The following is a 55,744-nucleotide window of genomic DNA, read 5'->3' as shown; positions in this document are numbered from 1 at the left end:
CAACAGCGAAGATAGTATCACTATCCGTCGCACTGTTGTTGCCGGAAGTGGAATCATTAGCTCCAGCTGGGACAGCCACCGTGGCGGTATTCACCGCATCCTGTGCCAAAGCGGCAGAGGGCAGGCTGATCGCGACAGCTCCGGTCGTGGTCAAGAGAAGGCGTTTATAGTGAATTGCAGAATGTTTCATGTCAGTTCACCGTGCACGAGAATGAAAGAGTTGTGCTTTCGCCGTTGGCTAAAGAACCCAGCGTGATTCCCACTCCCGTAAGATCACTCACAGTGAAGCTTCCCGGAGGAACGCCACTGCCAGTAATCGTGACTGCATTTGCGGCTGGGCAAGACAGGCCAGTCCCAGGAGTGTCGGTGACAATTGCCCCAACGCTGGTGTCCGGGCCGTTGTTAGTGACAACAAGCGTGTAGGTGGTTGTCGAACCCGAAACGACAGTGTCGGAAGCCTGATCGACTTCTCCATTAACCCCTGGTGTGTTCGTCTTGGTAATGGAGAGATCAGTTTGCCGGGTAACATCCACAGTAACCGTTGCGATCTGGCAGTTCGTCGGAAAGCCGATTTCGCAGATCTCATAATCGAAACTGTAAGTGCCACCGGATGTGCCTGCATTTACGCTCACTTGTCCCGTCGATGTATCGAAGTTTAGGCCCGCCGGAACGCTCGATCCCGCCGCCACTGCCAGCGTCGTGTTCGTTGGACCGGCAGCCACTCCGTTCAAAGTGTCCCCGTCATAAGCGTTAACGACATCCAAAGCGCCAGAAACCCCATCGATACCACTTGCGCTATCCGAGACGGCAACAACTGCGCCCTGCGCAGTCTGGACGATGATAAAATTCAGGTTGAAGAAAGCGCGCGCATTTCGCCCCCCCTGAACGTCATCATAAAAGATTGAAAAAGATGAACTGGGCGTGGTCAGACTAAATGTTGCAGTTTCGTTCGTCGGGTTGTCGCCCGCATCATTCGCGAGAAATGTACCAACTGCACCCGCCGAAGACAGCCGCGATGCCTGATCAGCATAGGCCGGCGGGCTAGCAAATGAATGAACTTCAATTGTTGGAGATGTCCAAGTCCCAGGGACATTCGCTGCGAAACTATCACGAGGCGCGGTGCCGTCGATATCGTCAATATCTGGATAGACCACGCTATCGAACAAGAATCCGGAAGTCTCGAACCGAATCTCAATAGCGCGATCGCATGCCGCGATGCTGGACCGAGCAAAAACATCTGCAACGCCTGTGGCATCAAAAGCGAAGCAACTCGTATTTTGTGGCTCGCCGCGAACCGTGATCGTCCGTCCAGAACCATCAGTATAGATTGCAGTATATGGATCAGGAACCGACACAACCGTAAAGTTCTGCGCCGACACAATAGAAGGCGTCAGTAATGCCACTACAACAATCAGCAGAGTTCTACCCAACCTGCTCATAAACAGGTGGTCACAACAGCTTCCCATGTTCTTGCCCCTATCATTCGCGACCAAATCAGCCGGGTCGGATTGCTTAATCGTTCCTCGATCCGCAGCTATGTAGGTTGATATGGCCCGGTAGGGTTAACGGTCCGTAAATTACAACGCCGTGACCTACGTTTTCATACTTATTGATGACTTCTGACTCATACTTATCGACCAGAACCGCAATGTTTAGGCTCTAGCCCAATCAAAGAACGTCTCCGGACTACCCATCATTTCTTCGATCAGGTCGCCGATGCGCTGCCCGGCCTCAATGACCGGTCCGTCATCCAGATGAGCGTAGCGCGCGGTAGTGGTCACGTGCCTGTGACCCAACAACTTGCCGATCATCGGAAGTGTTTCCGAGCGGGCGGCGGCGTGGCTCGCGAAGCTGTGGCGCAGATCGTGCAGTCGCACACCATGCAGACCCGCCTCTTCGCGAACGTCTCTCCAAAGGCAAGTCAGATCAACGCTCTTTCGCGTTTTCGGATTGAAGAACACTTCCGGGCGGCGCTTGTGACGTGGAAGGCATTTGATCACGGTCCACGCGGCTTCGCCCAGCCAGACGGTACGCGGACCGGTTTTGCTGTCGGTCAAGAGCAAGCGGCGGCCCTTGACCTCGCTCCAGGTCAAGCCGGTGATTTCGGATCGTCGACATCCAGTCAGGATCAAGAGCTGCAATGCCGCGCAATGAACCGGTCTCGATTTGCGGTGTTTGTCTATCGCCGCGCCAAGGTGCCGAAACTCCTGATCGGAAAGGAACCGCTCGCACTTGCGCCGCTTGTTCATTCGGATCGAGGTGCACGGGTTTGAGCCTTCTGGCTTGATGCCCCACTCTTCGGCCTTGTTCATCATAGCGCGCAGGATCTCACACGACCGGTTTGCCGCTCCTGGGCCTCCTATCTCTGTTACGCGGTTGAACCACTCCTGCACGCTGGGCTGCTCGATCTCGTCGAGGAACAACCGCGCAAACGCCGATTGGAGATAGTTCTGCCGATACAGTCCATGCGTGTGCAGGGTTGATGTCTTCCAGGTTGGCGAGACTTTGCGCCAGTAGGTGTCGAGAAAGTCCGCGTAGAGCGGGACCTTGCGGCGTTTCTTCCGCTTCTCCGCTGGGTTCTGACCGACCTGAGCGCGCAGAAGCACGCGCCGCGCAACATCCATCGCCTGTGCTTCGCTCAGTATCTTGGCGTTGCCAATCGTTACGGTTCGCGTCCGTCCCTGCATCGCCGCCTGGACAATGTAGATCGTGCGTCCACTCGCGTAGTAGCGCGTCCCGAAACCCGGCAGTCGTTTCGACCAGACTATTCGGCGTAGTTTGCTGTCGCCTTTGGTTTTGCCGACAACGCCGATACGCGCCGTGGCGAGTTCTTCGGTGACGATGGTCTGAAGTGTTAGCGCGTTCATTGGCCTACTCCGATCAGGTTCGCGATCGATCCCGACACGCGCTCGGCAGCATCGGCGATGACCTCATCGGACAAATGCGCATAGCGCGAAGTCGTCTCGGCCAACGCGTGGCCGAGCAGCTTGCCGATCACCATAAGCGAGATGTTGTCGCGGATAGCGGTCGAGGCGAAGCTGTGCCTGAGGTCGTGTAAGCGGACATCGGGCAGAGCAGCCCGATTGCGGATTTCCGTCCAGTACATGCTCAACTTAGTTGGCTTGCTTGGGTTACGATCCGATGGAAAAACCAACCCCCTCGGCTTGCGATCCGGGATAGATGCAATCACTTCGACAGCCTGCCGGTTGAGATAGATGATTTTCGCGCCGCTCTTACTATCCGGTAACATCAGGCGCGGTTCTTGTACCCATTCCCAACGCAAGTTCTCGACCTCTCCGCAGCGCGCGCCCGTGTAGATCAAAAGTCGTATCGCAGCGACGACAGCCGAGTGTTCGGCTTCAAAATGGTTCAACGCGGTCGAGAGTTGGCCGTATTCACGGGCAGATAGGAAGCGTTCCTTTCGCTTGCGTTTGTAGCGCGGCGTCCCTCTGCAAGGGTTCGAACCACGGCTGCGGTATCCGAGTTGTTCGGCATAGCCCATCATCACCGAAAGGATCGGGATGGTCCGGTTGAAGGCACCTGTGCGCTCGGCGAAGCCATCGCGCCAGAACGAAACATCGGCCTTGGTGATTTCGTCGACACGGCGATCACCGAAGGTTGGGAGGATGTCCCGATCGATCCCGGTGCGGTTCCGCTGGCGCGTGCTCGGTTTCCAGTGGTGCGCATAGTCAGACCAGAAACGCTCAGCGTATTCTCGCATTAGGGGAGCTTCCTTCGCGCGAGACTTCGTGGTCTTGCGCGAAGGCAGGCCATCGAGGGCCACTTCCGCCAGTTTTTCCCGCGCAAGTCGACGCGCCTCAATCGCCGTATTCTGCCCAGTCGTTCCAAGCGAGGTGCGGCGCTGTTTGCCGCGCTGGCGAAACATCACGAACCAGGTTCGGCGGCCCGAGGGATGCACGCGCAGACCGAAGCCGGGCAGCTCGCTATCCCAATATTCAATCATCCGCTTGCCAGGCCTGCGCCGGGCGATATTGCCGTTTAGCCTCACACGCTGGATGCTCTGTTCACCCTCATCCTGGCGCTCACGCGGCACTGCGGAAAGCGCATGATTCGGGCTTGATTTTTGCGGTAACACATGGCCATTTCGGTCCATCAATCTGCTCCTCGCTTTTGAGGATCGAATTCGAGCAAGATACTGGTAAAAAATATCTTTCTGCATCAGCGATGCGTACGGTGTGCTTTGTCAAGAGGGACTGCCAGACCATTCCGGTTTTGGAACTCAGCAAGTTCCAAAAGGTTGATTTTATGGGTTTTCCAGTTGGAAAGCCGGGCCTTCCGGCCGTGAGCAACAGTGAGGAATATCGTCGATGTTCAGCCAATGTTCCGGAATGGGGACCAAATAGCCATCACAAGCGCCTGATCTCAAGAGCGAGAAGCTGGGCTACAGGCAGAGTTGTTCCGGCGTGCGAGATTGAAGCGCAAGGAGGAGTAATATTTTGGCTATGGAACTAACTCCCGGCGCGATCATAAAGATCATTCCGGTGAGTCTTGATGCTGACTTAGTCTGCTCAGACATAGGCAACTATCAGGGTTTCTGTTCAGCCAAATCAAGAGGCAATTGTTGGTCCTACGGTGCTGCCGCCCACGAACAAACGCAGACGTGCAAAATGGGGCACTGCTCGGTCGAGAAGCGCCCCGCTTGAAGTAAGGTGGTGAAGCGAAATCTCAGTCGATCTCGGGAGCATCCTTGTTGTCTTCGTTCTCGCCGGAGCCGTTGCCGCGCGACAGAAAGTCAACCTTGTCGGCGAGGATCTCCGTACCGTAGCGGGTCACGCCTTCCTTATCGTCCCGCTGGGTATAGTGGATGCGGCCCTGGACGCTGACCAACTGGCCCTTCGAGCAATACTGGCCGACGGTCTTGGCGAGGCCGTTGAAGCAGGTCACCCGGTGGAACTCGCTTTCCTTGGCAGTGTAGCCGTTCTCGTCCTTGTAGGTCTTCCCATCCTTATCGCGTGCGGGGCGATCGGTGACAACGGTGATCCCGGTGACATTGGTACCGCCTTGGGTCGTGCGGACATCCGGCTTGCGGGCGACGCGCCCGGTGATGATAGTGATATTGGTCATGATGCAGATTCCTTCAGTTCCTCAAACCGGAGATCATCTCCGGCTTGCGAACATCTGAAAGAAGCAGGGCATGGGAGGGCTGCACCGCAAGAGCGAAGCTCCAAGGGAAACCTGTTCATGACGGGTGGTGCGGCCAGGCAGCGCCCAAGCGATTGCAGCAAAAGTGGGAACCGGTTTTGCGACCGCAATCGCGCAAGGAGACGCTGCCAACACGGCCGGAAAGGAACGGGTTGCGGCTCCTCAGCTGACCTGGTTCAGGACTGTTCGCGAAGAAAGCCGGATGGGTATCGGGTGCGGGTCTGAAGGCTCGCGTGACCCCGCTGTAATCAGCTTTCGCCGTCGCTTTCCGATGCTGCCAGAGGTTCTACGAAGGCCTAGCTCAGCTTCCCGGTCTTCCTCGTTCTCGAACGCCACGTCGATAATGAGGGCTGCTCCGTACATCTGCATAAGCGCAAAGAAAGCTACGTACTGGCCCCGGTCGTGTTTATTGCTCGGCAAACCTGCATTGCCTCAAAAAAGGCAGGCTTGTGGCTTACCACCTGTGCCTCAAACCTGCCGGGATAATCTCTATCGGCGACAAGTAGTCCGATGGCGGAGCTGGCCTAACCTGGGTTTGCATCTCGTCACCTCTCTCCTCGAACGGGACTGACTTGAACTGGATCCCCTCGTCAGTTTCAACTGCGCGCAGCGGCCCGCCATCCTCGGGAAAGCAGCCGGCCTTTTCGCCGCCGTAGCGGTAGAGGCACGATTTTCCGTCTTGCCCGATCCGGATTTGCACTGCGTTGCCGCGAGGGTATCGCCTACAATAATCACCTTCTAGCACGGTTTCTCCATCGGCGGCATAGAGGCACCCACGACCGAATTCGCCTTGCGGACGCGCGAGACCTTCGCCGAGCATGAAACTGACGCTACTCGCACCTGTCAATGCGCCGGGGAACCTCTCTAGCGGTTTGAGCAGGCGGAATTCGTTATCGTGCTCGGTAGGTTCGATAGTTCCCTGATAGGTGAGCCGTGCAAGGCCGAATTCGGCAGGCAGTATGTCGTAGCGTTCGACCGATGTTGCAGCGACAACACGCGACGGATCGAGATCTCTGATTCCGCGAGGACGCTCGTCGGTCACCATCCACCAGACGTCGGGATCGAAGCCTTCGGGCGCGGGAACTCCGGTATTGAACCGCTCAATGCCCAGCGAAGGTAGGAAGACCCGGCCGATCCTTTCTGCACCGGCGCGGGTTTCGAGGCCGGTAACGGCAGCGATGACCGTCTCGAGCTGCGCAGTGCCGTAGTTCGAAGCGCCGAGCGCCTTGCGCACAGGAAAGCAGTCGTCGCCGAAGCGCACCTTGCCTTGCGACACGCCGATGGTTCCAGCGAGTGCGTTCCCCGCATCGTCGCGTCTTCCGGACAACGCCACGACCTGCGAGACGCGTTCGGTGGCGCCTGAAAACTCCCAGATCACCGGTTCTTCAGCCATTAGCAGAACGAACAGCGGCGCGTCGCCGGGTTCGACAATCACCTCGGCGATGCTCGTCTCGCGATCCTGTCCGCCTACCGCGACCGTCGAGCCCAGCTGGCCGCCACGCGCCGCGATGGCGAGCAACTCGGTCCCGGCTTCAGGGGTGGGCACTGCGCATAGCGGCAGACTGGCAATATCTCGTGCCAATTCCACCGTGCGGCGACCGGCTCTGTACTCTGCCGGCGAGACCGTCCCGTCGCCATCGCTGTCGATGCGGGCGAACTGACGTCGGAAGGCACCAGTCAACTCCTCCTCGCTCAGCCGGGCGTCGCCATCCTGGTCTATCTGGAAGAGGCGCTCGAACATTCGGCTGCGGCGTTCCTGTTCTCGCGTGCTGAGCTCAAATGGGACTGCCTGGCCCGCCATCTCGGCGGCGGTCACGATGCCATTGCCGTCAAGGTCCATCTGGTCGAACCGGATGTTCGGTTCCTCCGTGGTGGCCGGGCGTAGCTTCGCAAAGGCGGCCAGATACTCCTCCTTGCTCAGGCGCTTATCGCCATTGAGGTCGGATTCGTTGAGAATTCGTAGCTGCCGCCCATTGCCCCTCGCAATATCGGCGATTTCGATCAGGCCATCCTTGTCAAAATCGTAAATGTCGAAGATGCCTTCGGCCACCTTGCGCCCGCTTCGCTGGTATTCGATCGCGTCGCGGATCTCGGCTTCGGTGAGGCCGCCATCGCCGTCCGCATCCATTTCCGCGATCTCGCTCTCGGACCTCGCGATGCGGCTTTGCAGCTTGGCAAGCGACTCCTCGCGGACGCGGGCATCGATCCGGGCGACATCGTCGCGATCGAGCCCGTTGCTATCGCCATCGACCGCTCGGAACGCAGACAACAAGTTGTTGAGATAGGCATGCGACGTGGATCCAGATCGCACGTTCGCGAGCAGCAGGATCGCCGGATCGTATTGGGAGGCCCGAGCCTCGCGATCCTGCGCCGCCAACTGCGGGCTCGCGATTGCGGTGGCAGCCAGGAGGCTTGCCAACAAACTCGATGATCGAAACACGGTCGATGTCCTCCGGGATATTCTCTTGAAAGCCCGCGGCTTTCTGGAGGACAAAAGTTTGCAAACGGTTAGCCGGACTAAGTGGATCGCTGAATGAAGCTGGATACGCTTGGCAAACAGGAACCGGGGAGGCTGCAACTGTGCCACAGCCTCGCTACCCCGTGTTGCCAGACGCCTTTGCGGGCAATCAGTTACGCGTAGAAATGCAGGTAATCCTGGTTCTCGTAGTGCAGGCGTTCCTCCGCGCCAGCACCCTGCACCCCGAACGTGCTCATGTCCTGCCGGATCATCATCAGCTTTCTTGCCAGTTCGGCATCAGTGCTGGCTGGAACTGAAGCAGAGGTCCCGCCTTGTTCAGTGTCGTTCGCGGCTTCCGGCCGCATTGCGACGAGGATGTCGAGCGGCTCTGGGGTTGCACCGCTACCCGTCAACTGAGCAAAATCCACGCGCAAGGGGCCGCCCCAGTCTTCTTGATCCTCAATCGCAAGACGTGGCGGGTTCGATGGAGCAGATTGCCCATTTGAATCTGCTCCAGCTTCCTCCGATTGCGCTTCGGCTTCAACCGGCGCTTCCACCACCTCGCCCAGCAACACTCTTTCGTCGGGCATGACGCGCATGTGCTGGCCCTTAGGCTCTTCTGTCTCTGACGAGGTGTCAGACATTCCTTCAAACGCGGCATTCAATCGCAGATCAAGCGAGCTGTCAGCAAAGGCCTGGTCGAAGACCGGAGCGATCTCAGGCGGCCAGAACATCGTGAAGTAGGCAGAGGCCGGATCGAACCAGCTGCGCGGTCTCTCGGGCGCGGCTTCTTCCACGACCGGCACGGTCAAGGTACGCAATATGCGGTCTGAGCGTTGATTTTCATTCATACCAAAGCGATCAAACAGATCGGTGGCGGCATCGACGTTGCGGTCACGCAGACGGTCGAACACGTCCTCAAGCGATATCTCATCGCGAAGCGCAGTTCCGAAATCACCACGCGGCAGGAACACATCGGGCGGGAACCCGAAGCTGCCCGTGCCGACATCGAATGCAGCACTAGTGGCGGGCGCTGTTGCCGGACGATAGGCGAGTGAGACATCTGCTGCCGTGCCGGTCATGCCGTTGCTACGTACAAAGCTGGTCGTCGCGACGAGCGCGTTCTTCCCGAGCTTCACGCGGTTCTGGTTCGCAGTGACCGCATCGAGCCGGATCGAGACGATACCTGCTTCTTCCAGCGTGCGCAGCTCGCCCGCATCGGTGCGGCCATTACCATTGCGATCCTGCCAGACGCGCAACTCGCCAAACCGGGCATCGTTTGCGTCCACCTGGCCATCACGGTTGCTGTCAAGACGATCGAGGCCTTGAAGACCGCTGCGCGCCTCGTCATCTTCGCTTGCGAGCGACAGTTCCGACGCCTCGGTGATCAGCCCGTCATTGTTGCGGTCGATCACAAGGAAGCCATCATCGCCCTTGAGCCATCCGGTGTCGTCGCTTGCACCATCGCCATTGTAGTCGAACATAGCACTCGACTTCTTGCGCTTGATCAGTTCGATACCGTCGCCGTCGAGATCGAGCGCAACCGGGGCAAACATGCCATATGTCCGGTTGGAGAAGGTGAGAATTGTATTGGCACCAAGCTGGCCCGCAAGCGGGTCCATGCCGCGGCGCGCCCTTTTGGGAGCCACAGTCACAGTGCCGTCGGCGACGCTGAGACGATACTTCTTCGACTTGCGGTCGAAGTCGTAGTGTGTCGCAGTCAGTTCCGGAACGTTTTCCGAAGCCGAGAAATAGGTCAGTGCAGCGTCGGCGAACTCTCGTGTCGTGCCATTGGTCAGCGTGTAGGTGCCGGTGTTGGCGATCGCCACTTCGCCGAATTCCACGACACCATCCAGCGCCGTCCCGGTCAGATCGATCGAGGCGATGTCGACTTGGGAAAGGCTCGCGGTCTCACCAGCATCGACGGCACCATCGCCATCGGCATCGCGCCATACGCCGAACTCGGCGAACCGCTCGTCGTCGGAGTTGAGAACGCCGTCGCCGTTGCTGTCGAACGCGGCCAATCCGTCGAGGTCGGTGGCGGCATTCTCGACATCATCGATGAAGCTGATTTCCTCGACACCCGACATCGTGCCATTGCCGTCGCGGTCGACATAGAGGAATGCGTCGCCCGTACCGATCCAGCTGGTGTCGTCGGCAAGGCCATCACCATCGAGATCGAACAGTGCATCGCTATCCGCAGCGCTGACCGTCTCGATACCATCCCCGGCCAGATCGAGAATGATCGGCGAGGTGATGTTGAGCGTCTCACCGCCACGGAAGGCCAGCTGTTCGATCGACGAGAGTTGGTCCATGCCGTCATCGCCGTGCGCGATGGCCGACAGGTCGTTAATGCGGACACCGAAGGCGCCGCCTTGGGTCACAACCGAATAACTGTCTCTGACACCAAGCAGCTGGACGGTATCGAATCCCAAGCCGCCGTAGAGCAGGTCATTGCCGTGTCCGCCCCAAAGCGTGTCGTCGCCATCGAGGCCGAACAGCGTATCATCGCCCGAGCCGCCGGCCAGCCAGTCGCCGAGAGTGCCACCGGTCAGCGTGTCATCGCCGACTGCTCCGAAGACACGGTTGGCTACGCCGTTGGTGCCGGTCAGATCGTCGGTATCGACCGTGCCATAAAGCCAGTTGGCACCGGCTCCAGCTGTGCCCAGCGATTCCACGACCACATCGAACTGGCGCGCATCGCTATCTGTGAAGCTAAAATCAGATTGGCTAAAGGTAAGGCTGCCAACGCCCGAATAGCTGGCGTTGAAGCCAAAGCTTGCCTGTCCACCCGGGGCGATCTCCTCATTCGAGCTTACGGCTTCGAACAGGATATCACCGTTGGCAAGAACGGTGGCGGTCGCATTCCAGACATTGGTGATCGCAAAATCAATACCGTCCGGCACATCCAGAACGATCTGCCAATCGTCGATGGTCGTATCGCTTGTATTGGCGAACGACACGTTCTGGCTAAGCCCGCTGCCCCAGTCGTTCGTAGGTGCAATGGTCAGCGATGTATCCTGATCGTCGGCGAGGTTGAAAGCGGGATCGCGATCGAAGATCTCGAACGCGAAATCACCTGCCGTGTAAGGCGCACCATCGACCTGAACGGTGATCTGGAACGTCTGCCCTTCGGCAAGCTCGGGCTGATAGTCCTGGCCGTCGGTCGAGAAGACAGCGCCTTCCGGAGTGATCTCGAATGTCGCAGGTCCGGGGAAGCCGTTGACCCAGCCACCGGTGATCGTGCCCGGTCCGGAGTAGCTTGCGACAATATCCCACGCCTTCAGCTCTCCTTCGGCTATCGCTTCCGGCTGAACTTCGTAATTGAAGGTGACATTGTAACCGCCGCCCCAAGCCGGATTGTACCAGCTGTTCAAGCTGGCAAAGCTAAAGCCTTCCGTGCTGCCACCACCTGCATTCTGAGCCTCGATCGTTAGAGCGAAGTCGTCGAATCCTGACAGTTCTCCATCCGACGCAGATAGACGGATATTGAGCGTGCCATCAACATTGGGCGCGGTGCCGCCGAACAACAATGTGGTAGCATCAAAAGTCAGCCATGATGGCAAGGCAGTACCATCGGCAAGCGTTGCCGTGTAGCTGAGCGTATCGCCATCGACATCGGTAAAGCTGCCGCTCGATACCGAGAACTGAACGAGCGTGTCGCCAATGACCGTTTGATCAAGGAGGGCTTCGGAAACCAACGGCGCGTCATTGACCGGATCGATCGTCAGATTGAGCGTGTTGCTTGCGCTTTCCAGACCATCGGTGGCGAAGATCCGGATGGCCAGCGAACCGTTGAAATCCGCAGGTGGTGTGCCGGTCAGCGCGGTGCCGTCGAACGACAGCCAGGCTGGCAGGTCGCTGCCGTCGGCCAGCGTGGCCGACAGCGTCAGCGCATCGCCATCCGCATCGGCGAACGCGCCATCGGGGATTGTGTAACTAACCGGCGTATCCTCGTCGCTGCTCACTGTGCCGAGCGGCACGACTACTTCCGGTGCGGTGTTGGTGGACGGTACGATCGAAAATGCCGTTGCATTGGCAGCCCGTCCGTCATCGGCGATCACTGCGATCTCTACCGGCTCTTCTATATCGGCAGGAGCCGTCCCCGAGATCTCTAGCCCGTTAACGGTGATCCAATCGGGGAGCGCGGCTCCATCGCCAGCGATAATGGCAAAGTTCAGCGGATCGCCGTCGGCATCAATAAAGGTCGTCTCCGGAACCGTGAAGGCAAAGCTCTCACCCGGTCGGACCGACAAATCGTCGATTGCGGTGACCACTTCGGGCGCATCGTTGACTGCCAGAATATCGATGGTGAGCGCGATGCTGTCGGTCGCTGTGCCATCGTCGGCGACAAGCTCGATATCGAGCGTGCCGTTGAAGTTGGCAGGCGGCGTTCCGGTAAACCCGGCCCCGTCGAACACGAGCCAGCTCGGCAACTGATCGCCCGATTGCAGCTGCGCAGTGATCGCTAGCGTATCGCCATCAACATCCTTCGCGAAGTTGGTCGGCAGGCGCCAGTCGAGCGGCTCGTCTTCGAGCGAGACAAACTCGGTCGTTTCGATGGCAAAGAGCGGCGCATCGTTCACAGAGGCGACGGAAACACTTACTCGCGCGGTTCCGGTGCCGCCATTTCCGTCCTCTACGGCGAAGGTAAATCCTGCTTCCCCGGCGAAATCGGCATCGGGGCGAAAGCGGATATTGCCATCCGATCCAATCCAGGCGCTGCCATTGCTCGCTTCGGTAAGGTCGCCCAGTTCGATCGTGTCGGCATCGCCATCGCTAGCCGCCGCAAGCAGCGCAGCGCGGTCGATGATCAGCGTGGTGTCCTCATCGGTGCCGAATGCAAGGTCACCGGCTGTGGGTGCCGTATTCTCGGGGATGAGCAGCACGCGCGATCCGTCACCCAGAAACGAAATCTCTTCGACACTGACGAGCGTATCGGTTCCATCGCGATCGGTGATCAAATCGGTCAGAGTCACACGGTCGCCATCGAACGTGATTTCATACTCATCCTGAGAGCCCCGGAACACGGCAGTGTCACGGCCCCACCCGCCATCGACGAGATCGTTGCCGCCATCGCCGCGCAATTCGTCATTGCCACTACCGCCATTGATGACGTCGGCTGAAGCAAAGCCGCGAATGACGTCGTCCCCGGCAGTCCGCACCTGAACCAGCACAGAGTTCTGCACGTCGAACCAGTCGAACGTGCTGCCATCGGCCAGTTCAAAGCTCTCGACCCGCGAATCCGTTACCCCAAATTGTCCGCGAATGGTGAAAGCGAGCCGCTCGCGTCCGGTAACCTCGACCAGCAGGTCTTCCCCGTTGATGCCGCTGCGCGAGAAGAACAGGTTGTCGAGCGTAATGTCATTGCCGAAGCGGACAGTGTCGAAGCCGCCTGCATCACGGATTGTGTCTTCATCGTAACCGCGGCCGAAATCGTAGATATCATCTCCGGTTCCGCCGAGCAGCTGATCATTGCCCGATCCGCCGTCGAGCACGCCGCCATCGGGGCCGGTCGAAATCGTGGTTTCTCCTCCGGCGGCCACGCCGCTGACAAGGCCGAGGATGATCTGCCACGAGAACATCGTGCCATCGGCCAGGCGGAATTTGTCGATCGTCGGAACGAAGCCGTCAAACTCGATCTGATCTTCGATCCGGATGCTTTCGCCGGTGCTCGCGATCCGGATGACCATATCCCGACCGTTTGGCGTTTCGAAAACGTCGATTTCGCTTAGCGAAGTGATACCGGCGAGTTCGAGCGTGTTGGTCGAGCCACCATTGTCGTCGACATCACCGATCACGACGTCATTTCCTGATGCAGCGCCGAACACGACCGTGGCGCCGGCTCCGGGCAGCAACAGAAGATCGTTACCGCCCAGCCCGTCTACGGAATCTCCCACGCGCACCTTGAGGATGTCGTCGCCCTCGGTCGCGACCGGTCGTCCTTCGTCAAGATTGACGATGATAGGAGCGTTCGGGTTGCTCTCATCGCGCTGGATGATGAGTTCCTGAATCTCGTCCCACTCAAACGTCGTTGCAGTCAAAGTGCCTGGACCGGTCGGCACCAGCAATCTAAAGGAGTCAACGACCACCGGGATTTCTGGAGGGTCGGGTTCGCCATCGAAATTGGTATCGTAGGCAAACTGGTCGGGAGTATCGTCTCCATCGGTGTCCCGCGCCAATAGCGTGTCGAACCCAGCATCGATCTGGTAAACAAATAGACCAGTGCCAGTATCGACCCGACGCGTGACAAAGTCCCCATCGTTGAAAAATTCGTCATAGGTTTCGACTTGCCAATCGGCTGTTCCATCTCCGTCAAGGTCGGGGTTATCCCAATCGGGGTTTCCATCCCCATCGAGATCGACCGATGCGATGTCTGATTCGCCGTCTTGATTGATATCGACCGCGGCCCAATCGACGGAACCGTCCGGATTGGTCGGCAGGGCGACGGTCCCATTGTCCGGATCGAAGTAGGCGTCGACGATGTTGTCGCCATCGGTGTCATAGAATGACGCGATGGTCGAAAACCCGGGACCGATAGGTGTGCCCGGACCAGGTCCTATCGGAATGATCGGATCGCCATCTGGACCACGAGGAGGCCCGTCGAGCACGAGATCGAAGGAATCATAGATTCCGTCAGAATTGTCATCATAGGCGAAAACGTCGATCTCGCCGTCACCATCTATGTCGAGCGTCACATCGGTAAAGCTGTTCCAATCTGCTGTGCCATCGCCATCGACGTCGGGATCGTTCCAATTGACCGTCCCGTCACTGTCGGTGTCGTAAAACGCAAGATCGAATCCGCTCCAGTCAGGCGCACCGTCAGGACCGAGACCGACGTCCGTCCACAGGTCCTCGCCCTGCGGTGGCTCTTGTATTTGGCCGACAATCCGGATGCTGGACCCGGTGACAATGTTGCGGACAATAAGGTCTGTTGGCGAAGACGTGTCTTGGACGAATTCGAAATCACCAAGCGAAGTTCCATCCCAAAGATCAATCCGATTGGAGGTCCAGCCCCGCTCCTGCGGGTCGGTTTCTGCCACGCCATCCGACAGGAAGTCATCGATGAACACGTCGTTGCCGCTGTCGTCGCGCAGCCGAAGGCGAACCCCGCCATTGCTGGCGATGAAGGTGTCATCGGTGAATCCATTGAGGACGCTGGTGGTCGAGGGCGGCAAGATAATCACATCGCTTGCAGCATCGGTGAAGAATTCGAGCGTCGTTCCGTCTGAATAGATCACGCTTTCGATCACGCCGGCATCGACGATCACGCCATCACCGAAGGCATTGAACGAGAGGCTGACACGGTCGCTGCCGTCGCTCAGCCAGGTGAAAGAGAAATCCGCAACGTCGAAGCCCTCGCCAAGTCGGACGATATAGGATGAGTCGCTGGATCCAGGATCGGACGGCGAACCGGGACCGAAATCGGACGACAAGCCCGGATCGACTATCAAAGTGTCGCGCCCATCGCCGACTTCCATCAGCACGGTGTCGCGGCCGCCGCGGCCGAATACGACATCGTCGCCAGCGCCAGGTGCGAAGTCGTCATCGAAGACCGTGGGCGGTTCGATGATTTCGCCGCCTTGAATATCAAGCCGACCATTTTGGAAATCCGATTCGTCGCTTGAGGCATTGTCCTCCGTCAAGGCGCCTTCGAGCGAAACGATTGAGATCGTTCCCGCTTCGTCGGTAACGATTAGCCGCAAGGCATTGCTGTCATAGAAGTCGACATGGCCATCGATGACCAGCTCTTCACCGGTCGTAGCCTTCAAGACAGTAACGTCTTTCCCATCCCGCGTTTCCTTGAAGGCGGCGAGGTCGCTTAGCGCGATGCCATCAAGCTGAACATGCACAGTCACGCGGCTGTCGAGATTATTCAGAACGCGATCACTGCCCTGCCCCGCCGACATACGCACGAAGATCTCGCGGTACGGGTTGATGTAGGTGTCGTCACCGGTACCGCCATCCAGCACCGCGCCATTAGGCAGAGTGAAGCTCGTCGGCGAGCCAAAATTGTACAAAGTATCTGCGCCATCGGTCCGCTCGGAATCGAGGATCAGCTGTTCGACTTCGCGCTGTGCGATCTCGCTGCCATCGGCGAAAATGATGCGCTCGATCCAATGCGCTCCGGCACGATCAAAGGGTACGAAGACGTCTTCGGGCGCGTTCGCGAGATCAGCAAAAGCGTCGTCGAAGGGCGTCCCGTCAAGCGTCAGCGTTTCGCCCGTATCGTTGATCGTAATGACAATCGACAGCGGGTCAGCCGGGCTGCGCGAAAAGCTGACATCCTCACGGTTTAAGCCTTCCAACGTCAGCGTATCGATCGCGGTTGCATCACCAAACTGGCCGTCCTGTTCCTTGATCACATCATGGCCGCTGCCGCGGCCGAAGGTGTAATTGTTGAGCGCCCCTGTCCCGATCAGAATGTCGTTGCCGGCTCCGCCGTCGAGATCGGTACGTCCGAACAGCAGATCATCGCCATCGGTGGCCTGGGCGATTTGCCCGACAACACTCGACAGGTTCAGCGAGGTGTTGGAGAACCGCAGGAAACTGTTGCGGAAATCGGGTGCCAGCGGTCGGAAAACATCCTTCAAGGTCAGGCTGTCATCCGGGGTTACTGAGATGACGAGATCAAATCCTTCACGGCTGAACTGGACACCGCCATTGAATTCCATTCCGCTGAATTCGAAATCGTTGTTGTTGATCCACTCGTCATAATATTCGTCGTGGCCAAAGCCTGCGGTGAGCACCACTTCGTGGCGGCCGTTCAAGCTGTAGATGCGATCGTTGCCCGCCCCGGGCGTGAACGTCTGCGCCCCTTCAGCATAGCTAAACAGAATATCGTCACCGTCGGTGCCGTTGACCGTTTGGCCGGTGGCGAGGTCGAGCGAACGACCGTCGGCAAAGACAATTTGCTCGACATCCCTAGCTCCCACAATGGCAGCACCGGTCTGGAAGTCGGCATCGTTCTGAAGAGAAATGTAGAGGTTGTCTCCAATCCGCAGCCGCATGCGCCGCGAATTGTTATTCTCTACAATTGCCAGGTCTTCGAGCGTGAACTGGCTGTCGACTTCGATCGTATCGAACCCGAAATCTTGATCGGAAATGGAGATGTTGCCTGCGGTGACGCGGTAAGTGTCGTTTCCACCCCCGCCGCTCAAGAAGTCATTCCCGCCATTGCCGATGATCAGATCGGCTTCGTCCGTGCCGTTGATCGAATCGCTAGCTGCCGTGCCATAAATTGTGTTGCCAGTTGTCGTGCCTGCCAGCAGCGCATCCTGGAGCAAGATGGAACCGAGATCGATCGCCTCGCCGCCCAGTTCAACCAGGGTGGCCTTTATCTGGTTTCGGTCGATTGAAACTGACGTGCCATTAGCGGCATCAATGATGAGAAGCCGACCGGAATCGAACGTGAAATCCAGATCGTCCTTCGTAACGACATAATCGAATACGATGGTCGAAAGGCCTCGATTGTCTTGAATAACAGACTCGCCATATCCCTCGCGGACAACGTAACGGTCATCACCGCCCCTGCCATTGAGGACATCGCCCCCGCCAGCGCCATCGATCACATCGTCGAGATTGGTTCCGACCAGCTCTTCACCCTGTGCGGTGCCGGTGGTGATGCGCTGTTTGATCTCCTCTGCCGACAGGACAAGCCCGTCGCTGAATTGGAAAGTTTCGATGCTGCTCGCGATATCACCGAACTGGCCGCCAATCGTGATCGAGCCGCCTCCGGCGATGTTGATCGTCAGATTCCTCCCCAGCGGACCGGTTACCGAGATGTCGGCCTGGTCAATCGTTGCATCGATCAGCAGCGTGTCGGAGGAGGACCGAGTATCCTTTTCCTCCACGATCAGATCGACGCCGGAATCCGACGTGACCGAATAAGTGTCCGAGCCTGCCCGCCCGAACAGGAACTGATCGCCAGCTTCGGCTGCAAACTCGAACTCCGCTCCGCGATTGCCGAACACGAGTGCCGCGGTGTCCTCAACTAGATCGAGAAGTTCGCTTGCGCTGCCGTCAGAAAACTGGATGGCATCGATGGGCGATCTGAATTCTCCATTCGAAAAGCCGGCAACGAATTCGATCGTGCGGCCTTCGCTTTCGAGAACGACCGACAGCGTGGCGCTGAGCCTGCCTTCTTCAACCGAAGCGTCAGTCGACAAGACTTCCGAGGTGACGCTCAGCGATTCCGGAGACCAATCGAGCAGTTCGATGCGGTCGGATCCAGAGTCATATCCTGCGAATGTGAGCGACTGCACCGCGCCAGTCACAATCATGCGATCGTCGCGCGCGGATGGAGAAAGAACCACATTCTCGCCATCCGCGATCAGCACCCGGTCGCCGGGATACGTAATGCCGTTGATCGTCGACTTGGCCGAACCGACTCCCAGGCCGCTAGCATCGCCTGCAATTATTGCATTGCGTAACTCTTCGGCAGTCAGCGGAACTCCATCACTTGCCAAGACCCCGTCGATCGCAGCTTCGAATGCAGGCTCGCTTAGCCCGAAGGCGGTGCGATACTGGCGCAGCGTTCCGGTCACTGCCTTCCAGTAGCCAAGTTTGTCGCTAGGCGATGCGGGCGCCGCGCTCGCTGCACTCGTCAACACCTGATCGATCGTCGTGCCGTCCTCGACCTCGAAGAAGGCTCCCGCAAAAAACGCGGTGCCCGGAAGCAACTGCTCACCCAGCGCCGTCGAGCCGACCAGCTTCGCAGTCGTGCGGTCCACGAATTTCGACCACTCCTCGATCAGCAAAGAAGCTGCATCCCAGCGCGGGTTCGGGCCGATCAGAGCCTGCGAGAACGGCTTGCCCGTGATTTGTTCGATCACATGCAGCCACTTGCCGTTGATCGTCGAGCCCCGGCTTTCAGGGTCGACGGCATCCGCCCCTGTCCAGCGGAGGATGATCGCCTGCACTCGTTCGTGAATCTCTCCGGCCTGCGCAACATCGAGGTCCGCCAGTTCGCGGACCAGTTCTTCTAGCCCTGGATCGCGTGCCATCGCCACGTGCAAGTCCGATACCGTACCTGTGCCAAGGATATTGGGCAGGTCCGCGACGCGGCTGAAGTCGAGGTCCGGATCGACATTCTCGCGTGCATCATACTGATCGATCGAGAGATAGACGTCGTAAATGCGCTGCGAAGACCCATCGTCGAAAGCGACGCTGGATGAGCGAAGCACGATCGAACTGTCGTCCGTGAACCGGAAATGATCGGAAGGCCGTGTGATCAGGTTGATCGAGACGATGCCCAGTTCGGTCAGCGTCCGAAGCTCGCCTTCGTCGGTGCGGGCATCGGAGTTGGCATCCACCCAGACTCGCAGGGTCTCGAATTCGACATCGGCAGCGCTGATTACGCCGTCGCCATTGCTGTCGAGCAGCGCAAGTTCGATGAAACCTTCCTCGCCAAACCGCTGTTCTCGGCCTTCGTCGAGATCGACCCGCCCGGTTCCGAACAGTTCGGTGCCGTTGTCGATCGAGCCATTGCCATTGAGATCGCGGACCAAGAACCCATCGCTCGCATTGGCCCAGGCGACTCGCTCTGCAAAACCATCATTGTCGAGATCGAAGTAGGCGGTGCTGCTGTCGAGCGCGGCGACAACATTGCGGTCGCCATCGAGATCGATGATCAGCGGATCGCGCTGCTCTTCGGCGTCGTCGGTATCGGGCTCCTTGTCGATAAGGCGGATACCGGCCCTGCCGTTGACAAAGTTCTGAATGTTGAGGGTGGGGTTGATCGAGAAGGTGAGTGAGCCGTTGCTGGCAAGTGCGTAGGTCCCGCCTTTGCCATCTTCGTAGACCCGCGAACCTTCCTCGGTTTCTTCGCCTCCGGTGAGGAGTTGGCCGCGGAGGTAAATTTCATCGCCGCTTTCCGGGTCAGTGATTACATCTCCGTCGCCGGCATAAAACTGATCTGCCCCGCCTCCGCCAGTAAGCAAGTCAATAGCAAGATCGTCGAACTGGCTTCCAACACCTGTTTCGAGCGCCCCGACGATCCTATCGCCTCGCGACCCGCCCGTAACTTCGTCTTCGCCAAATCCCCCACGTATATCATCCCCTGAATTTGACGCAAAAATCCTGTCCTCGCCTGAGGAACCACGGACAGCCTCAACTCCCTTAAAGCGAAGCCCTTTGCCGCCCTCACTATCGGTCACGGTCTGTAACTCATTACGGAGATCGCTGATCACAACGCTCGAAGTACTATAGCCCTCCAAATTCAGAGTATCGGTTGTCCTGGAACCATCCGGACCACCCGGTTGGAGCGAATTGCCTTTGAGGTCGATTACAAGGTCGGTGTTATCTATGGGAGCGAGCGAATTCACCGTTAAGGTGTCTGCCCGTTCGGTACCAGCAAGCCTTTCAATTCCCACGAAGACCGTGGTGTTGTCACCAATGGCTGCTGCAACGCTAAGGATCTTCTTGCCAGTGATATCGCCGAGTACAGGCACGCCGGGAATGAGAATCTGATCGTCCTCACGAACGATGAAGTTGATTGATTCCTGATTCTGATTGTTTGCATTGGAAGTAGAGTATTCGACGGTGTCAAAACCAAAACCGCCATTCACGAACGTGTCATCGCGATCGATAATGAAGCGATCATCGAGAATGCTACCTGTGAAACTGTCTGCGCCCGGCCCGCCAACTGCAATGCCGCCTGTAGCTACGCCTTCTGCAATCGCCTGATACAATTGAAAATCACGGGCGAGAGAGATTTGTATGGCATCGTCATCCAGCGACCCATAGAATATGTCCCGACCATCCTGCCGATAGTCGATAATTCCGCGGCTATAGAGATCCTGAATAAAGGGCGGGCCAGACACCCCAAGGCGCGCTGTCGCCGCTGCGCCATCAGCGAGTAAAACAGCTGTTGTGAGCAAAGTACCGTTCGTCGTTCCAGAGGTGAACAAAAATCCACCCACGGACCGCGGTGCGTTGTCAACATCGTCTCGCCATCTGGCGAAGTCATAATCGTAAACCGGCGCAGATCCGCTGTCGAATTCAAGCTGGACTTTTCGGCCGATTGAAGAAGGATCGATGCTCGGCTCAACGAACACGTTGAGAGCGGTAGCGATGCCGCCACCTTCGAAGTCAAAGTTGTCTCTATTTCCAATACCTGTGCGGTTGTCTCTAACTCCATCGCCGTTGTCGGGTATAATCGATAGGTCTTTTACGATCCGCCCCTCGGCACGGAAATTGTCGTCGGAGGAGACAATAAAGTCTGAGTCCAAGGAAATCTGAAACTGATTGGACGACCAGATGAATGTCCTTCGCGCATAGTCATCTTTGCCGTCGTCAAACTGGCTCTGGCTAAACGCAAGGCGACCTGAGGAGATGCCAAGTTCTGCGATAAGAAACTCGCGATCGATTCTGTACAACGTACCGCCCGAGCCACTGGGGCCGACCGCGGTAACACCTCCCGAGGCGACACCTCGCTGCACGATGCCGTCGATCACCGCACCTGTGGCCTCGAAGAATTTTTGGATCAGCTCGAAAAAAGCGGGCCTAGCGAAACGTCCTGGCCCAGTGTCGGAGAAGTAGTCGGTTAGGTTGACGCTTATCTTTGTGGTCGCACCATCAGGTCGAAGCAACGCTTCATCCGTCAGATCAGAGGGCCTTTGAGCTCCGTAAAGGAATTGCGAGATTACGTCGTCTGCAAACGCCCGACTTGTCGCATTTGACATCTATTGTGACCCCTTACTGATTTCAGCGAATGACATAGTAGGCTTTGCCGCACTGCGTTGATGCGGAGTCGCCTTTTTGGAAAATCTCGGTGAACAGAAAGCGTTTGAGGGCCTGATCACGCTGTAGATGGCTGGTTGTGTAGTTGCTTTCGTCCAACCAGATCCGGTCCGCGTTTTCGATGTCGTCATCGATGACCCAAACGTCTTTGACCCAGCGGCCGGGAATTCCTGATTGGCTCGCTGGAGCGTAGTGAATGTTTTCGGACCAGCCACCTTCTCGAAGCCAGCGTGGACTCAGGGCGCGGCAACACTTTGGATACTTATCCAGATAAGCTGAAACGACCTGTTCTTTGGTAGCATCAGGATCTTCGCTCTTCGCGCGCGCCTTAAAGGACCGAAAATGGGCAGGCACAAAAGGGGGCTTCGCTTCGTTTTCCGGGCCCCCTGCCTCTTCCTTGCCGACCTCTAAGGAAATCTCGCGGTCGCTGTATCCAGAATAGCGAGCCGGCTCAGTTCCTTCGGGAAACTCACGCAACAAGCGTTCGTCGGCATCGAAATGAAGCGACAGTGCATTGATAATGTAGTCGCGATCACTGAGGATCCCCCTGGTTTCCTCACAGGTCAGATTTGACTCAGAAATGGATCCTGGTGCGCAAGAAAGTACAAAGAAAGCCAAAAAATTGGGTAAAAATAAAGCACCGCGCGGTTGCTTTTGCAGCGAGTCCTCGGCCTTTACCACTTATTGCTCGCCCTACTCAAAAATGGTCGTCGAGCACCACGACACAGCGCGCATTGCACGACCCCCCAAGAACATCGATCTGGACTCAGATTACGACCCTGACCCTATCCCGACCCCAATTTGATTCGAAGACTAGCCCCGACCTTCCGAAAAGCAATTGTATTTGAGCGACATTCGCGAATACTTTTCCACTATCGCTCGCGACCAGCCTCGCTCATGGCCTGGTTGATGGGCGACAGCAGATACTGGATGATCCGGCGCTTGCCGGTCTTGATTTCGGCCTGGACGGACATCCCCGGCTGCACCCGGTTGCACAGTGGGTGGCGCGTGGGATCGTCCGGTCCGCATGCAAGCTCTATCCGCGCCGCATAGACCAGACCTGGTTGGACCGGGCGGCCGTTGGAATCGCGCGCAGTGCCTGCTGGCCGCTGGCTTTGATCGATGGCATCGCGGCTGATGTTGGTGACCTCGCCTTCGATCAGGCCGAAGTCGGTAAAGTTGAACGCTTCGAGTTTTACGGCAACGCGCTGACCGACACTAATAAAACCAATGTCTTTGTTCTGGACGAAAGCTTCAATAGTAATTCCGCTATTACAACTCATCGCGCTGGTCGCGTCGCCGCTGGAGCACGGCACGATTACCATTAACGGCTGAGCCGGTTGAACCACGCCGCCCACCGTGCTGACCGCGAGCTGCTGGACCACGCCATCGACGGGACTGCGCATCTCCTGATATTGCCGCCGCCGCTCCGATTTGCGCAGTTCCTCTTGCGCTAGCCCCACACGATCATTGGCCTCGGCAAGGTCAGTAAATGCAGTTTTGCCAAAACTGGCACGCAGGTTCCTAAGCTCGGCGTCAATGCGGCCGATGGAGGCCTGAGCGCGCATCTGATTGGCTTGCTGCACTTCGATGTTGCGCAGGTGCTCGGCGCGCAGCTGTTCGTATTCCAGGAGCTGTAACTTGGAGTAGAAGCCCTTCTCGGCCAGCTCGGCGCGGGCGTTCAGCTGCTGATCGATGTAGGGCAGAGCCTCTTCGAGTTTGGCGATCTCGGCACTGGCTCCGGCAAGCTGCGCCTGGTTCTCGGCGCGCTGCTGCCGAAGCGCCGAAGCCTGTGCCTCATATTGGGCGATCGCACTGTCGATAAACGCCTGCTGGGTGCGCGCGATATCGGGCGGCGTGTCTTCCGGCGCAGCGAACCGGGTCGAACCGCCATTGAGATGCGCGAGCAGTGCATCGTTGCGCGCCTCGATGATCCGGGCCGATTGCAGCGACTGGACGCTTTGCGCCTCGTCCGCTTCGCTGAGCGTGGGATCGAGCTCGATCAGCAGGTCGCCCTGTTTTACAAACTGGCCATTGGTCACATGGATCGCGCGCACCGCGCCGATCTCGATCGGCTGAATGACCTTCGCGCTTCCGCCGGGCACGGTCTTGCCCGCAGCGGTCGCGACCACATCGATTTTGCCAAAAATCGCCCAGACGAGCGCCAGTACGAACAGAGTGCAGGTCAGGAGCAGAAGCCAGCGCATTCCGGGGCTGGGAGGCTTCTCCATGATCTCGAGCGCGGCAGGCAGAAACTCGTGCTCGTCCTTCGGCTTGAAGGCCTTGTCGGCTTGCGTTTGACCACGCCATGCTTCGCGCAGCACCTGCCAGTGCTTGGCCAAGGTCGGGAACCTGGTCGCGATCGCGTTCATGCCGGTTCGAGCTCCCGGCCTTCGCCCCCGCCATCGTGAGACGCGCCATTCGCCAGCCCGGTCTGCTTGGCATGGAGCTGCGCATAGCGTCCACCGGCGCGCACCAGCTCCTCATGGCTGCCCATCTCGGTGATTTCACCGGCTTCCACGGTGATGATGCGGTTGCAGGGACGCACGGCGGAGAGGCGGTGCGCGATGATCATCACCGTGCGCCCTTCTGCGATGCGGCCCAGATTATCCTGGATGATTTCCTCGCTCTCGGCATCCAAGGCGCTGGTCGCCTCGTCGAGGATGAGAATGCGCGGATCAGTGATCAGCGCGCGGGCGATGGCAAGCCGCTGGCGCTGGCCGCCGGAAAGATTGGCGCCGCGTTCCTCGATCACCGTGTCATAGCCATGTGATAGCGAGAGGATGAATTCGTGCGCCCCGGCCAGTTCTGCCGCAGCAATCACCTTGTCCATCGCAATGGTGGGATTGGAGAGCGCGATATTCTCGCGCACAGAGCGGTTGAACAGGATGTTCTCCTGCAGCACCACCCCGACCTGTCGGCGTAGCCAGGCCGGATCGACCAGCGCCAGATCGGTGCCGTCGACCAGCACACGGCCCTGTTCGGGCACGTAGAGCCGCTGGACCAGCTTGGTCAGCGTCGATTTGCCCGATCCCGAAGGCCCCACGATGCCGAGCATCTCGCCCGGCGCGATGTCGAGGCTGACCCCGCGCAGCGCCTCGGGCGCATCGGGGCGGTATTTGAAACGCACTTTGTCGAACTCGACCCGGCCCTTGATCGGCGGCAGGCTCGCCCGGTTGGGATTGTGCTCCGGTTCGGCGGGCGAATTGAGGATATCGCCTAACCGGTCGACCGAGATGCGCACCTGCTGGAAATCCTGCCATAGCTGCGAGAGGCGCAGGATCGGCTGCGCGACACGGCCCGCGAGCATGTTGAACGCAACCAGCGCGCCGACCGAAAGCTCTCCATTGATCACCGCCTTGGCGCCAAAAAACAGGATCGCCACCGTGGTCAGCTTGCTGACGAGCTGGATCAGATGGCTGCCCCAGGTCGAGAGCACGGTCACGTCCCATCCGGTCTGAATGTAGCCGGCGAACTGCTTCTCCCACCGGTCGCGCATACGCGGCTCGACCGCCATCGACTTCAGCGTGCCGATGCCGGTGACGGTCTCGACCAGGAAGGCTTGGTTCTCCGCCCCGCGCTTGAATTTCTCGTCGAGCCGGGCGCGCAGCGGCGGCGTCACGAACACCGAGATCAGAACGTAGACCGGTATGGTCAGCGCGACGATCAATGTCAGAAATGGCGAATAGATATACATCACCGCGAAGAAGACGATGGTGAAGAACAGGTCGATCACCACCGTCACCGCGTTGGAGGTGAGGAAGTTGCGGATGTTCTCCAGCTCGCGCACGCGCGCCACGCTGTCGCCCACGCGCCGCGCCTCGAAATAGGAGAGCGGCAGCGCGACCAGGTGCCGGAACAGACTGGCCGAGAGCTCGGCATCGACCCGGTTCGAGGTATGCGCGAAGAGCCAATTGCGCAGCCCTGACAGCATGGTCTCGAAGATCAGGATTGCGGTCAGACCGATCGCCAGCACGTCGAGCGTGGTCATCGACTGGTGCACCAGCACCTTGTCGATCACCAGCTGGAAGAAGATCGGCGTGGCGAGACCGACCAGCTGGAGAAAGAAGCTGCCGATCAGCACGTCGCGCAGAGGCTTGCGATACTTGACCAGCGCGGGAATGAACCAGCTGATGTCGAAGGCCCGCTTCTGGCCTGCGATATGCTCGCGGCTCGTCATCAGCAGCAGGTCGGCTTCGCCGCCCGTCAGCTCGAAGCCGTCCTCGACCTGCTCTTCGGACCAGATTTCGGGCCGCTGGCTGTCGGGCTTGAGCACCATATGCCGGTTGCCGGTATCGCCGGTGTCGTCGATCTTGAGCAGGACCGCGGTTCCGCCGTCGGCGAGCCGAACCAGCGCAGGCAGCGGCAGCTTGGCCAGCTCGTGCACCGCGGCGCGTTTGCGCCGCGCCATCAGGCCAAGTTTTTTGGCGACGCGGATCAGATCGTCGAAATCGTAAGGCCGGTCGCCCTGCCCGCGATCGTGATGGATCTGCGCAGGTTCGGCAGGCACGCCAAGGAACTGAGCGAGAAGCACGAAGCTCGCCAGCGCCGCGTCGGCGGGAACCGCCGATGGGTTGTGTTCCGAATCGCTCATGAAATATTCCGACCCCGCAGTGCTTTTACTGCGAAGGATGATGAGATCAATATGGGTTGCCCGCATCAGCCAAACACAGGCTCCGGTGACAATTCTACTATCCCCAGTATTTTACCGGCGACGAGAGCTAAGCTGAAGCAGCATCCGACTGAAGCCGGAGGGGTTACTCCCCATGCATGTCGCCAACTTCTGAGAAATCCTTGGCGAGGCCGATCATCCTCTCAACCGCCGCCCCTATCTGCTCCGCCGCCTCCAACACATGCCCGTCATCGAGATGCGCGTAGCGCGCGGTTGATTGCACGGTGGCATGACCAAGCAAGCGACCGATCATCGGCAGAGTTTCCTTGCTCATCGCGGCGTGGCTTGCGAAGGTGTGGCGCAGATCGTGGACGCGAAGGCCGGGAAGTCCAGCCTCGTCTCGGAACTTTCGCCAGTAGGCATCGATCGACCGCATCGGGCGGCGGTAAGGTATATTCCAGAACACCCACGGGATCTTGTCATGACGCGGGATCGTGTCGAGCACTGTACGCGCCTCGTCACCCAGCCACACCATGCGGGGTCCGGTCTTGCCATGGCGCAGCTTGATCCGCGCGCCTTGGATGTCCTTCCAGTGCAGGCCTAGGATTTCACCGCGCCTGCATCCGGTAAGAATAAACAGGGTCGCCGCCTTCGCGGCGAGCGAGCGCATCGCATGATCGCTCTCGCGCTCCTTCGCCAGAACGGCTCCAAGTCGCGCCAGCTCTTCATGAGTCAGAAAACGCTCACAGGCTCGGCGACGGTTCATGCGCACCACCCGGCAGGGATTGGTGTTTTCGAGCCGGTAGCCCCAGTCTTCCGCCTTGTTGAGCATCAGATTGAGCAGGCCGAGCGCCATGTTTGCCGCGCCGGGTCCGGTTTGCCGGTTGACCTCGGCAAACCACCTGGTGACGTGCTCCTCGTTGAGCTCGTCGATACACAGGTCCGCGAACGCATCCTGGAGATAGAGACGGCGATACCCGCCATTGATATCCCAGGTCTTGGCCGACCAGCGGGTCGCCCACTTCTCCCAGAACTCGTCGAGAAAATCGGTGTAGCGCGGAGCCGAGCGTATGCGCTTCCTATCGCTAGCCGGATCCGCGCCCACTCGTGCGTGGGCCAGCACCATTCGCGCCACCTGTGTGGCCTGGTAGCGGGTCAGTACCGAGGCAGGCCCCAGCGTCACTGTGCGCAGCTTGCCTGCCATCCGCGTCTGGACGATGTAGACGTTTTTGCCGGTCGCATAATGGCGGATCCCGAACCCATGCTCGATCGACAGCCAAGTCGTGGTGCGCGGCTCACCTCTGGGAATGCGGACAAAGCTGACATCTGCGCCGACCCTGGCGAGAGCCTCCTCGACGACCTTCTGGAGCGAAAGCGCGGTCATGTCCGCAGACCGATCGCAGCAGCAAGCGAACCCGACACGCGCTGGGCTGCCTCGGCCACGACCTCGTCGGCCAAGTGCGCGTATTTGGCAGTGGTTTCGGGGAGCACGTGCCCGAGCAGCTTGCCGATCGTCGCCAGCGGCACATCGTCCATGATCGCGGTCGATGCGAAACTATGGCGCAGATCGTGAACGCGCACATCGGGCAACGCGCAGCGGCGGCGAAACTTCGTCCACCACATGCCGATGTTGATCGGCTTGGTGCCGGTGTAGTCGGGGAACACGAAGGGGCAGTCTTCCAGTCGCTCAATCCCTTCCAGTACGGTAAGCGCCTGACTGCCCAGCCAGATGATCTTCGGCCCGGTCTTGCTATCGGGCAGTACGAGACGCCGCGGCTTCACCCAGTCCCAGTGCAGCTGCTCGATCTCACCCCGGCGCGCGCCGGTATAGAGCAGCAGCCGGATGATCGCGACCTGCTGCGGGAACTCAGCTTCCTGCGTACGCAGCTCCCTTCCCACGCGAGTATATTCCGCCGGAGTGAGATAGCGCTCCATTGCGAGCCGCTTGTAGCGCGGCATGCCGCGACACGGGTTCGAACCCTTGCGCCGCATCTTGAGCGCTTCAGCGTATTTAAGTAGCGCGGCGAGCACCGGAATGGCCCGATTGAAGCGCGCTTCCCTCTCGCCTGCACAGGCATCGCGCCAGCGAACCACGTCGGCCTTGCAAACATCGGCGACGAGAATATCACCGAAATGCTCGGCCAGATCGAGACGCCAGGCATTGGCGTTGCGCCTCGCGGTCGATGGCTTCCACACGCGCGACAGGTCGTCGAAATATGTTGCAGCGAAATCATTCATCGTCGGCGTCGATTTGACCACGACGCGCTTGGGCAGCCCGTCGAGCGCCGCTTCTGCCAGCAGACGGCGCGCCTGCGAGCGCGCCAAAACCGCATCCAAGTCGGTAGTCTTCCCGAGCGTGATACGGCGATGCTTCCCGCGATGCCGCAACCGCACGAACCAGAAGTAATTTCCGCTGGGGCGCACGCGCAGCCCGAAACCTGCAAGCTCGGTGTCCCAGATACAGTATTCATTCGTTTTCAACGGCAAATTTCGACGCGCAAAATTGCCGTCGAGAAAGGCCCTGCGACCTCGTTTGCGCAGCTTGGGGACCATATGGCCATCGGACATACCCGAACTGCTGCCAAAAGTCGCGCAATTCCGGTCGTTTGCGGGGCACAAATAGCCATCCTCGGCTACCGATCTGACAAGCGCATTATTGAATGCGCGCACTGTTTCTATTGCACTTTTTCCCATAATCTGCGGCTCTGCCGCGTTCGGTGTGCTGGGTTAAGCCCATTCTCAAGTGCGCGTCAGTGACCAGGAAATTTGCCTGAAAGAAACCCGCAGAAAATTGTTCTATTTCAATTGGGAAAGGCGGCGGCGCGCGACAACCGAGCGCCGAATTTTAGAGAAAACTCTTGTTACGAATAGACCCTGAATTTCGCTCTTTGTTTCGGAATGGGGACCAAATGGCCAACACATACACGGCAACAGTTTGCCAGTCCTGCAATCGCTTCGGCCACTGAAAGAGCGGGCCGCATGCCGCTCCAAACAACGCCAAACATATGGTCCCATTGCGCATCGCAGAGGTGCCCAATATCGCCCCGCCCGTTACATCCGAGTCTACCCGGTCTGGCCTCAATAACCGAGCCAACAAGTCGCTATTGGCGCCCTGCCCAATATGCCTGGAATTGTGGGCCTCTGGAGTCAGGCGGCCACTTTGGCCGTCGCATTCTGAGTGGCAAGGGAGCTGGCAAATCAGGCCCTATGATTATCGCTTCACCTGGAGCGAGCATGGGTATGAACTGGGTGGCCGCGCGATCCAGATCACCGCATGCATGTTCAATAGTATTCCGATCCTGTTCATTGATAAGGCGGTGCACAATGAGCGTGCCCAACTGGCTCAAGACATCTTGCGGAATGTCGCGCGGACGTTGTGTTGCCAAGACACAGGTGAGTCCGTATTTGCGCCCTTCCTTCGCGATAAGCCCGAAGGAATCCAAGCGTACGCTTCCGTACTCGTCACCGATCGTTCGCCCCAAGAACTGATGGGCCTCATCAAGAAACGTTACGATTGGTCTTTCTCTGAAACGACCGACACGCGCGACACCCAAGAGATATCGACCTATGATGTCGAGCAGGAGCTCGCGCGTCGAGTGTTCAAACCGGACCTCTTTGAAGGAGATTAGAGCAACGTCTTGATTGTCGTCCGCAAGGAATTGGTCAATTTCATCGACCAGGGAGTCTCCCCCAGTTCGGAACAGGCAACTGAGTTCTGGAGAGTTGATCAGGGTAGCAATTCTGGAAACCAACGACTCGCAATAGCTAGCCCCGTTGTTGTCCGGGCCGCCGAAATAATTGGAATTGTTCTGCGACGTGGCCCAAACGCACTCCGCCTTGATTTGCTCAGACAGGCTGGCGATTTCAAAGTCACATTTGGGAGAGTGCACGGCAGCTCCATTGGCTCGCAGTGCATCGAAATAAGGAGCCCGCGGCTGGTTTGCTTTCGTAACTACGCCGTTCTGAATTTGGAGCCCTTGGGGGACGGCATTATCTAGCGCTAGGACGAGTTTAAGGCTCTTAATTGCGTCCCTCAATTTTGGCCCCTGACTCTGTCCGGATGGCCTAAAGAGCGAAAACAGATCGTCCTCCGTGATCTCCGTATATGGGAAATGCACATGGCGAGCGTTCGGAACGTTTGCCTCAAACGCAAATATGGTATCGATACCGGCAGTCTCGCAGAATTCTCCGGTCGGATCGAAAATAATTGCCTTGCCTCGGAGTTCTTTTATCTTCTCGATAAGACCGGCGATGGTCCAGCTTTTCCCACCCCCTGTGGCCCCAAAAATCCCGCAATGGCGACCAAAAATCTTTTCGGGTGGAAGTTCAACCGACACACTTTGGTCACCGGCTTCAATAGCACCAATGATGAGGTTGATTTCACCTGCCTTTGTAGCACTCTTACCTATCATTTGGCCGAGGATTTCCGCACCAGCTAGATAAACGCCGTCACCAATCTTTGGGTAGATGTTCACACCACGGGTCAACTTGGAGTCGCTATCCGTGACTGTCGCAAGCAATTGAATGCGACCTATCGGATTTGGCTCTGACTTGTTCCCGAGTTGAGGTTCAACCGACAGACGTTCGCCGTCCGGAATCTTCACTTCCGTGATCCTGCCAAGAATTTTGGTTCGTTCGCAATCAACAAAAACGAAATCCCCGACTCCGCCCTTGGAGAGAGCGCGGCGTTCCGGCTGCGCGCTTGCATATGGAAGGTTCGCGTGAACCTGCGCAGCATTAACCTGAGTCACGGTGCCGACGTATTTGTCAGGATCGACAGGACTAATTGTCGTCATGCCTGACCCGCTGAGTTATCACGCAATACACGTACCCTTTCGACATGTCGTTCCCTGTCAGTTTCCCCAATGAGGTCGGGCATCGCATCTACCAAGTCTTCAAACCGTCCATTGATGAGATGAATGCGGGGGTCACCGGCCGCGGCCAACGACGAGATGCGTGCGAGGAAACGGTTCGAATGCGGTTGCTGCTGTAAAATCGTGTGGGCAGGCGGATCCGGATCGACGCCACGCAGGTCGTTCTCAGACGTGATGAAACTCGGATCGCAAATGACCAACCGAAGCGTAAGGTTAGATTCGATTGCAGAGAGGATGGGGCTGCTAATATGATCGTCATTAAAACCAAACCCGGCGACAATCAAAGCAGTATCCGGTTCCCGTAGCGCAATCTGGAATGCACCCATCATATCGAGATATGGTGGATCGAAAGCTTCCTGGTACTTGCTAGATCGCGGATAGATCAGCACTGGACGATATTCGTCGGTATTCTGGCGCGAACGAACCACATCAGAGCCGAGGCGGCGCCAATCAGCTGAACCATGAAGTTTATAGAGCTGAAATGCGTTGGGAATGTAGTCTGGTGCTTCTTTGTTCGCCTCCCGCCGGACAACATCGAATTCAAAATGCTGCCGATCATATACCTGATCAAGTGAATGCGAGAAGCCGTCAATCACCATGAACCGCAGGCGACGCGAAGCCTCTTCAAAAGCCAAATCATAATTCGTTGTGAATAGCTTTGCCCTTGCTTTCCTGAACCCTCTTCGCCCAATTTTCCTGATAAAGCGTTGGTGGGAATCAAGGTCAGTTCCAAGACCAACAAAATCAACCAGTCTAAGAATTGTGCTTTCTGCGTTTGCCACGAAGGCTCGGACCCCAGCAACATCTTCATCGTCGTCCTTCGCCCCGTCGTTCAAGTCCAAATAGATTTTACAAAGGGTAAGAAGTCGCTCGATATTCTCTCCCGACTGCGCATTCGGGAAACGAGCTCGTATCGCGGCGAATTCCGCATCGCCGACTTCTTCTCTGACGGCGTTCCACAAATCTGACATCGATGGCGCTTGGGCACCGCCATCCTCGTTAGTCGCACAGAGCGAAGCTCCTGCCCCCGTCAAGGTCGAGAAATTCGATGCGGACAATGCGTTTATTAGTGCGCTATCAATTTGCTCTCGACTCCCTCGCTCTTCTACGCTGCCCTCATCATCGAGCTTGTCAGAATACGCGAGCCACCCTCGACCGGGTGTGTAGAGCCGAAGGTTAGTGCGGTTTGCATCCGTTTCGTTCCAATAGTCCCAGATGCTCATGCGTTATTTCCCAAAAACATTCCTGATTGTGAATTCGCCCGATATTGGCAAAACTCTTTTTACGGTGGAGCAACCGTCATGGACTGGGAAAGCGCATAATACCAAAAGGAAAATTGAGACTCTGTTTCAGATAACGCCTGAGGCGACCCTACTCGCCGCTGCCGCGAATGCCTTTGGCACCTTGGCTAAATTCTATCAGTCGCTGCGGCTCAGATGCAAACCATGCGTAGCTGCCCCAAGCCAACGTTCCAACGGTCTTTCGAAAAGTTGCCGACCCGCGATCCAGAAACGCCGTTACGAACGCCACATTTTGAGATGTAAAACCTGCCTTGTCAGCGAGCTTTAGCAATGCGGCCTTGCGCGCGTCATTGACCGGGCCATCAGTGTGAACCACCTCGACGAAAACCAGTAGGGGGTGAGCTGGGCCGAGATCGACCAGGACGATATCCGGCAAGCTTTTGTCTGCGGGGATGGTCAATCCGATTGCCTTCGCCAATTCGTCATCCCGCGCGACAACTTTATTGCCGCTTTCGCTGAGCGTGATGACCCCCGGTTTTTCTAGGAATGTGGGGGCAAACACCTCAATGACGGCTTTGGAAATATCGGAACTTGGTCCGGTCGACATTCGTCGCGTTTCGCCATTCGGAAAGGTGACCAGCTGGTGATCTCCTCCTCCCGCCGCGCCGCGCCGCACAATCGCAATTCGTGCTAGCGCGCCGGCGTTAAGATGCTTCTTGTGCCAAGCTTCCACTTGGGTTTGGAGAACTGCTTCGGTTCGCACGGGGCCGAACAAGTCCGCAAAGTCAGCCTGCAACGCGTACCGTGGAGCTGGCGATGTCGTGGCCAGGCCCTGACGTTCCACGACCGCCCCATTCTCAATGAGCGCATACCTGATCGTGTCGTCCCGAATGGATTCACGTGTATTACCCGCATACCAGCGTCCAGGCACATCGGCCTTGTTGGGCTTCATCGAGTCCTTGACCCACTGCTCGCGCTCCCCTTGACCGGTCAGCAAAGCCTGTGCGTCGGTCATCCTCGTGACCTGGTCGGGGCGAACCCAGCGACCCGCGCCTTCAACGGCACCCGCGTAGAGCATGACAAATATGGTCTTTGCCGCGATCTCCCAAATCGAATGCTCGCGGTTCGGCGAACCCTCAGGAAAAATCAGTGGAAGTCGGCGGTGAATTTCATCCCAGGGAGTAAGTGTTGGTAGGCTCATGATTAGAGGCCATAAATCTGTCGTAGTGCTTTTTCCAGCGTGTCGCGAGTTGCGCCTTTTGAGACCAGTCGCTCGATGTTCTTCATATCCAAAGCGGAAGGCAAGGGAATGGCCTCCAGCTCGAACGCGGAAACTGCCACACTTCCGCTGATGCAGCGAAAAAGTTGATCGACCACGTCACTGTTGAGTACCGCGGCCACTGCGGCGGCGCTGACTTTTGCTGATGGGGTTGGACGAACCATGTTCAAGTGATTTTCGACGATCACGCCGCCGTGTTTATCGACGAACTCCTGAGGAAGTTCAGCAGCGATCAAACGTCGCGGCTGCTCCTTCGCCGTGGTTCGCTGAACAAGAACAGAGGGTTGATCGACAACTAGCCAATCATCCCCGGCCTCGACCTTGAAATAGGGAGCGTGGTTCTTCTTCTCCGCGCGGAAGAGAAACCGGCCATCTGCCGTTACCGCCTCGGCCCAAACTAGCGGCAACGCTCCTCGGACAGCCCGCTCACGCAACTGCGGCTTGAACCTGTTCCAAACCAGCGGACCAGTCGAAACGCGATAGCCCCAATCCGATAGACGAGCGGGCATCTTCGTTGCGGCTTTGATTATGCCAACATGCTCAGGTTGTCTCGGCGCCAGCCAGGGCGCGGAGGAGTCATCGGGTAATGTGACTTTTCCGTTCTTCGTCAATCGAGCTTCCCGCTCATTGTCGACGTTCAAGTAGTGGACTTGGAAAGGCCTTTGTTCACCGCCTTTGCGATAGAGGGCAAGCAGGGTCTCCTGCATCACATCTTCGAAGACACCACGCCGCGCATGGACAAAGTCGATGGCTTCTGGCGGGGCTTCGCTGGCGAGCAATCGGCGCAGAGCTGTGTAGTATTGTCCTCCAAGGACGCTGGTTGGAGTAAGGTAGGCAATGACACCTCCGGGTTTCGTCCAACGCAGCGCAACATCGGTAAACAGTCCATAGAGATTTGCGTGGCCGTAGAGGCTTCGCGTGAAGCGCTCGCGCTGCTCCGCCGAGAGGCGCACGCGGCCATAGGGCGGATTGCCGACCACCAAATCGAATTTGGGCGATGGCGTTACATCGAGTGTATCGCAGACTTCGACAAACCTTGGTGCTGGACGACCGCTTGCATCGATCAGATCGGAAAGAAATATCTCAAGCGCAACCTGCGAAAGTGCTGCCGCATGAGCGTCAATCTCCATACCGGAGAGGCGTGCGCCAAGCTGCGCCAAGACAAATGCCGGTTCGCTGCCATCAAGCGCGCTGCGCATCCGCGAAGCAGCTTCGAGCAGGAAAGCTCCACCGCCGCTCGCCGGATCGAGCACACGCGCAGTCGCCCAATCGACGCTGCCCTCCTCTGCAAGATCGAGTAGCCGCTTGTTCAGCGATGCTGGTGTGTAGAAGGCTCCGAGATCGCTCCTTTGCTTGGACGGAAGGAGCGTGGTGTAGAGGCTCGTCAGGAAGTGGCATCCTTCGAGCAATGGAAGCGATGCGGCTTCGATCCCGATTGACCGAGCGAGCTGTTCGGTTGTCGTATCCAGGGAGTGGCTCTTACCCGCCAGGTGATCGGCAATATCTAAATTTGGAGCGACCTTCGCGGCGAATGAAACCATTGCAACATGCGAGAAATCGGCAGCAAGTCGAGCTCGGTACTGGTCATTGAGGGTTTGTGCCCAAGCGCGCGCGACTGTACGCGCACGAGCCAGCTCACCTCGCTTCGATTCAAGCGAAAGCGATTGATTGTCACGTTCGACCGGGTTCAGTTTTCGTGCCGAAATTGACGTCAAAAGCCCCTCCTTTGCACTTGATTAGCGAATTTGCAGGCAAAGAGAACCTTCAATTTATGTTCTTCTTTTGTTCCTTTTGCAAGCCTTAGTTGCAGTCTCCGCAGGGTGATGCCTCGCAACGCAAATTCCAGCTTGCCGGTAGGCCACAAAGCTATTGGATTGACCACAACGCCACATCCATCCAAGAACTGCTTAGATAAGGGGGGCATTTTAGCATGGAGTTCTCTTTAGCTCTATGATCGCGACCCCAACGATGGCACGGATTAGATCGAGTCGGATCGTTACATGCGCTTAGCTTGGTCTTTAATAGGCTCTCTCTTGCGTTCAACAAAGCTTCGAAGGCTCTCGGTAAGCACCAGCGTCGAGCTGCCCAGCTTGATAATCTCGATCTCGCGTTTCGAGATCAGCACATAGAGCGTGCTGCGACCGATCCCGAGGTAGCGACAAGCTTCCGGGACCCGCATCGAAATCGGCTCGATCATGTGGCTCTGATCCCGATCCTCTGGGGGCTGGGTGCCAGCTGACGGCATGGCGGTTGGTCCTTTCATCTGACAGGTGATGACGGACCGACCTGGGGAACATGGAGGGGATCAGGTCTGGCCCGCCATCGAACCCGATTATCGATTAATCAGGGCCCGCTTTGCCACATGACGTTTGTACGCTGGGACCGCCGTTTGTGCGATGCCGTCACGGGAGTCACAGAAAGTCGGCCTAATCGGACAGTCAGGTGCGTGCCTGCATGCTCATGGACAGTCTAATCGGAATGCCCAGGAAGGGGCCAAAGGCGTGATCGCAGGGCCGCCGTCGCATCCTGCGCTGAAATCAAACGCAATTTTGATGGGACCGCCAGCTTGCGATATTGGGAGCCGTCGCATATTTCTAAGCAAAACCAGCCACATACCACCCGACCGACGGCGGTGCTTTTATCTCGCCCTCCTATCCTCCCATCAAAATTCGCCGCTTTCTCGCCTGACATTGCCGAGCGCTTTCACTCACCGCGAAATGCGCCCTTCCGTCGATCGATTTGTCACAGTGGGTTTGCAGCCAAATTGCGGCGCAGCCGCAGCGATGAAGCACAAATAGCGCGCCCAAAGGTCAGTCAGACGCTCTTTGCAGCATCTTTCTTGAGCCTCTCTAGCCGCTCCGAACATACCCCGTGAACGATGCTGCCTAGCTCCTCGACCTGCTCACCAAGCCATTCGAGCTCCTCCAGCGTGATGCGATAGTGCTTCGAGTATCGTGCCTTCGTGTATGCTTCTTTAAGCTTCTCGAAGCGCGCTCGGTCGCGTCTTGTTTCGCGTGGCCAGACGTGAATGAGGCGTGCATCGATACGCTCCGCCTGGGTACGAAGGAAGCCAAGGTTGTGCACGTGGGGTGTGTAGAAAGTGCAGACTAAGAGCACGCAATGGTACAAACCTTCGGTTGCTTGGTGGTATTCGAACGCCGCGTGCTTGTTCATGCCTTGGTCGACCGCGTACTTTGCAAGTTTCACCCGGCCCTGGGCTGATGTCAGCCACTCGGTGAAGTACTCCTGCGCCATGGAAAGAGCCTGTTCGGGCGTCTTGGGCTTGGGCGTGTGGAGTTCGGTGTCGTCGGACTGGTAAAGCGCGACCCCATCCTGTTTCACGTCCATGAAGAAGTAGCGCCCATGCGCCAGGCCGTCGTTCACCTCTTGCAGCGTGTGAACGATGAAATTCACTGGCGTGTTGAGCGTCTTGGTCACGCCGTATTCGCGCATCAGCCGCTCATCAAGTTTGGCCCAGTATTTCACTCGGTCGGTCAGTCTGCTGTCATTGACGATCACCAACAGATCGTAATCGGACTGGTAGCCTTTCGCCGTATGCGGCTCGTCGACCCAGGTTCCGCGTGCATAGCTGCCATACAAAATGACCTTCAATATCCGTCCGGCCTTCTTCCATTCGTGCTTGGCAAGCGCAAAGGCGTCGTCGAACTCTTCAAAGATCAGCTGCACTACGCGTTCAAGCTCGCGTTGTTTTTGCGGGGGCAGATGATCGAGGTCGGTCTTCATCGCTCAATCTCTAGCAAGCGCTTGAGATGCTTGCACCTGCCAATTGGCGAGGCGCGCGGCGACGGCGCACCCTAAAGCGCTGAGGAGCAGCGCGCTGGTGGTTCGCGTTAGCAACAATCCGATAGGATTGTTTGTTAGCATAGTTAAGGGGCTCGCTATCCCAGCGTTTCTGCGGGTTTGAGGGCTGTTTCGGTTCCCGATAGTCCGAATCTTCGGTTCCTGATCGTCCGAAGGGTCCACAGCTTTATCCACAGGGTTAGCCATCCCCATTTCTGGGGAGGGGGCTTGAATCGCGTTTGCAGTAGGAGTTTGCTGGAAGGTTTGCATCGGAACCTGCTTCATGATCCGGCTGCGCGCTCGGCGATGAATTCGCTCATGGCGCTCTTTCGTGCAGTGCGGTCCAGTGCAAAGCTGCCTCGCTGGAAGTTCGTGCCATTGAGCAAAGCGCTGACATACCCCGCAATCATATCGGCAGCAGTGATAAGCGTAGCGTCCAAGACGTGGATATACCTGCTTGTGATCGATCCTTTAGCGTGCCCCAAAAGCGCAGCAATGGTGATCTCGGTAAATCCAAGATCATTGCCGATGCTCGCAAAGCTGTGACGCAGAACGTGGGCTGTGACCCCGTCCAATGGAGAGCCCTTAAACAACGCGTCCCAATGGTTTGGAAATCCGCCGAAAGCATTGTCTTCGCCATACCCCGGGAACACGTAGCTCCCGGTGGCAGTCTGACGTTGTGCCTCCAGAAATTCGACAACAGGCAGGCCGATGGGCCGGATCGATCTGCCTTCCTTGCTTTCGGAAAGCCGCAGGCAACTGCCGTCCAGGTCCACGTCGCACCATTTGAGATTGATGATCTCGCCGCGCCTGCATCCTGTTAGCGCGATCTGGCGGATGATGTCCCTTGTCGGCCAAAATTTGTCTTGCGCCTGCGCATCCCGGAGCATGTTGCCGAGAATGCCGTACTCGGTTTCGGTCAAACGCCGCTCGCGAACCTTGTATTTCGGCTTCTTAATGCCGTGCGCGGGATTGTGTTCGATGATCCCCAGATCAATGGCGTACGAGAGTATTCCTCCGATGAGGCCAAGGGTCCGGGTAGCAGTGCCAGGACCGCCCCTCACGATTGACTTGCCCCGCAGCTTCTTGGTTTTGACGATGATCCGCGACCGACCCGCCATGATGTCGCGCATGATCTTGACCATATCCGCTCTGGTCAGATCCTTGACGCGCCGGGTTCCGATCAGGGGAATGATGTGTCTCTTGATCCGACCGATATCGGTATCGATTGTCGATTGCTTCTTCGGTCGCCCGCCCTTGCCGAGAATCAGCCCATCATCGAGGTCCTGAATGTAGCGCTTGCAGAGGCCCTTCATCGTGATCGCACGATGATCTTCAAGGCGCTCCTCTGCCGGATCGTCGCCTCCCGCGACACGTCCCAACTGAGCCTTCGCTTCGCGGCGGGCCAGTTCCGCTGTCCACACGCCGTGCAATCCAAGCGTAAGCCGTCTAGCCCGCCCTCTTTGGCGATACTGGATTACATAGCTGCGCTTGCCTGACCGGTACACCCGGAGCCCAAAACCGGGTAGCTCTTCATCCCAAATGATGTAGTCTTTCACCTGAGACTTGGCTGCCTCGACGGTGCGCTTCGTTAATTTGACCACGGCGATCTCCGTTTCCAGAGCCCCGTTTTTGAGTAACTGTGGTGTCATCACTCGGAGGAAAACCGGGGCGTAGATTTGGGTACGCCAGCGAAATCCGAGTTCAATCTAAATCTATATAAAACAGTAGCTTAGAGTAGAATTTCGTAGTTTGGCGTACTCCTTCTGTACCGGCTCCGAAGGCAGAGGCCAGAGGTTCGAATCCTCTCGGGTGCGCCATTCCCGTTCAGCTTTGGGCACCATGTGCGGAGCAGTGCCACTCGCCGCGCGTGCGAGGCACGATCTTCTTCCGGTGATGCGAACTAGCGTGTCGCCGACCTCGACCTTATCGACGAGAAGATCTACGTATTGCTTGCGCAGCGGACTAGCTCGATCGCGCATGGCCGAGCCAACGAGGTTACTGAACCTGTCGAGGATGTCGGGAGTGATCGCGCGTGCCGGGTCGGCGAGCTTGCGTTCGTGGATATCGATATCAGCTGCCACCGCGCGCTTTTGTGCGGCGATCTGACCCAGCTCCTTCTCAATCTGCGGATCGTCTGCGCTCATGAGACCCTTGCGCACCAAGCCGATGACGTTGGCGCTTTCCCCGTCGAGCATAGTGAGTCGAGAGCGTAGCGATTTCAGTTCGGCGCGATCGCGCGCTTCGCTTTGTGAACTGTGTTCCAGCCATGCGGACAGCAAGCTAGAAAGTCTCTGGGGTTGCAGCACATGCTCGATCACATTCTCGATAACAAGATCGTCCAGCATCTTCATGTTCGTCCAGCGCCCCTTGCACTGGGTCTCACCAGCGGTCTTACGTGTGTTGCAGGCGTAATATTTGTGCTGACCAGATTTCCCCGTGGCGGTAGTCATGCCTCCGCGACATCCGTCCTCGCTAGTGGTGCCGCAAGTCAGTTTGCCGGTGAGTAGATTTGCGTTCGATTTTGCGGCGCTTGCGCCCATTTTAGGATCGCGAGCCGCCATCTGAGCCTGCGCTTGGTAGAACAGGTCCTCATCGATGATGGCAGGGACGGGTATCGGAACCCATTCGGATTCGGGACGCATCTTTTTCGCGCGCGAGTCCCGCTTGTTGAAGAATGCGCAGCCGCAATAGGCGGTGTTGGTCAGGATCGCATGCACGTTGGATACATGGAACCTGCGGCCATCGAGCGTTTCGCCGCGCTTGTTGAGGAGGTCGGCGAGCTTTGCGATGCCGATCGGGCCGTCGGCGGTTCCGAAGACATAGGTTTCGAAGATAAAGCGCGGGAGGTAAGCCCTCTCCTCATCTATCTCGAGCTTCTTGCGGTCCTTGCCCTTGGGCTGCGGCACCGAGACTACCTTGAAGCCGATAGGCGGCTTCTGACCGTTCCAGTAACCTGCCTTGGCATTCGCGACCATGGCGCGTTTGACGTGCTTGGCGTTCTCAGCTGACTGGTATTCGTCGAACAGGGCGACCATCGAGAGCGCGAGTTCTCCGGATGGATCGTCTGCAAAATCCTGTGTCACACTTACCAATTTTACGCCCGCTGATCGCAGTTCGGCACGCGCCTTCATGTAGTCGAGCGCATTTCTGAAAAGTCGAGATAACGAAAATGCGACTATCACGCTGAAATTGCCAGCACGTGCGTCCGCTAGCATCTTTTGATATACAGGTCTCGACGTGGTCGTAGCGCTTGCGCCAGGCTCGATGTAAGTTTCGACTACGGTGCCACCCTTGTCGGTGGCGAAAGCTTCACACCTCGCGGTCTGATCTGGGATGGAGACATCGTTCTCGGCTTGGCGGGTTGTGCTTACCCGCGCATAGATCGCCACGTTCTTATCCAGAAAGTCTTTCATATACGCCTCACAGCACTCAATTGCTGACGAATAAGGCTGCGATTTCCTTGCCCAGGAGTCGATCAAGCATTTCTGCCTCTTCCTTTAGAATGGTAATCGGGAGGCCACAGACCTCGACGTTCGGGATTTCCGGGAGCAGGCTCGCAGCCTTGGTTTGACGAGCAGTTACTTCATTGGTCGTGTGATTTCCATCAAGCCCAATGAGGCCGTCCCGCGATGAGTCATTCGCGCGGCACTTGTCGTTGGAAGATGGGTCACTCCGGCTCATGCCAGAGATATGCGGCGAATGGACACTGGGCCGCCAACGACCCAAAAGGTGTCGTGAATTCAGCTGTTTAAAGCGCGGCTACTGGATAGACGCATCTCATCCTAGAATCACCTCAGACGAAGAACACGAGGTGACAGGAATGAACGCCGAACAGGACCTGATCGAGAACGCCATAAATATCTGGCGAAGACTGCTTGCGAACGAAAGAAACGCGGGACGATGCGATATCGTAAAGCGTGCCGTCGATCTGATCGCCCTCCAAGACGGAAACAAGTTCCCTTCCGAACTCGAACTCACTTCCAGCGAGAAGTCCCTTGGCCGCTGGATCGCCGATACCATTGGGGTGCCGAAACTGGCCTGCGATGAAACCATCCCGCCCGGCTGCAAGCTTGCGCCGTTGGTGTTTTCGCCATCCTATCAATTTCACTTGGCCCAAGCATCGCCACGGACATCTTGCCGACCGCCTCTCCAACATCTCCCACGCACTGCGGGCGAGATCGAAGAACACCTGCACCAGTGGACTGGCAATGCGTTTCAATACAACACCGCGCTCAATGCCGTCACGGGTGTCGGCATCAGCGCGATTGCTGGCTTTCTGGCATCGATCCGGCGATCGCACCCGGCATTGTTCCTTCTCCTGTTGAGCGAGGAAGTGGAGGAGGCGATCCGGCTGCTGCCGGCACTGCAATGGCCGAACGCGCCTGGTCAGGTTGCCGAATGGCGCGCGGCATATTTCGGCAACGCCAAGTGCTCGATCGCTGCTTTATTCCACGCGTTGCGGATCACGAGGCGCATTTTCCGCATCCTACAAAAGCTGAATGCCGATGACGGCTTCAACCTTGCCGGGATCAAGCATTGCGGCAATCATCTGCCCGTTGCTCGGAGCGACCCGCAGATGCGGCGTCTTCTCAAGCGGACCAACGTGACGGCTTTCTCGCTGCACAAGATCGTCCTGATGGATATCGACCACCACGTCGACCCGAACCATCCGCCAGGCGTTTATCACTTTCGCAAGGCCGAAACGGACATACGGACTCTGGCCCGGTATCGCTGTCTGGATGGTCCGGATACCGATTATGCGCAGAAGGCTCTTAAAGACTTTCCCAGGCAACTCGAATTAACCCTGCCGGTAGCAGACAGTCCACCGCATGAGTGGCCGGATTCCAGTGATATCGATGTGACACGTGTAGGCGGCAGAGGCGGAACGCGATACGGGCCTCTCGCCAACTATTACGGACTGCTCCCGACCGATCTGGTCGCCCATGGTGCGCTTTGCGTCGAGGAGACTTGTGCAGGTAGCGCAAAACCGTTTCAATTGGCAGAGTTCGCCAATGCGCTCCTGTTTGCTTCCGGTTACGAAGCGAGAGGGGAAGTGTGGATCCGCCCCGAGCATATCCGGCGGCAAGCTAAGCTGGCCGCGTCCGTATTCCCTTCAAAAGGCGAGTTCGGTCACGCAACCGGGTTCGGGGAAACCAGCTGGCACGATCTGGAAGGCGATAGCCGACTGTGGACTTATCTGGCCAAGGGAACAGGCAGCGACGATCCGCTCGGCAAGATGTTCCTGCAGTTACGGGAGCATCTGTTGAAATATACCGATGATGTCAGAAAGCTTGAACGCATCGACGATGCCGCGCGTGTTTTTTGCTACCTTGGCCAGAGCACCGGACTGCTCAGCAGCGATCCTGTATGGCTACGTCTGCAGGAACGCACCCGCGCGATGCTTAGAGTGACCCTGAGCGGCAAATCGCGATCCAAGGACAAGGTGAAGCCATTCGGCGACGGCCCCAAGACGCTGGGCGCGCTGATAGCAGTCCTGGGGGCCAGTCCGGATAGAGTAGGGCGCGCCGACGTGCTTCACTGAGGAGGAGTGCAGCCTAATCCCGGCACTTGCGTGCCATTTCCTTGATGGCCCGGGCGCGCTCGATGTCGGCAGCCTTTCTTTCGGCGAGCTGTAGTTCCTCATCGGCTTCCATCGCCTGCCACACCTCGTAATTGGCGTTCCATCGCGTAGCTATGCGCTGGAGGAAGGCGAACGGCTCGTCCTCAACCGATTTAGCTCCATCGATTTCTGCCAGGAACTTGTCAACGAACGGCTCGAAACCGGCCATGATCTGTTTTGCCTGGGCGAGGTTCGACACCGTAATCCGCTCGCCCTTTGCCTGGTGCATCTCGTAAATCTTCACGCCTTACCCTCCTCAAGCCGCAGCACCACGTTGGCGTTATTGGCGTCGAGCCAGTCAGCGGCAGCTCCGCGATCCATGTCTTCAGGTATCTCGATCTCGAGCAGCGCGGCCGTGTCGGAGATGAGGAAGCGCTGACCGCGCGTCATGGGCTTATCACGCCACGCCGAATCGCAGGTCGGCTCGGCCGCTTTCCACGCCGAGCAGTCGCGCTCGTAGGCTGTTTTGCGCTGTTCCCACTGCAGCGCTGCAGCCAGCGCGGTGAGGTCGGCTTCATGGCGCGAGATGATGCTTACGATCAACTCAAGCAATGACATCGAATGCGTTTGGGGAAGGCCCCCTGCGTAATTTGCGAGATCGTCAAGCGTGCCGTTGAGCAGCGCTTTGAGAGCATCGGCATCCTGCGGCCCCAGCCCCCCATCGACCATCGGCCCAGCAAGACAGGCACAGGCGTATAGGCGTTGGTTGTTGGTCATCGAAACTTCCTTTCGATGACCGGATTACCGATTCGCCAGAGGCCCCTCACGCGACCCAAAATCTAGCGTGATATCTTCGCCTATTGGTGGCCCACCCATAAGCAGCTTTGTTATGCTTCCGCTCGGTCGATCAAATGTTTTGGAAGGCATTCGGAAGCGGCCGCATTTGGGCCGGAAGGAGACCGTCTGCTTTTGGCCGCTCGAGGATCACAAGCAGCCAATCCCCCAACGACCCAAATGCGGGCATTAGAGCTTTTTAAGATCGGCTCTGCTAGCAGACCTCGCATGCGAACGATCTATCTCCTATCTTCGATCTCTATCGGTTTACTCGCAGCTTCACCTGCTCAGGCTTGTTTGCCGATACCGCAGTCAAGGGTGGAAGCCACCGCTGATGTGGTCGTAGTGGGGCGGTATATCCGGCGTGGCGAAGACCTGTCGCGCGGCAGAATTGCCGTTTTTCAGGTCGAGCGTGGCGACGCGACAAAAATGATTGATGTGGTGTGGAGCCTAAGCATTCTCGATGATCCTTCAACTGCGGATTGCGCGGTCCAAATTCCAAGCGATGGAGGTTACGAGAAGTTTTGGCTTATTAGACAAGAAAACAGCAGCTTTGTCGTCATCGGACGCGGGTGGATTGAGGACCCGCTCGAAAGAGCGAAAGAAGCCGCGGAACGGTGACACAGATTTACACCACGATTGTCTGCTATTCGAACTTCTTCGACGATAGCCGACCTTCCGCTTCCACCCCCAGAATACGACGTTTAGCGATGGCTCAAACTGGGCCGCTGGCCGTCAGTCCGCTTTTTAGGGATCACATGATTTAGGGCCGACTGTCCTCGCTCGAGTCTTCGACTGGGGCAAGCGGCCGCTTCTCCGCATTGACTCGAAGCGAATGTAGCTGAGTCGGCTCTTTGCGAGAAGCAATTGCGATTGCGTTGCCTTGTCGTCCGATCGTGACATCTGTCATGTTGCGCGTCTTACACCTCGCACTGCTTTCCCAGCGTTATTGGTTCTAGTCCAAGGGCCGATGACGAGGAGAATGAGATGCAGACAGACCCAAGCCTCTATGTCGCCAGATTGGAAGGCGTTTCCAAATCATATGGTGGCCAGCGCGTGCTGGAGGAATTCAGCTTTGAGCTCGAGCCCGGGTGCGTAACGGCGCTGCTTGGTCCCAATGGGGCAGGCAAGTCTACCGTTGCGGGGCTTTTGACCGGACGGCTTACAGCCGATACCGGCAGGGTCAGCCTCTTTGGCCTCGACCCGCGCGATCGTCGGGCGCGAGCCCGAATGGGCATAATGCTTCAATCCGCTGGCTTGCCAGAGACGCTGACCGTGAAGGAGCTGATCGATCTACACGCGAGCCATTATGCCCGCCATATTGCAACCGGTGAGGTGATTAAGCAGGCCGGGCTGCTCGATCTCGCGGACCGTCGATGTAGCAAGCTTTCTGGGGGAGAGCAGCGCCGGGTTCAGTTCGCTCTCGCCATTTCCGGTGCGCCTGACCTCCTCGTTCTGGATGAGCCGACGACCGGTTTCGATTCCGAGGCACGTCGGGCCATGTGGCAGCTTGTCCGCGCGAAAGCCGAAGAGGGGACAGCCGTGTTGCTGGCAACGCACCATATGGATGAAGCAGACGCACTGGCAGATCGCATCGTTGTCATTACGAACGGCGGTATTGTCGCAGACGGGCCGCCTTCCAAGATCAAGTCGCAAGTGGCAGGCTCGGTTCTCAGGTTGCGGACCCGGCTGCCTGCTGCACGGTTCCGCGACCTGCCCGACATTGTGAAAGTCGAAGAGCGCGGGGCAGATCTCACAATTCTGACATCGACCCCCCGGCCCACGCTGGAAGCGATCTTCCAAATCGATCCCACCCTTCAGCACTTCGAGGTTGTGGGAGCATCACTCGAAGACGCGCTTGAGAACCTCATCATGGTTCACAGCGAAAAGGAAGCCGCGTGATGTCTGAACTTCTCCCCGCAGCACCGCGCATCTACTGGCTCGAAAGCAAGGCCGAGATCATAAAATCGGCGCGCATGCCGCAATTCATCATTCCTACCATCGCGCTGCCTCCTGCATTCTATGCGCTCTTCGCGCTCGCTCTCGGGCAAGGCAGCGAAGCAGCTGCAACGCAAACGCTGGCCACCTTCGGAGTGTTTGCGGTGATGGGGCCGGCGCTGTTCGGTTTCGGCGTCAATATCGCTGCCGAACGCGAAACCGGCCAGCTTGAATTGAAACGGTTGTCGCCGATGCCAGCAGGCGCGCAGATCACTGCCAAGATCGCCGCCACCACAGTATATTGCGCCGTCTCATTGGTGATGCTGTATTCGCTCGGTATCGTTGCAGGTGTTGCGCTTGCTGCGGCGCAATGGACCGCGATGATCCTCGTCCACTTCCTTTCCATCATTCCGTTTTCGCTGATGGGAATTGGAATAGGTTACCGGTTCGGACAGGGCGCTGCTGTGGCCATCGCCAACATCGTATTTCTTTCATTGGCAGTGATGGGAGGCTTGTGGTTTCCGATTACGGCTATGCCTCAAGTGATGCAGAGCACCGCCTGGGTGTTGCCCTCCTATCATCTGGGGGAAATAGCGTTGATGGCTGCAGGTCAAAGGAATGACAGCTTTCTTCTATTGCACGCGGGGCCCTTGCTGCTCATCACACTTGCAGCAGCTATCTACGCTTGGACTGGGGAAAGGCAGCAATCACGGTGAAGCAGAACGAAACGATGGAGATTGGCGGGACGCCGGCGCACCCACAGCCATCAGTAAACCCGATGGGCGAGCCTGATGCCGGAAATGGGCAGTCGTTCAAAGCCATCCCTTGGTCCAAGCTCGATCATCCCGGCATCTGGCTCGCCTATCTTCCCTTGTTCTTCATTCCATGGTTCATTGAGCGACCAAGCCTTACCCAGATGATCGCCGCGACGGCAGGGCTCGTCCTCTTTCTCGCTCTCTATTTCGCAGCGTTCAAGGCAACCGGCAGACGCCTCACAATGCTGGCGATAGCCACACTGCTGATCTCTTTTGCGCTGGCCTTCACTGGCAGCAACTGGACGGTGATCACCATCTACGCCGCCGCGATGGTTGGCAACCTCCGACCACCGCGCCGCGCCGCCATGTTGGTAGGGGGCTTCGCAGTCGCCACCTGCGTCCTCGCTTTTGTTACCAGACAACCGGTGATCTTCTGGGTATTCGGTGTGTTTCTGACTATCATGGTCGGTGCTGCCAACATCTCGCGTGCGGCGCTCGAAGACAAGAATCAAGCCCTTGCAGAATCTCGCGACGAGGTGCGCCAGCTCGCCGCTGCAGCCGAGCGCGAGCGTATCGGGCGCGATCTGCATGACCTCTTGGGTCGAACACTCACGCTCATAGCCATCAAGGCTGATCTCTCGGCCAAACTGGCCGAGAGGGACAGCGATGAGGCGAGGAAAGAAATGCGCGATATTGCTGCGGCTGCGCGACAAGGGCTCGCCGATGTTCGGTCGGCAGTCAGCGGCATGACCGGGGCAACGCTCAGTCGTGAGCTTGCAAGCTCGCAAGCGGCGCTTGCTGTTGCGGGGATCCGATGCAAAATCGAAGGCGATGCGGACCGGATAGACCCTGGCAGCAGTGCGGTGCTGGCCATGGCGCTGCGGGAAGCGATCACGAATGTCATTCGCCATTCGGGAGCATCTTCGTGCGAAATCCTCCTCAGGCAACATCCCTGCGGACTCGAAATGACCGTTAGCGACAACGGCCATGGTGAGGCTGTGCGAGCGGGAGGGGGAATATCGGGCCTTCGATCCCGTCTCGGAGCAGCTGGAGGAGATCTCGTCGTTCGTGGGACAGCTGAGGGAACGCAACTGGTTGCACGTCTGCCGCAAGGAGCTGCAGCATGATCAGGCTCGTGATCGCGGAGGATCAGGCACTGGTTCTCGGAGCGCTGGCGACTGTGCTGGCGCTTGAGGACGATATCGAAATTGTCGCTCGCGCGGAGGACGGAACCTCTGCGCTCGAATATGTGAGGCAGCTGAAGCCCGATATACTTCTTTCCGATATCGAGATGCCTGGTCTTTCGGGTCTTGATGTCGCCGAAGCAATCACGGGTGAAAGGTTAAAAACGAGAGTCCTGATTGTAACGACATTCGGGCGCGCCGGTTATCTGCGTAGGGCTATGGATGCAGGGGTGCGTGGCTATCTGCTCAAAGACACACCATCTGACGCTCTGGCCGCAGCGGTGCGAAAGATTGCAGCCGGGGGAAGGGCAATCGCGCCGGAACTCGCGGAACTTGCATGGGACGCGCCCGCCAATCCCCTAACCGAGCGCGAGCGGGACGTGCTGCGACTGGCCGACGAAGGACGCTCGAACAAGGAAATCGCCCGGCAGCTTGATCTCTCGCCCGGGACAGTTCGGAACTACCTTTCAGAAGCCTCAAGCAAGCTGCATGCGTCGAGCCGCATCGAAGCCGGCCGCATTGCCCGTGATCATGGGTGGCTCTGAAGCGTTTCCATATTCGTGACGTTTGTCAGGTCTGCGGTCTGACAGCCCGCACTGCCTAGGCCGACCTAGTAGGCATACTGCTCTCCCGATCAAGGAGAGCGAAATGCATGCAGCCAGAACAATTTTGCCGGTCATCGGGATTGCCGCCTTACTGGCGGGAGCTGCCCTGTTTCAACAGGCAGCGCCGGACCGCTACGGGCTGCCTGAAATCGAGGTGCTCGATCCCGGGCCGACTGGCCAGCGCATCGACCAAGATGAGTTGTTCGGCAACTATTACCCCGCAGCCGGAAACGTAATCACCCTTCAGGGCGCACCTCGTCCCGCCGTGCTTCTCCTCGGCGGCTCTGAAGGCGGGCTCGGCGGCGGTGCCAAGCGAATGGCGCTCTCGCTGCAGGAAGAGGGGTTTGCCGTTCTTCATCTGGCTTACTTCGGGGCACTAGAGCAGCCTGCTTCGCTTGAGCGCATACCACTCGAATTGTTTGATCGGGCTATTGAATGGTTGAAAGAGCAGCCCGGGGTCGATCAAGAAAGGTTGGCCGTCATCGGTGCATCCAAGGGGGCAGAGGCTGCCTTGCTGGTCGCATCGCGACGGTCCGATCTCTCGGCGGTGGTCGCCGGAATGCCGACAAGCGTCGCATGGAATGGGATCAACTGGGCGAGCAATGGGCAAAGCCCCTATTCATCATGGACGGCTTCAGGAGAGGACGTGCCAACGATGCCGTTCTCTGACTGGAACGCGTCGGATGGTATCATTAGCGTCTATCGGGCTGTCGAGAATCCCACGCAGAGCACAAATGCAGCTCGCGCCGCGATTCCGATCGAGCGATCCAGCGCGAGGATTATGCTGGTGTGCGGAGAAGCCGAAACGATGTGGCCCGCATGTCCTATGTCGAGAATGATTGCAGAGCGCAGTGCCGAGCGATCAGGTCCCTCCATTACCGTTTTGGCCTATCAGGACGCCGGACATTTCGTGTTCGGGCCGCCCATGACACCGGGCGATGCGTTTTATGACAGGCTGGATACATTCGGCGGAAGCGTCGAGGGCAACGCTACCGCACGCACCGACAGTTGGCCGAAAGTGGTGGCATTCTTGAAGGCCAGGGCAGCCGAGTAGGAGGCTCTCTTTTGGAAGCGAATGCCGAAATTGGGCCGTTTGCGGAATGTCAGCTTTCGGGTTAGGCCACCTCCGCGTCGAACGGCCGAGATTGGGGCGCAGAGAGCCGCCGGTGCGTCGCATGCATTCAACGGTATAACGCTAAAGAACCTATCGGATAGATGCTGCAGGCAGCCCCTAATTAGTTTATGGCCAACTCACGCATCAGCAGCAATCGACCGGCCTGTGGTTTGCCCCACCGCTGTTTGCCGCACGCGCCCGCCGCGGCCCCGCCTGCAATGGAAGCTCGCATACGCGTACCGGAAACTACGCGACCGCAATGGGCGCGAAGAGTGCGCACAACATTTTTGGGTCGCGTGAAGCGGTAAGGGCGAAGTGGCAGAAAGGAGGTGTGGGGGTCTTAGCGAGAGAAATTGTTTAGCATGCGCCAAACGAAAAAGACCCCCACACCACCCACAGCCGCCGAGCGCGACGGTCTTGCCCGCACCTATTCCTACACGCTCGACGGGACGGTCCTTTCGCTCACCAGCGCGGCGCTAAAGCAGATAACGATCCACCGCCGCGATGCGAGTTCGGCAAGCCGCCGCGAGCGTCGCAGGATGGCGTCGATCCTGCGCGACGACAAGCTTCAGGCGCGCATCAACAAGGCCATCCAGCGGCAGTTGGATAAGGTCGAAAGGCGCGCTCCGCCCAAGAAAGTCCGTGTCCGGGTCGAGCTGCAACACCGCCGCCGATACCGGCGAAAACAGCGCAAGATCGCGTCCAGATCCGTCGTTCCGTTGCCCGCCTATAAAGGTCCGATACTAGACCGGCAGGGGCGTCGCGGTCTCGTGATGACGGTTGAGTATGACGGCGCGAAGAAGCATTCCTTCGGCATTTTCGGGCGCCGGGTAATCTATATTTCCGATCCCGAACATTGCGAACTCGACGCGTTCGGAAGGCCAATCTTCACTAGCAATATGGGTGCCGACCTCGACGAGATCTTGATGGGCGCGGACCTCGTCGAACTCGCTCAGCGCGAGAGCCGGGCGGATGCTAAGAGCAACGTCAATCTCATCATTCAGCTACCGCACGACGTGTCGCAGGAGGTGCGCGTGGCGATCATGAAAGCCGTGGCATGCGAACTTTTTGGACGCCACGGATTGCCCTATGCGGCTGCGCTCCACCGGCCCGATCCGGACGGCGATCAGCGCAATTACCACGCTCATATCTGCGGCGGCTGGCGCCCGATGACGCGCGTCGCGCCGTATCAATGGGACATCGCCGAAGACTATCGCAGCGACCTCGATGGCGCCGAATACTGGCGCCATGCGCGCCGCCGGGTGGCCGAGATCATGACATCGACGCTCGAGCGAAGTGGCACCGAGCGGCACTACACCCATCTCTCGAATGCCGAGCGGGGATTAGTGCATAAACCGCAGAAGAAGCTCGACAAGCGCAAGACGCGCACCGCACGCGAGGGCGAGTTCGTGGCCGATGTCGAGGCCAATCGCAGGACGATGGCGGCCAATATCGCGCTGGAAAATGCGATCGAAACGAAGCGCAAGCAGCGCCGCGAGCGGGCCCGCAGACGCGCTCTGGCAGCCTTCGCGCGCGTCGAAATTGCGGTCAAGCAGCCGGTCGATCTGCGCCCCGTTGCGCCCGCCGCACGGAGCCTTGATGCGGCATCGATCGGATCGGTCGATGCATATTCGCCCGGTGCGAAACGATCCGTCACGACAGTCCAACGCCCGCGCGATCGCTCGCCTACCATTGCCAAGGTTGCCACTGCGGAAGCATCGCCCTTCGCCGTTATCGTGAGCCAGCGCATAGTCGCGCCGCTGCCTGGAAATGCGCAGCATGTGCGACCGATCCGGCCGGACTCTGCCGGAGCCATTTCAGTGTCGGCAAAGAACATTCGAACGGTTTCGTCATCGCCATTCACTCGCGCCGCCGCTGCGATCCATTCAGTTGGGCCCTTGCCATCGCCGGGCTCCGTTTCGATCCATCCAATCACACCGAAGGCAGTGCCTCAGACGCTGGCAGCTGCGCCGGAACTGCGACCGGTATCGACCGGGTCTGCACCGGCCGTCGACCTCCGGCGGGTCGAATCCCGGCAACCCATTGCCGCATCGCTGCGACCGGTGGCACCGGCATCCAGCCTCTCCGTGACGCTTCGACCAGTTGCTGTGGCAAGCCCGGAGATGACCATTCCGCGCCTCGCAAAAGTGTCCCTGAACTGGCCGCCAAGCCCTAACCCGCCGACGCTCCGCGGCGACACGACAACCCCAGTTCGCACGCCCGTCATAAAACAGGTTGCGGCGCTCACCGAACGCGAGTGGCCGGCCCTGCGCTCAGTCGCTGCTGGGCCGATGGCGCCAAGAACGGTTGCCGCAGAGAAGGTCGTATCTACGCCGCTTGCCATGGTCGGCGGGCAGAGCGATGCGCGAGTTTTGCTGCGCCGCGTTGCCGCCGCCCGGTCGCTGGAACGTGGGCCGGTTTGTAGCCGGGTCGAACTCTCGCGGCCTGGGGATGATCCCGTGATCTGTGGCGTGTCGCCCGCGCCAGGAATGCCCGCGATTAGGCCGGTTCCGGTGCAATCCAAGGACAGGAATGCTGGCTCCGCCATTACTCTCCGGCCCGTCGCGCCGGTCGTGCCGAAGATCTTCGATTCAACCTCGGTTGAAACCATTCGCGCATTTGCGGAGCGGCTTGCGACAATGATGGCCTTACGCTCCGACAGGGACGCGAAGGCCCACCCGGGCACGCCCGATCACAGCGCCGCGACGCTTCCGCCTGATGCAACCGAGCCTACATTGGCTTGTGCAGCCGACGTGGCCGCCTTTGCCGATGCGATGCGGCGCCGGCCTTCCGGACTGTGCCTGTGGGACGATAACAGCGTGCATCCCATGGTCGCGATCGCGTCGAGCTGGGGCTTGAGCAAGGCGGACTTTGCCAGCAGGATCGCCAAGCGCGAACTCATGCCGCTCTATGTCGAACAGGAATTGCGTTTCAAGCGGCTCGAGACGGAACTCAAATTCATCGGTGCCAGCAAGGAGGAGCTGGCCAATCCGCAACGCAAACTCGCCGATCGCCTGTCGCGCGAGGCAGCCGAAACGCTCAAGATCTACCGCCGCTCGGAGCTTTTGCACCTTGCACTTGGACGGGTCGATCGCGAGCTGCGGCAGGGCAAGACTGCCGCGAGCCGCACAGGCCAGATGAGCGAGCGGGGTATCGACTGGCGTGCCATCGACCAAGCGACGAAACAGCGCCGAAGGGCTCTCGCGGCAGCCGCGCAGCAAATCGGCGAGCAGCATAAGGGTATTGGCTGACCGCGAGAGACAAACGTCCGCCATGGATTGCGGTGAGTATCCAGATGCCGCACCCATGCCGCCGCATTGAAAAAAGCCGGACCGCGGGGCCGGCCATGCAGGATATCCTGTCGGCTGACGGGCAGCCGGGGACGGTTGAGGGAAGGGAAAAGGCCCGGACCGGCAAAGCCGTCCTCGTGAACCTATAGCGAGGATATTGCATGAATACCCAAGACACACCTGTCTCGCAGGAGGCAGGCGACAGCGCATGCGCAGCTGCCGATACCCGCATCTTGCGCCGGATCACCAGGCTGGATGACTGGCCGGTCATTGCGAGGCAAAGCGAGCCGACGACGCTGATCGCAGTCCTGGACGTTGAGACCGAAGGCCTCGATCCAGATGATTGCCAGGTGCTCGAGATCGCGGTCGCGCTGGTGCGTGTCGATGCCGAGGGCCGCATCGTTACCATCGTCGACAAGGCTTATGGACTGCAGGATCCCGGTAGGCCGCTTGCCGCCGCGATCATGAAGATCACCGGTCTCACGGATGAGAAGCTGGCCGGCAAGGCGATCGATATCCCCAAGGTCACGCAGGTGATTGCGCGCGCCGAGGCAGTGGTGGCGCACAACGCTTCCTTCGACTCCGGCTTTTGTCGCCGCTTGTTGCCGGGGATCGAGCGTCTGCCCTGGGTATGCAGCCACAAGGACGTCGACTGGATCGAGCATGGCTATGACGGCGCCAAATTGGGCCATTTGATAATGCAGCAGGGAATGTTCGTGCCCAAGGCTCACAGCGCAGGCGACGACGTTACCGCGCTGGTCAACCTGCTCGCCAGCGCGTTGCCCAATGGCAGGACAGTCGTAGGCGAGGTGCTGGACAATGCCCGCTCGCAGACCGTCCGCGTCGAGGCGAAGGACGTGCCGCCCAAGGACAAGGGCGAGGTCAAGCGCCGCGGATATCGCTTCGACTGGACCACAAAGGTCTGGTGGATCGAGACCAGCCAGTTCCAGGCGGATTATGAGCGCAGCTGGCTTGAGCGGCATTTCCCGCGCGTCCGCGTCACCTGTGTGCCGCTAGACTGGCACAACCGCCACATTCGGTAAGTCGAGTGCAGGAATGGCCCGCGCGGCGGCGCGGGCCGGACAATCCCTATCTCACGAAACGAAGGATGGTGAACCGGTAGCCTGAAAGGAAAAAGCTCGGTTCCGGCCAGAAGGCCGTCATTCAATAACAAGGAATACGATATGAACATTTTCACCACCGGCGGGCACGATGCCCGCCGGGCCAACGCCTATGCCCTCCACCTGGAGCTCGGCCTCCCCGTCGGGGGAGCCGTCCCAGCAGCAGTCAAATTTGCCTCTGTGACTGGCATCGATATGGGCATTCTCGATGTTGCGGCACGCAAGGTTGCTGAGACTGGTTGGGCCTGTGTGATTGCAATCTATGCGGATGAGGGGGCAGCCGCACCGCATTGGTATCTAGCATTGATGCCGCATGCAGAGGGCGTAGTTTTAACCAAGGTCATTCCGGCAGCGATCGGCGATGATGAACCGCTTGTGCTGATGGCCGAGGATCGAAGGCAGCAATTCGCTGTAGGCGAATGTGGTCGCCTCATTGCAGTGCCAGTTGAAGCTGTGGCTCGACGAGCACGTTCGCACCGCAACGCTGCCAAGAGGATTGCCGCGACCGCCGAAACCCTCGCGCCCTTCTGCACGGGCGGGCCCAGCCCGGGTGACCTCTTCGTCGATAGCTCTGGCAATATCAGGACCGCAGCGCCTTTCTCAGCCTGATCCTCACAAACCTACGATCATCCAGGCGGTGTCTTCCTCGGGAGGCGCCGCCTGTTTCTTTTCAGGAACAGGAAACCCCACATGAACTTCTCTCCCAGGCACCATCCGCGCGTGCTGACAGCACTGGAAATCGTGCGCGACCGGCCGATGAGCTACCGCTCAACCATCCGGTGCATCGCGATGTTCACCGTCACCAAGTGCAACGAATACTGTGCTCGTTTTGCCGTCGAACATTACGCCTTCGACCGTGAAACGAAGCGTTCGGATATCATCGGCGGAATCGCCAGAAGCATTCCGGATAATGCCACTTTGATTGCGAAGGCGCAGCCTTCCGAGATGCGCGAATGGCGCATGGCAATGCAGGAAGGGATGCCATTCTCGCCCTCAGACCTGCAGCTCCTCCGGAGGCAACGGAGTGACCTCGCGATCATGCCGCTCGCGTGCCGCGACGCTGCGCTCGACGAAACCGCAGCGTTCTACGCGATCCAGCGCGCGGGCCCGGGCTCGTCGATCAGCGCGCAAGCTCGCCGCGCTGCCGACGAGGCACAGGTGCTCTGGTTGACCTTCCTTGCGACCTGCTGCCGCGAGAACGATCGGATCTCGCTGGGCTCGGCCTACCAAGCCTGGCGGGCGATCGAAAACGCTCGCCCGCTTCCCTTCTGATGAAGCGTGATGGTGCCGATAAACAATGAAAGGAAAAGGCAAATGGCGAAGCAAAGCTACATCGCGCTCGACTGCGAATTTCACTGGGACCAGGAGCTTCACAAGGCCCATCTTGCGATGGATCACAAATCGAAACGCAGAGCGGTCGCGGTCAAGAAGGTCATGGCAGCAGCTGCGTTCCAATTTTCGATCGACGAAGAAGGCAGGCTTTCGACCGGCGAGGTGGCCAGCTGGAACGAATACGATTGGGGCAGCGAGGAAGCAGTAGTCACCCAGCTTTTCGACTATCTGCGGGCGCACGAAGATAAACCCATTGTTACCTTTGGAGGACTCGGAACCGATATACCCGTGCTTCTACTGTGCAGCATTGCGAATGGCCTCCGGCTCCCGCCGCAGCTAGCTGATCGGCCAGGAAGACGGGGGCCGCGCCCCCATCTGGACCTCGGGTTGCAAATCAAAGGGGGGGGCAAGACCTGGAGTCATCTTTCGCAAGTGCTCCTGCGAATGGGCGTGCCGTTCAACCTAGTCGCGGCGAAGCCGGGCGTGCGGCGGCCAGTCAGCGCCGGCGCATGGCAAGATCTACGGGACCACGTTGAGCTCGACTGTTTGCTGCTGTCGGTCGCCAAACTCGGCTGGCTGGTCGCACAAGGCACCGAGAGCCTGCGGTTAGAGCCGGCCATCATCGCATTGATTGAAGGGTTCCTGCGACGCCGCCCAGACCACTCGTTAAGTAACGAGTTGCGGACCTATTCTAATCGGTTGCAACAGGAGCTTGCCAGCGGGTTTGATCTCGCGGCCTGAACCATGCCTCAGAATGCGCCGGACCGCGCAGGCAGTGGCGGTCCGGCACTTCATGCATCATCCCGCGTTTGAGACTCCAGCCCTTGTGCTATTCGA

34 protein-coding genes are annotated in these 55,744 nt (G+C 58.4%); 12 read left to right on the top strand and 22 right to left on the bottom strand.

The window, feature by feature from the left end:
- The 20 genes from ACGHU1_RS16015 to ACGHU1_RS15920 all read right to left on the bottom strand — a co-directional run.
- Window positions 1-190: hypothetical protein (locus ACGHU1_RS16015; RefSeq protein ID WP_390588508.1), on the bottom strand; the 190-nt coding region annotated here is incomplete at its 3' end.
- A gap of 1 nt (window position 191) precedes the next feature.
- Window positions 192-1,439, bottom strand: coding sequence for a hypothetical protein (locus ACGHU1_RS16010; protein ID WP_390588506.1), 1,248 nt, complete (start codon window positions 1,437-1,439; stop codon window positions 192-194).
- A 213-nt stretch (window positions 1,440-1,652) separates the two neighbouring features.
- A complete protein-coding gene (locus ACGHU1_RS16005) occupies window positions 1,653-2,867 on the bottom strand; it encodes a tyrosine-type recombinase/integrase (RefSeq protein WP_390588505.1) in 1,215 nt (404 codons plus the stop codon).
- Window positions 2,864-4,114: a tyrosine-type recombinase/integrase gene (locus ACGHU1_RS16000; RefSeq protein ID WP_390588504.1), complete on the bottom strand. Its 1,251-nt coding sequence runs from the start codon at window positions 4,112-4,114 to the stop codon at window positions 2,864-2,866. The genes ACGHU1_RS16005 and ACGHU1_RS16000 overlap by 4 nt, the downstream gene beginning before the upstream one ends.
- Before the next feature lie 572 nt (window positions 4,115-4,686).
- Window positions 4,687-5,085 carry a single-stranded DNA-binding protein gene (locus ACGHU1_RS15995; protein ID WP_390588503.1) on the bottom strand — a complete coding sequence of 133 codons (399 nt, stop codon included), beginning with the start codon at window positions 5,083-5,085 and terminating at the stop codon, window positions 4,687-4,689.
- 532 nt (window positions 5,086-5,617) lie between these two features.
- Window positions 5,618-7,540 carry an EF-hand domain-containing protein gene (locus ACGHU1_RS15990; protein ID WP_390588501.1) on the bottom strand — a complete coding sequence of 641 codons (1,923 nt, stop codon included), beginning with the start codon at window positions 7,538-7,540 and terminating at the stop codon, window positions 5,618-5,620.
- Between the two features lie 254 nt (window positions 7,541-7,794).
- The gene (locus ACGHU1_RS15985) at window positions 7,795-21,000 is read right to left on the bottom strand and encodes a putative Ig domain-containing protein (RefSeq protein WP_390588499.1); all 13,206 of its coding nucleotides are present in this window, start codon (window positions 20,998-21,000) and stop codon (window positions 7,795-7,797) included.
- A 328-nt stretch (window positions 21,001-21,328) separates the two neighbouring features.
- Entirely contained in the window at window positions 21,329-22,045 is a 717-nt protein-coding gene (locus tag ACGHU1_RS15980; protein ID WP_390588497.1) for a hypothetical protein, read from the bottom strand.
- 191 nt (window positions 22,046-22,236) lie between these two features.
- Entirely contained in the window at window positions 22,237-23,736 is a 1,500-nt protein-coding gene (locus ACGHU1_RS15975; RefSeq protein WP_390588495.1) for an HlyD family type I secretion periplasmic adaptor subunit, read from the bottom strand.
- Window positions 23,733-25,958, bottom strand: coding sequence for a type I secretion system permease/ATPase (locus tag ACGHU1_RS15970; protein ID WP_390588493.1), 2,226 nt, complete (start codon window positions 25,956-25,958; stop codon window positions 23,733-23,735). Before ACGHU1_RS15970 ends, ACGHU1_RS15975 begins: the two co-directional genes overlap by 4 nt.
- Window positions 25,959-26,121: 163 nt before the next feature.
- On the bottom strand, window positions 26,122-27,360 hold the full coding sequence (locus tag ACGHU1_RS15965) for a tyrosine-type recombinase/integrase (protein WP_390588491.1): 1,239 nt from the start codon (window positions 27,358-27,360) through the stop codon (window positions 26,122-26,124).
- Entirely contained in the window at window positions 27,357-28,457 is a 1,101-nt protein-coding gene (locus ACGHU1_RS15960) for a tyrosine-type recombinase/integrase (RefSeq protein WP_390588489.1), read from the bottom strand. Before ACGHU1_RS15960 ends, ACGHU1_RS15965 begins: the two co-directional genes overlap by 4 nt.
- A gap of 620 nt (window positions 28,458-29,077) precedes the next feature.
- Complete coding sequence (locus ACGHU1_RS15955; RefSeq protein WP_390588487.1) at window positions 29,078-30,772, bottom strand: ATP-binding protein; 1,695 nt, start codon at window positions 30,770-30,772, stop codon at window positions 29,078-29,080.
- Complete coding sequence (locus ACGHU1_RS15950) at window positions 30,769-32,073, bottom strand: SIR2 family protein (RefSeq protein WP_390588486.1); 1,305 nt, start codon at window positions 32,071-32,073, stop codon at window positions 30,769-30,771. Before ACGHU1_RS15950 ends, ACGHU1_RS15955 begins: the two co-directional genes overlap by 4 nt.
- A gap of 148 nt (window positions 32,074-32,221) precedes the next feature.
- Complete coding sequence (locus ACGHU1_RS15945) at window positions 32,222-33,292, bottom strand: BsuBI/PstI family type II restriction endonuclease (RefSeq protein ID WP_390588485.1); 1,071 nt, start codon at window positions 33,290-33,292, stop codon at window positions 32,222-32,224.
- 2 nt (window positions 33,293-33,294) lie between these two features.
- Complete coding sequence (locus tag ACGHU1_RS15940; protein ID WP_390588484.1) at window positions 33,295-35,085, bottom strand: class I SAM-dependent DNA methyltransferase; 1,791 nt, start codon at window positions 35,083-35,085, stop codon at window positions 33,295-33,297.
- 281 nt (window positions 35,086-35,366) lie between these two features.
- On the bottom strand, window positions 35,367-35,615 hold the full coding sequence (locus ACGHU1_RS15935; protein ID WP_390588482.1) for a helix-turn-helix domain-containing protein: 249 nt from the start codon (window positions 35,613-35,615) through the stop codon (window positions 35,367-35,369).
- A gap of 569 nt (window positions 35,616-36,184) precedes the next feature.
- On the bottom strand, window positions 36,185-37,114 hold the full coding sequence (locus tag ACGHU1_RS15930) for a HEPN domain-containing protein (RefSeq protein WP_390588481.1): 930 nt from the start codon (window positions 37,112-37,114) through the stop codon (window positions 36,185-36,187).
- A 338-nt stretch (window positions 37,115-37,452) separates the two neighbouring features.
- The gene (locus ACGHU1_RS15925; protein WP_390588479.1) at window positions 37,453-38,775 is read right to left on the bottom strand and encodes a tyrosine-type recombinase/integrase; all 1,323 of its coding nucleotides are present in this window, start codon (window positions 38,773-38,775) and stop codon (window positions 37,453-37,455) included.
- A gap of 111 nt (window positions 38,776-38,886) precedes the next feature.
- Window positions 38,887-40,587, bottom strand: coding sequence for a recombinase family protein (locus ACGHU1_RS15920; protein ID WP_390588478.1), 1,701 nt, complete (start codon window positions 40,585-40,587; stop codon window positions 38,887-38,889).
- A gap of 398 nt (window positions 40,588-40,985) precedes the next feature.
- On the opposite strand from ACGHU1_RS15920, the gene ACGHU1_RS15915 reads away from it, so the two are divergent.
- Window positions 40,986-42,716 (top strand): hypothetical protein, encoded by a 1,731-nt coding sequence (locus ACGHU1_RS15915; protein WP_390588477.1) that lies wholly within the window; start codon window positions 40,986-40,988, stop codon window positions 42,714-42,716.
- A 13-nt stretch (window positions 42,717-42,729) separates the two neighbouring features.
- Here the strand turns inward: ACGHU1_RS15915 and ACGHU1_RS15910 are convergent, their stop codons facing one another.
- Complete coding sequence (locus ACGHU1_RS15910; protein WP_390588476.1) at window positions 42,730-43,038, bottom strand: hypothetical protein; 309 nt, start codon at window positions 43,036-43,038, stop codon at window positions 42,730-42,732.
- Window positions 43,035-43,511, bottom strand: coding sequence for a hypothetical protein (locus ACGHU1_RS15905; protein ID WP_390588474.1), 477 nt, complete (start codon window positions 43,509-43,511; stop codon window positions 43,035-43,037). Before ACGHU1_RS15905 ends, ACGHU1_RS15910 begins: the two co-directional genes overlap by 4 nt.
- A 285-nt stretch (window positions 43,512-43,796) precedes the next feature.
- Between ACGHU1_RS15905 and ACGHU1_RS15900 the strand changes: the two genes are divergently transcribed.
- The 11 genes from ACGHU1_RS15900 (at window position 43,797) to ACGHU1_RS15850 (ending at window position 55,648) form a co-directional block, all read left to right on the top strand.
- Window positions 43,797-44,189, top strand: a complete 393-nt coding sequence (locus ACGHU1_RS15900; protein ID WP_390588472.1) for a hypothetical protein — start codon at window positions 43,797-43,799, stop codon at window positions 44,187-44,189.
- 366 nt (window positions 44,190-44,555) lie between these two features.
- Complete coding sequence (locus ACGHU1_RS15895; RefSeq protein WP_390588470.1) at window positions 44,556-45,470, top strand: ABC transporter ATP-binding protein; 915 nt, start codon at window positions 44,556-44,558, stop codon at window positions 45,468-45,470.
- Window positions 45,470-46,222: an ABC transporter permease gene (locus ACGHU1_RS15890; protein WP_390588468.1), complete on the top strand. Its 753-nt coding sequence runs from the start codon at window positions 45,470-45,472 to the stop codon at window positions 46,220-46,222. The genes ACGHU1_RS15895 and ACGHU1_RS15890 overlap by 1 nt, the downstream gene beginning before the upstream one ends.
- Entirely contained in the window at window positions 46,219-47,388 is a 1,170-nt protein-coding gene (locus ACGHU1_RS15885; protein WP_390588466.1) for a histidine kinase, read from the top strand. Before ACGHU1_RS15890 ends, ACGHU1_RS15885 begins: the two co-directional genes overlap by 4 nt.
- Window positions 47,385-47,990, top strand: coding sequence for a response regulator transcription factor (locus ACGHU1_RS15880; RefSeq protein WP_390588465.1), 606 nt, complete (start codon window positions 47,385-47,387; stop codon window positions 47,988-47,990). The genes ACGHU1_RS15885 and ACGHU1_RS15880 overlap by 4 nt, the downstream gene beginning before the upstream one ends.
- 103 nt (window positions 47,991-48,093) lie before the next feature.
- Window positions 48,094-49,104 (top strand): acyl-CoA thioester hydrolase/BAAT C-terminal domain-containing protein, encoded by a 1,011-nt coding sequence (locus ACGHU1_RS15875; RefSeq protein ID WP_390588463.1) that lies wholly within the window; start codon window positions 48,094-48,096, stop codon window positions 49,102-49,104.
- A 422-nt stretch (window positions 49,105-49,526) separates the two neighbouring features.
- Window positions 49,527-52,415, top strand: coding sequence for a MobA/MobL family protein (locus ACGHU1_RS15870; protein WP_390588461.1), 2,889 nt, complete (start codon window positions 49,527-49,529; stop codon window positions 52,413-52,415).
- Between the two features lie 200 nt (window positions 52,416-52,615).
- Window positions 52,616-53,497 carry a 3'-5' exonuclease gene (locus tag ACGHU1_RS15865; RefSeq protein ID WP_390588459.1) on the top strand — a complete coding sequence of 294 codons (882 nt, stop codon included), beginning with the start codon at window positions 52,616-52,618 and terminating at the stop codon, window positions 53,495-53,497.
- 141 nt (window positions 53,498-53,638) lie between these two features.
- The gene (locus tag ACGHU1_RS15860) at window positions 53,639-54,184 is read left to right on the top strand and encodes a hypothetical protein (protein ID WP_390588457.1); all 546 of its coding nucleotides are present in this window, start codon (window positions 53,639-53,641) and stop codon (window positions 54,182-54,184) included.
- A gap of 81 nt (window positions 54,185-54,265) precedes the next feature.
- Window positions 54,266-54,847 (top strand): hypothetical protein, encoded by a 582-nt coding sequence (locus ACGHU1_RS15855; RefSeq protein WP_390588455.1) that lies wholly within the window; start codon window positions 54,266-54,268, stop codon window positions 54,845-54,847.
- Between the two features lie 42 nt (window positions 54,848-54,889).
- On the top strand, window positions 54,890-55,648 hold the full coding sequence (locus ACGHU1_RS15850; protein WP_390588454.1) for a hypothetical protein: 759 nt from the start codon (window positions 54,890-54,892) through the stop codon (window positions 55,646-55,648).
- Window positions 55,649-55,744: the final 96 nt, after the last annotated feature.

It is taken from the genome of Erythrobacter sp. MTPC3 (assembly GCF_042854385.1).
In the GTDB taxonomy this organism is placed as follows: Bacteria; Pseudomonadota; Alphaproteobacteria; order Sphingomonadales; family Sphingomonadaceae; genus Erythrobacter.
Note: the sequence above shows the minus strand (reverse complement) of the source record. Positions and strands in the feature narration are given on the sequence as shown.

Coding starts and splice junctions, on each gene's coding strand:
- ACGHU1_RS16010 (WP_390588506.1), bottom strand. CDS start 1,439: ATGAGCAGGTTGGGTAGAACTCTGCTGATTGTTGTAGTGGCATTACTG.
- ACGHU1_RS16005 (WP_390588505.1), bottom strand. CDS start 2,867: ATGAACGCGCTAACACTTCAGACCATCGTCACCGAAGAACTCGCCACG.
- ACGHU1_RS16000 (WP_390588504.1), bottom strand. CDS start 4,114: ATGGACCGAAATGGCCATGTGTTACCGCAAAAATCAAGCCCGAATCAT.
- ACGHU1_RS15995 (WP_390588503.1), bottom strand. CDS start 5,085: ATGACCAATATCACTATCATCACCGGGCGCGTCGCCCGCAAGCCGGAT.
- ACGHU1_RS15975 (WP_390588495.1), bottom strand. CDS start 23,736: ATGAACGCGATCGCGACCAGGTTCCCGACCTTGGCCAAGCACTGGCAG.
- ACGHU1_RS15970 (WP_390588493.1), bottom strand. CDS start 25,958: ATGAGCGATTCGGAACACAACCCATCGGCGGTTCCCGCCGACGCGGCG.
- ACGHU1_RS15965 (WP_390588491.1), bottom strand. CDS start 27,360: ATGACCGCGCTTTCGCTCCAGAAGGTCGTCGAGGAGGCTCTCGCCAGG.
- ACGHU1_RS15955 (WP_390588487.1), bottom strand. CDS start 30,772: ATGACGACAATTAGTCCTGTCGATCCTGACAAATACGTCGGCACCGTG.
- ACGHU1_RS15950 (WP_390588486.1), bottom strand. CDS start 32,073: ATGAGCATCTGGGACTATTGGAACGAAACGGATGCAAACCGCACTAAC.
- ACGHU1_RS15945 (WP_390588485.1), bottom strand. CDS start 33,292: ATGAGCCTACCAACACTTACTCCCTGGGATGAAATTCACCGCCGACTT.
- ACGHU1_RS15935 (WP_390588482.1), bottom strand. CDS start 35,615: ATGCCGTCAGCTGGCACCCAGCCCCCAGAGGATCGGGATCAGAGCCAC.
- ACGHU1_RS15930 (WP_390588481.1), bottom strand. CDS start 37,114: ATGAAGACCGACCTCGATCATCTGCCCCCGCAAAAACAACGCGAGCTT.
- ACGHU1_RS15920 (WP_390588478.1), bottom strand. CDS start 40,587: ATGAAAGACTTTCTGGATAAGAACGTGGCGATCTATGCGCGGGTAAGC.
- ACGHU1_RS15905 (WP_390588474.1), bottom strand. CDS start 43,511: ATGACCAACAACCAACGCCTATACGCCTGTGCCTGTCTTGCTGGGCCG.
- ACGHU1_RS15900 (WP_390588472.1), top strand. CDS start 43,797: ATGCGAACGATCTATCTCCTATCTTCGATCTCTATCGGTTTACTCGCA.
- ACGHU1_RS15895 (WP_390588470.1), top strand. CDS start 44,556: ATGCAGACAGACCCAAGCCTCTATGTCGCCAGATTGGAAGGCGTTTCC.
- ACGHU1_RS15890 (WP_390588468.1), top strand. CDS start 45,470: ATGTCTGAACTTCTCCCCGCAGCACCGCGCATCTACTGGCTCGAAAGC.
- ACGHU1_RS15880 (WP_390588465.1), top strand. CDS start 47,385: ATGATCAGGCTCGTGATCGCGGAGGATCAGGCACTGGTTCTCGGAGCG.
- ACGHU1_RS15875 (WP_390588463.1), top strand. CDS start 48,094: ATGCATGCAGCCAGAACAATTTTGCCGGTCATCGGGATTGCCGCCTTA.
- ACGHU1_RS15870 (WP_390588461.1), top strand. CDS start 49,527: ATGCGCCAAACGAAAAAGACCCCCACACCACCCACAGCCGCCGAGCGC.
- ACGHU1_RS15865 (WP_390588459.1), top strand. CDS start 52,616: ATGAATACCCAAGACACACCTGTCTCGCAGGAGGCAGGCGACAGCGCA.
- ACGHU1_RS15860 (WP_390588457.1), top strand. CDS start 53,639: ATGAACATTTTCACCACCGGCGGGCACGATGCCCGCCGGGCCAACGCC.
- ACGHU1_RS15855 (WP_390588455.1), top strand. CDS start 54,266: ATGAACTTCTCTCCCAGGCACCATCCGCGCGTGCTGACAGCACTGGAA.
- ACGHU1_RS15850 (WP_390588454.1), top strand. CDS start 54,890: ATGGCGAAGCAAAGCTACATCGCGCTCGACTGCGAATTTCACTGGGAC.